General features: G+C 62.5%; 40 protein-coding genes, 2 rRNA genes and 4 pseudogenes (2 of these 46 only partly in view). 30 read left to right on the top strand and 16 right to left on the bottom strand.

Annotated features, from left to right (window positions below):
- The 6 genes from ACZ5KU_RS24600 to ACZ5KU_RS24575 form a co-directional block, all read left to right on the top strand.
- Positions 1 to 2,454: ribosomal RNA gene (locus tag ACZ5KU_RS24600) — 23S ribosomal RNA — on the top strand (it extends 437 nt beyond the left edge of the window).
- 149 nt (positions 2,455 to 2,603) lie between these two features.
- Positions 2,604 to 2,719: ribosomal RNA gene (gene rrf, locus ACZ5KU_RS24595) — 5S ribosomal RNA — on the top strand.
- 484 nt (positions 2,720 to 3,203) lie between these two features.
- Positions 3,204 to 4,808: a tetratricopeptide repeat-containing response regulator gene (locus ACZ5KU_RS24590; RefSeq protein WP_054057110.1), complete on the top strand. Its 1,605-nt coding sequence runs from the start codon at positions 3,204 to 3,206 to the stop codon at positions 4,806 to 4,808.
- Entirely contained in the window at positions 4,805 to 5,497 is a 693-nt protein-coding gene (locus tag ACZ5KU_RS24585; RefSeq protein ID WP_054057111.1) for a sensor histidine kinase, read from the top strand. Before ACZ5KU_RS24590 ends, ACZ5KU_RS24585 begins: the two co-directional genes overlap by 4 nt.
- Positions 5,498 to 5,698: 201 nt before the next feature.
- Positions 5,699 to 6,940, top strand: a complete 1,242-nt coding sequence (locus ACZ5KU_RS24580) for a glutamine synthetase family protein (protein ID WP_464737433.1) — start codon at positions 5,699 to 5,701, stop codon at positions 6,938 to 6,940.
- Positions 6,941 to 7,010: 70 nt separating this feature from the next.
- Positions 7,011 to 8,378, top strand: coding sequence for an MFS transporter (locus ACZ5KU_RS24575; RefSeq protein ID WP_054063113.1), 1,368 nt, complete (start codon positions 7,011 to 7,013; stop codon positions 8,376 to 8,378).
- Positions 8,379 to 8,448: 70 nt separating this feature from the next.
- Here ACZ5KU_RS24575 and ACZ5KU_RS24570 read toward each other — a convergent pair whose 3' ends face one another.
- The 4 genes from ACZ5KU_RS24570 to flgA all read right to left on the bottom strand — a co-directional run bounded on the left by ACZ5KU_RS24570 (position 8,449) and on the right by flgA (position 11,055).
- Complete coding sequence (locus ACZ5KU_RS24570; RefSeq protein WP_054057114.1) at positions 8,449 to 9,192, bottom strand: flagellar brake protein; 744 nt, start codon at positions 9,190 to 9,192, stop codon at positions 8,449 to 8,451.
- Positions 9,193 to 9,288: 96 nt separating this feature from the next.
- A complete protein-coding gene (locus ACZ5KU_RS24565; protein ID WP_054057115.1) occupies positions 9,289 to 9,756 on the bottom strand; it encodes a flagella synthesis protein FlgN in 468 nt (155 codons plus the stop codon).
- A 48-nt stretch (positions 9,757 to 9,804) separates the two neighbouring features.
- Positions 9,805 to 10,125 (bottom strand): flagellar biosynthesis anti-sigma factor FlgM, encoded by a 321-nt coding sequence (gene flgM / locus ACZ5KU_RS24560; RefSeq protein ID WP_054057116.1) that lies wholly within the window; start codon positions 10,123 to 10,125, stop codon positions 9,805 to 9,807.
- 168 nt (positions 10,126 to 10,293) lie between these two features.
- A complete protein-coding gene (flgA, locus tag ACZ5KU_RS24555) occupies positions 10,294 to 11,055 on the bottom strand; it encodes a flagellar basal body P-ring formation chaperone FlgA (protein WP_054057117.1) in 762 nt (253 codons plus the stop codon).
- An 80-nt stretch (positions 11,056 to 11,135) separates the two neighbouring features.
- Here flgA and ACZ5KU_RS24550 point away from each other — a divergent pair, with 80 nt between their 5' ends.
- The 10 genes and pseudogenes from ACZ5KU_RS24550 to ACZ5KU_RS24505 all read left to right on the top strand — a co-directional run bounded on the left by ACZ5KU_RS24550 (position 11,136) and on the right by ACZ5KU_RS24505 (position 24,334).
- Positions 11,136 to 12,062, top strand: a complete 927-nt coding sequence (locus ACZ5KU_RS24550; protein WP_054057118.1) for a chemotaxis protein CheV — start codon at positions 11,136 to 11,138, stop codon at positions 12,060 to 12,062.
- Positions 12,063 to 12,114: 52 nt separating this feature from the next.
- Positions 12,115 to 12,942: a protein-glutamate O-methyltransferase CheR gene (gene cheR / locus ACZ5KU_RS24545; RefSeq protein WP_054057119.1), complete on the top strand. Its 828-nt coding sequence runs from the start codon at positions 12,115 to 12,117 to the stop codon at positions 12,940 to 12,942.
- 240 nt (positions 12,943 to 13,182) lie between these two features.
- On the top strand, positions 13,183 to 13,590 hold the full coding sequence (flgB, locus tag ACZ5KU_RS24540; RefSeq protein ID WP_054057120.1) for a flagellar basal body rod protein FlgB: 408 nt from the start codon (positions 13,183 to 13,185) through the stop codon (positions 13,588 to 13,590).
- Positions 13,591 to 13,593: 3 nt separating this feature from the next.
- A complete protein-coding gene (flgC, locus tag ACZ5KU_RS24535; RefSeq protein ID WP_054057121.1) occupies positions 13,594 to 14,037 on the top strand; it encodes a flagellar basal body rod protein FlgC in 444 nt (147 codons plus the stop codon).
- 15 nt (positions 14,038 to 14,052) lie between these two features.
- Positions 14,053 to 14,792 (top strand): annotated as a pseudogene (locus ACZ5KU_RS24530) (flagellar hook assembly protein FlgD).
- 32 nt (positions 14,793 to 14,824) lie between these two features.
- Positions 14,825 to 16,153, top strand: a complete 1,329-nt coding sequence (flgE, locus tag ACZ5KU_RS24525) for a flagellar hook protein FlgE (RefSeq protein WP_416770228.1) — start codon at positions 14,825 to 14,827, stop codon at positions 16,151 to 16,153.
- A gap of 242 nt (positions 16,154 to 16,395) precedes the next feature.
- Entirely contained in the window at positions 16,396 to 18,135 is a 1,740-nt protein-coding gene (locus tag ACZ5KU_RS24520; protein ID WP_054057124.1) for a type I secretion system permease/ATPase, read from the top strand.
- A complete protein-coding gene (locus ACZ5KU_RS24515) occupies positions 18,132 to 18,386 on the top strand; it encodes a hypothetical protein (protein ID WP_464736400.1) in 255 nt (84 codons plus the stop codon). Before ACZ5KU_RS24520 ends, ACZ5KU_RS24515 begins: the two co-directional genes overlap by 4 nt.
- Entirely contained in the window at positions 18,380 to 19,444 is a 1,065-nt protein-coding gene (locus tag ACZ5KU_RS24510; protein WP_464736399.1) for an HlyD family type I secretion periplasmic adaptor subunit, read from the top strand. Before ACZ5KU_RS24515 ends, ACZ5KU_RS24510 begins: the two co-directional genes overlap by 7 nt.
- Positions 19,445 to 19,499: 55 nt before the next feature.
- Positions 19,500 to 24,334: pseudogene (locus tag ACZ5KU_RS24505) on the top strand (beta strand repeat-containing protein).
- A gap of 188 nt (positions 24,335 to 24,522) precedes the next feature.
- Here ACZ5KU_RS24505 and ACZ5KU_RS24500 read toward each other — a convergent pair.
- On the bottom strand, positions 24,523 to 27,432 hold the full coding sequence (locus ACZ5KU_RS24500; protein ID WP_464736398.1) for a ribonucleoside-diphosphate reductase subunit alpha: 2,910 nt from the start codon (positions 27,430 to 27,432) through the stop codon (positions 24,523 to 24,525).
- Between the two features lie 736 nt (positions 27,433 to 28,168).
- Here ACZ5KU_RS24500 and ACZ5KU_RS24495 point away from each other — a divergent pair.
- Together ACZ5KU_RS24495 and ACZ5KU_RS24490 are read left to right on the top strand one after the other, a co-directional pair.
- Positions 28,169 to 28,891 (top strand): response regulator, encoded by a 723-nt coding sequence (locus tag ACZ5KU_RS24495; RefSeq protein ID WP_054057127.1) that lies wholly within the window; start codon positions 28,169 to 28,171, stop codon positions 28,889 to 28,891.
- Positions 28,888 to 30,498: an ATP-binding protein gene (locus tag ACZ5KU_RS24490; protein ID WP_464736397.1), complete on the top strand. Its 1,611-nt coding sequence runs from the start codon at positions 28,888 to 28,890 to the stop codon at positions 30,496 to 30,498. Before ACZ5KU_RS24495 ends, ACZ5KU_RS24490 begins: the two co-directional genes overlap by 4 nt.
- Before the next feature lie 15 nt (positions 30,499 to 30,513).
- On the opposite strand, the gene ACZ5KU_RS24485 is transcribed toward ACZ5KU_RS24490, so the two are convergent.
- Positions 30,514 to 31,239 carry a 4'-phosphopantetheinyl transferase family protein gene (locus ACZ5KU_RS24485; protein ID WP_464736396.1) on the bottom strand — a complete coding sequence of 242 codons (726 nt, stop codon included), beginning with the start codon at positions 31,237 to 31,239 and terminating at the stop codon, positions 30,514 to 30,516.
- Between the two features lie 212 nt (positions 31,240 to 31,451).
- Between ACZ5KU_RS24485 and ACZ5KU_RS24480 the strand changes: the two genes are divergently transcribed.
- The gene (locus ACZ5KU_RS24480) at positions 31,452 to 32,129 is read left to right on the top strand and encodes a response regulator (RefSeq protein WP_054057130.1); all 678 of its coding nucleotides are present in this window, start codon (positions 31,452 to 31,454) and stop codon (positions 32,127 to 32,129) included.
- A pseudogene (locus ACZ5KU_RS24475) lies at positions 32,126 to 33,474 on the top strand (ATP-binding protein). Before ACZ5KU_RS24480 ends, ACZ5KU_RS24475 begins: the two are co-directional and overlap by 4 nt.
- 4 nt (positions 33,475 to 33,478) lie before the next feature.
- On the opposite strand, the gene ACZ5KU_RS24470 reads toward ACZ5KU_RS24475, so the two are convergent.
- Positions 33,479 to 34,477 carry an AraC family transcriptional regulator gene (locus tag ACZ5KU_RS24470; RefSeq protein WP_054057132.1) on the bottom strand — a complete coding sequence of 333 codons (999 nt, stop codon included), beginning with the start codon at positions 34,475 to 34,477 and terminating at the stop codon, positions 33,479 to 33,481.
- 333 nt (positions 34,478 to 34,810) lie between these two features.
- Between ACZ5KU_RS24470 and ACZ5KU_RS24465 the strand changes: the two genes are divergently transcribed.
- On the top strand, positions 34,811 to 36,142 hold the full coding sequence (locus tag ACZ5KU_RS24465; protein ID WP_054057133.1) for a dicarboxylate/amino acid:cation symporter: 1,332 nt from the start codon (positions 34,811 to 34,813) through the stop codon (positions 36,140 to 36,142).
- Between the two features lie 153 nt (positions 36,143 to 36,295).
- Positions 36,296 to 37,512, top strand: a pseudogene (locus ACZ5KU_RS24460) (CaiB/BaiF CoA transferase family protein).
- Between the two features lie 73 nt (positions 37,513 to 37,585).
- Here the strand turns inward: ACZ5KU_RS24460 and ACZ5KU_RS24455 are convergent.
- Both ACZ5KU_RS24455 and ACZ5KU_RS24450 read right to left on the bottom strand, forming a co-directional pair.
- Complete coding sequence (locus tag ACZ5KU_RS24455) at positions 37,586 to 38,080, bottom strand: SprT family zinc-dependent metalloprotease (RefSeq protein ID WP_054057148.1); 495 nt, start codon at positions 38,078 to 38,080, stop codon at positions 37,586 to 37,588.
- 131 nt (positions 38,081 to 38,211) lie between these two features.
- Complete coding sequence (locus tag ACZ5KU_RS24450) at positions 38,212 to 38,814, bottom strand: Yip1 family protein (RefSeq protein ID WP_054057135.1); 603 nt, start codon at positions 38,812 to 38,814, stop codon at positions 38,212 to 38,214.
- A gap of 400 nt (positions 38,815 to 39,214) precedes the next feature.
- Between ACZ5KU_RS24450 and ttcA the strand changes: the two genes are divergently transcribed.
- Complete coding sequence (gene ttcA / locus ACZ5KU_RS24445) at positions 39,215 to 40,039, top strand: tRNA 2-thiocytidine(32) synthetase TtcA (RefSeq protein ID WP_017902139.1); 825 nt, start codon at positions 39,215 to 39,217, stop codon at positions 40,037 to 40,039.
- Positions 40,040 to 40,049: 10 nt separating this feature from the next.
- The gene (locus ACZ5KU_RS24440) at positions 40,050 to 40,721 is read left to right on the top strand and encodes a DNA-3-methyladenine glycosylase I (protein WP_054057136.1); all 672 of its coding nucleotides are present in this window, start codon (positions 40,050 to 40,052) and stop codon (positions 40,719 to 40,721) included.
- Between the two features lie 21 nt (positions 40,722 to 40,742).
- On the opposite strand, the gene ACZ5KU_RS24435 is transcribed toward ACZ5KU_RS24440, so the two are convergent.
- Genes ACZ5KU_RS24435 through arsC form a run of 3 tightly spaced genes read right to left on the bottom strand, consistent with a single transcriptional unit; the run spans position 40,743 to position 42,116 of the window.
- Positions 40,743 to 41,168 carry a DUF2069 domain-containing protein gene (locus tag ACZ5KU_RS24435; RefSeq protein ID WP_054057137.1) on the bottom strand — a complete coding sequence of 142 codons (426 nt, stop codon included), beginning with the start codon at positions 41,166 to 41,168 and terminating at the stop codon, positions 40,743 to 40,745.
- Positions 41,161 to 41,766: an NAD(P)H:quinone oxidoreductase gene (gene wrbA, locus ACZ5KU_RS24430; RefSeq protein WP_054057138.1), complete on the bottom strand. Its 606-nt coding sequence runs from the start codon at positions 41,764 to 41,766 to the stop codon at positions 41,161 to 41,163. The genes ACZ5KU_RS24435 and wrbA overlap by 8 nt, the downstream gene beginning before the upstream one ends.
- A complete protein-coding gene (arsC, locus tag ACZ5KU_RS24425; protein WP_054057139.1) occupies positions 41,763 to 42,116 on the bottom strand; it encodes an arsenate reductase (glutaredoxin) in 354 nt (117 codons plus the stop codon). Before arsC ends, wrbA begins: the two co-directional genes overlap by 4 nt.
- 115 nt (positions 42,117 to 42,231) lie before the next feature.
- Between arsC and ACZ5KU_RS24420 the strand changes: the two genes are divergently transcribed.
- On the top strand, positions 42,232 to 42,693 hold the full coding sequence (locus ACZ5KU_RS24420; RefSeq protein ID WP_054057140.1) for a TlpA disulfide reductase family protein: 462 nt from the start codon (positions 42,232 to 42,234) through the stop codon (positions 42,691 to 42,693).
- 60 nt (positions 42,694 to 42,753) lie between these two features.
- On the opposite strand, the gene ACZ5KU_RS24415 is transcribed toward ACZ5KU_RS24420, so the two are convergent.
- The 4 genes from ACZ5KU_RS24415 to ACZ5KU_RS24400 form a co-directional block, all read right to left on the bottom strand.
- The gene (locus tag ACZ5KU_RS24415; RefSeq protein ID WP_464737432.1) at positions 42,754 to 43,158 is read right to left on the bottom strand and encodes an META domain-containing protein; all 405 of its coding nucleotides are present in this window, start codon (positions 43,156 to 43,158) and stop codon (positions 42,754 to 42,756) included.
- Entirely contained in the window at positions 43,158 to 43,592 is a 435-nt protein-coding gene (locus tag ACZ5KU_RS24410; protein ID WP_273825934.1) for a hypothetical protein, read from the bottom strand. The genes ACZ5KU_RS24415 and ACZ5KU_RS24410 overlap by 1 nt, the downstream gene beginning before the upstream one ends.
- 97 nt (positions 43,593 to 43,689) lie before the next feature.
- Positions 43,690 to 44,679, bottom strand: coding sequence for a 2-hydroxyacid dehydrogenase (locus tag ACZ5KU_RS24405; RefSeq protein WP_054063108.1), 990 nt, complete (start codon positions 44,677 to 44,679; stop codon positions 43,690 to 43,692).
- Positions 44,680 to 44,745: 66 nt separating this feature from the next.
- Positions 44,746 to 47,499, bottom strand: a complete 2,754-nt coding sequence (locus ACZ5KU_RS24400; RefSeq protein WP_273825935.1) for a response regulator — start codon at positions 47,497 to 47,499, stop codon at positions 44,746 to 44,748.
- A gap of 240 nt (positions 47,500 to 47,739) precedes the next feature.
- Here ACZ5KU_RS24400 and ACZ5KU_RS24395 point away from each other — a divergent pair, with 240 nt between their 5' ends.
- The 5 genes from ACZ5KU_RS24395 to relA form a co-directional block, all read left to right on the top strand.
- Complete coding sequence (locus ACZ5KU_RS24395) at positions 47,740 to 48,468, top strand: response regulator transcription factor (protein WP_054057145.1); 729 nt, start codon at positions 47,740 to 47,742, stop codon at positions 48,466 to 48,468.
- On the top strand, positions 48,458 to 49,870 hold the full coding sequence (locus ACZ5KU_RS24390) for a sensor histidine kinase (protein ID WP_054057146.1): 1,413 nt from the start codon (positions 48,458 to 48,460) through the stop codon (positions 49,868 to 49,870). Before ACZ5KU_RS24395 ends, ACZ5KU_RS24390 begins: the two co-directional genes overlap by 11 nt.
- An 81-nt stretch (positions 49,871 to 49,951) precedes the next feature.
- Entirely contained in the window at positions 49,952 to 50,854 is a 903-nt protein-coding gene (cysM, locus tag ACZ5KU_RS24385) for a cysteine synthase CysM (protein ID WP_054057147.1), read from the top strand.
- On the top strand, positions 50,854 to 52,224 hold the full coding sequence (gene rlmD / locus ACZ5KU_RS24380) for a 23S rRNA (uracil(1939)-C(5))-methyltransferase RlmD (RefSeq protein WP_464736395.1): 1,371 nt from the start codon (positions 50,854 to 50,856) through the stop codon (positions 52,222 to 52,224). Before cysM ends, rlmD begins: the two co-directional genes overlap by 1 nt.
- A 103-nt stretch (positions 52,225 to 52,327) precedes the next feature.
- On the top strand, positions 52,328 to 54,174 hold the 5' portion of the coding sequence (relA, locus tag ACZ5KU_RS24375; protein WP_054059802.1) for a GTP diphosphokinase. The gene runs 394 nt beyond the window's last position; 1,847 of the gene's 2,241 nt are visible here — the first part of the coding sequence; the start codon lies at positions 52,328 to 52,330; its stop codon lies off the right edge, out of view.

Below are 54,174 nucleotides of genomic sequence, written 5' to 3'. Positions count from 1 at the left end.
ATAGTGAACTAGTACCGTGAGGGAAAGGCGAAAAGAACCCCGGAGAGGGGAGTGAAATAGATCCTGAAACCGTATGCGTACAAGCAGTGGGAGCAGACTTTGTTCTGTGACTGCGTACCTTTTGTATAATGGGTCAGCGACTTATATTCAGTGGCGAGCTTAACCGAATAGGGGAGGCGTAGCGAAAGCGAGTCTTAATAGGGCGTTTAGTCGCTGGGTATAGACCCGAAACCGGGCGATCTATCCATGGGCAGGTTGAAGGTTAGGTAACACTGACTGGAGGACCGAACCGACTACCGTTGAAAAGTTAGCGGATGACCTGTGGATCGGAGTGAAAGGCTAATCAAGCTCGGAGATAGCTGGTTCTCCTCGAAAGCTATTTAGGTAGCGCCTCACGTATCACTCCAGGGGGTAGAGCACTGTTTCGGCTAGGGGGTCATCCCGACTTACCAAACCGATGCAAACTCCGAATACCTGGAAGTGCCGAGCGTGGGAGACACACGGCGGGTGCTAACGTCCGTCGTGAAAAGGGAAACAACCCAGACCGTCAGCTAAGGTCCCAAAGTCATGGTTAAGTGGGAAACGATGTGGGAAGGCTTAGACAGCTAGGAGGTTGGCTTAGAAGCAGCCATCCTTTAAAGAAAGCGTAATAGCTCACTAGTCGAGTCGGCCTGCGCGGAAGATGTAACGGGGCTCAAACCATGCACCGAAGCTACGGGTGTCACGCAAGTGACGCGGTAGAGGAGCGTTCTGTAAGCCTGTGAAGGTGAGTTGAGAAGCTTGCTGGAGGTATCAGAAGTGCGAATGCTGACATGAGTAACGACAATGGGTGTGAAAAACACCCACGCCGAAAGACCAAGGTTTCCTGCGCAACGTTAATCGACGCAGGGTTAGTCGGTCCCTAAGGCGAGGCTGAAAAGCGTAGTCGATGGAAAACAGGTTAATATTCCTGTACTTCTGGTTATTGCGATGGAGGGACGGAGAAGGCTAGGCCAGCTTGGCGTTGGTTGTCCAAGTTTAAGGTGGTAGGCTGAGATCTTAGGTAAATCCGGGATCTTAAGGCCGAGAGCTGATGACGAGTGTCCTTTAGGACGCGAAGTGGTTGATGCCATGCTTCCAAGAAAAGCTTCTAAGCTTCAGATAACCAGGAACCGTACCCCAAACCGACACAGGTGGTTAGGTAGAGAATACCAAGGCGCTTGAGAGAACTCGGGTGAAGGAACTAGGCAAAATGGCACCGTAACTTCGGGAGAAGGTGCGCCGGTGAGGGTGAAGGACTTGCTCCGTAAGCCCATGCCGGTCGAAGATACCAGGCCGCTGCGACTGTTTATTAAAAACACAGCACTCTGCAAACACGAAAGTGGACGTATAGGGTGTGACGCCTGCCCGGTGCCGGAAGGTTAATTGATGGGGTTAGCGAAAGCGAAGCTCTTGATCGAAGCCCCGGTAAACGGCGGCCGTAACTATAACGGTCCTAAGGTAGCGAAATTCCTTGTCGGGTAAGTTCCGACCTGCACGAATGGCGTAACGATGGCGGCGCTGTCTCCACCCGAGACTCAGTGAAATTGAAATCGCTGTGAAGATGCAGTGTATCCGCGGCTAGACGGAAAGACCCCGTGAACCTTTACTATAGCTTTGCACTGGACTTTGAATTTGCTTGTGTAGGATAGGTGGGAGGCTTTGAAGCGTGAACGCCAGTTTGCGTGGAGCCATTCTTGAAATACCACCCTGGCAACTTTGAGGTTCTAACTCAGGTCCGTTATCCGGATCGAGGACAGTGTATGGTGGGTAGTTTGACTGGGGCGGTCTCCTCCTAAAGAGTAACGGAGGAGTACGAAGGTGCGCTCAGACCGGTCGGAAATCGGTCGCAGAGTATAAAGGCAAAAGCGCGCTTGACTGCGAGACAGACACGTCGAGCAGGTACGAAAGTAGGTCTTAGTGATCCGGTGGTTCTGTATGGAAGGGCCATCGCTCAACGGATAAAAGGTACTCCGGGGATAACAGGCTGATACCGCCCAAGAGTTCATATCGACGGCGGTGTTTGGCACCTCGATGTCGGCTCATCACATCCTGGGGCTGAAGCCGGTCCCAAGGGTATGGCTGTTCGCCATTTAAAGTGGTACGCGAGCTGGGTTTAGAACGTCGTGAGACAGTTCGGTCCCTATCTGCCGTGGACGTTTGAGATTTGAGAGGGGCTGCTCCTAGTACGAGAGGACCGGAGTGGACGAACCTCTGGTGTTCCGGTTGTCACGCCAGTGGCATTGCCGGGTAGCTATGTTCGGAAAAGATAACCGCTGAAAGCATCTAAGCGGGAAACTTGCCTCAAGATGAGATCTCACTGGAACCTTGAGTTCCCTGAAGGGCCGTCGAAGACTACGACGTTGATAGGTGGGGTGTGTAAGCGCTGTGAGGCGTTGAGCTAACCCATACTAATTGCCCGTGAGGCTTGACCATATAACACCCAAGCAATTTGCGTCGAATGAGCAGATTGCGGTGTATGAAGACGAAGTGAACCGAAAGTTTGCCACGCACAAAACACCAAAGACTGTCACGTACCCGATTCGCTGGAGCGTTGCCCAGGCAACGAGCTGGCTACCGAATTTCTTGACGACCATAGAGCATTGGAACCACCTGATCCCATCCCGAACTCAGAAGTGAAACGATGCATCGCCGATGGTAGTGTGGGGTTTCCCCATGTGAGAGTAGGTCATCGTCAAGATTAAATTCCAAAACCCCTATCTGCGCAGGCAGGTAGGGGTTTTGTCTTTTCAGCGGTTGAGAATCTCCCAAGGCTGCCAGCCAGCCCTGCGTTTGCTCTGGCCACCAGTCGGCATCGGGTCCGCCGCCGCCTGAGAGAGCCGTGTGTCGGATGAAGCTCAGCAGCCCTGCATGCTTTTTTTTCCTTCGATACCGGGCAACCCTCAGGTTTGGCCAACTGCGGGCGATATCCTGACTAGCGATGGCTATGAGTTGCGCAAAGGGCCTTGTGTCTTGCGTCACTTGATGGAAAGCACCACCTGTACATCGGCTACCCTTGGATTGAATATCAGGCCGGGGCCACTCAATGCGATGACAGGTTGGTGTAAAATCGATTAGTGGCAGTTTGCCTTTAGTTATTATCTGCTCGCGAAAGCGACAGTGAAGTGGGTCCGTGCTTGCAATAGCCTTCGGGCCCTCTTCTATTTCCCATGACAGGAATCTCGATGCTGGCGTATCACCAAAAAAGCTTTCTGATCGTCGACGATTTCTCCGATTTTCGCAGTTCAGTCAGGTCCATGCTGCGGGAGTTGGGCGTCAAGGAAGTGGACACCGCCGACACCGGAGAACAGGCGTTGCGCATGTGCGCGCAGAAGCGCTACGACTTCATCCTGCACGATTACCACCTTGGCGATGGCCGCAAGAATGGTCAGCAGGTTCTCGAAGACCTGATGGTCGACAAGCTGATCAGCCATGAAAGCATCTTTGTCATGGTCACCGCCGAAAGCAGCCAGGCCATGGTCCTCAGTGCCCTGGAGCACGAGCCTGACGCCTATCTGACCAAACCGTTCAACCGCGCCAGCCTGGCCCAGCGCCTGGAAAAGCTGGTCCAGCGCAAGAACCTGCTCAAGCCGATCATGCAGGCGCTCGACCGTGACAAACCGGCCGAAGTGTTGGCCGCCTGTACCCGGCTCACCCAGCAGGACACCCGTTTCGCCCCGCTGTGTCTGCGTTATCGTGCCGATGCAATGCGTGCCCTCGGCCAGAATGAGCCGCTGGAACGCTTCCTCAATGGCATCCTCAATGATCGCCCGCTGCCATGGGCTTATGCCATGCTGGGGCAACTGCTCTACAAGCGTGGTCAGATGACTCAGGCCAAGGAATTGTACGAAACCGCACTCAAGGCATTCCCGATGATGCCAGCCCTCTACGACGGGCTCGCCGATGTGCTGGTCCAGCAGGGGGAAACCCGACGTGCCCAGAGCGTGCTGGAAGAGGCCGTGCGCCTGTCTCCATTGGCCGTACGTCGGCAGTCATTGCTGGGCAAGCTGGCCTTGGCCAACGAGGATTTCGAGGGGGCTTCCCGGGCCTATCGCCAGGCTGTCGCCCAGGGCGAGCAATCGCGTTACAAGGATCCGGAAAGCAATCTGGGCCTGGCTCACGCGTTGATCAGCAAGGGCAGCGAGCGTGGGCTGGACACACGTACGCGGCTGGAGATCAACCAGACACTCAGCACAGTCGCCAAGGAAAACGCCAACGATCCAGGGTTGCAGGTGCGTGCCCGGCTGATGAAGGCCACCAGCCTGCTGCTCAACGATGCCGAAACCGCCGACAAGCTCACCGAGCAGGCGATGGCACGCCTGGAGGGTATGGAGAACTTTCTGAGTGCCGACGCCGCCTTGCTGGTGGCCAAGCAACTGCAGCAACTGGGGCAGGCCGAGGCCGGTGCCTCGATGCTCAAGAACTGCGTGGAGATCTATGGTGACGACCCGGCGGTGATGAAAGGCATCGCCAAGCTGACCGATGACCCGGAGATTCTCGGCAGCGGCAAGGCCGCCATCGACCTCAACGTCCAGGGCGTGCGCAGCTACAAGAGCGGCAACCTGGAGGAAGCGCAGGCACTGTTCCGCAAGGCGCTGGCCCTGCAGCCGAAAAATATCAGTATCGCCCTCAATGCCGCGCAGGCCCTGCTGGTGACCGCCCAGAAGACTTCCGATGCGGCAATCCTCGAAGAGTGCCGGGCCTGCCTGAAAATGGTCGGCAAGATGCCGGACAGCGATCCACGTTATGAGAGGTATCAGAAATTGCGCAGCCGGGCGTTTGGCGAATGAGCGACAAGGACCAGGGGCTGGATTTCTCCACGGTGATCGCCTCGACCGTGCATGACATGAAAAACTCGCTGGCGATGCTGATCCAGGCCCATGGCCAGTGGCAGAGCCACCTGCCCGCGGCGCAGCGGGAGAACCCCGAGCGTGCGGTGATCGAGTATGAGTTCGCGCACCTCAACAGCATGCTGGTGCAGTTGCTGGGGTTGTACAAGCTGGGCGTCAACCAGTTGCCGTTGCGGCCCGATTATCACGACATGGATGACTTCATCGGCGCGCAACTGGCGTGCCGTCAGGAGGTCCTGAACAGTCGTGGCATCGTTGCCAGTTATGAAGTCGACGACTTCAGCCCGCTGGGCTTTTTCGATCGCGAGCTGATCGGTTCGGTGGTGGGCAATATCGTCACCAATGCCATTCGTTTCGCTTGCCATGCCTTGCTGATCAATGTCCGCGAGGAAAACGAGCAACTGGTGCTGAGCATCAATGACGATGGTCCCGGCTTCCCGGCGCAGATGCTTGAACGCCAGATGGATTATGTACAGGGCATCAATCCGACCACGGGCAGTACCGGCCTGGGCCTGTATTTCGCCGCAAGGATCGCTGCGTTGCACGAGCGCAACGGCGTACGCGGGCGTATCGAACTCAGCAACGGCGGTACCCTGGGTGGTGCGCTGTTCAGTCTCTATCTTCCCTGAGTCAGGCTTTTTCCTCGTCCCTGCTTGAAATCCCGAACAGCTGGTGCGTATTTTGTACGGGGCGCCGTTCGCGGCTTCTATAAAAACAAGGATTGAGTCATGACTAGCGAAGGCCAGAACTCGCTCGCGCAGCGATTGACCGGCATTGATGAGATTGAATGTGTCACGCCTGACCTCAATGGCGTGCCGCGGGGCAAGGTGATGACCGCCGAGGGTTTCCTGGAGGGGCGACGTTTGCAACTGGCGCGCGGGGTGCTGCTGCAGTGCATCATGGGCGGCTATCCACCGGCGCGTTTCTACGGCAGCGATGATGGCGACCTGGCCCTGACGGCCGACCCGCGGCAGATCCACCGCCTGCCGTGGAGTCAGCAACCCCGTGCATTGGCGATCTGTGACGCGGACGAATTGACCGGGGAAAGCTCCTGCCTGTCGACCCGTGGCCAGCTCAAGGCGATCATCGCTCGCTATGCGGCACGTGGCCTGGCGCCAGTGGTGGCGACCGAACTGGAGTTCTTCGTCTTCGCGCCCAATACCGATCCGACTCAGCCGTTCCAGCCGCCTGTCGGCCTCGACGGGCGGCGCGAGGAGGGGCATTCGGCCTTCAGCGTCAGTTCCAACAATGGTTTGCGGCCGTTCTTCAGCGAGGTCTATGCAAGCATGGCGGCGCTGGGCCTGCCGCGCGATACCTTCATGCACGAGATGGGCGTCAGCCAGTTCGAGATCAACCTGTTGCACGGTGATCCGCTGTTGTTGGCCGACCAGACCTTCCTGTTCAAGCATCTGCTCAAGGAAGTGGCGCTCAAGCATGGCTTGAGCGTGGTATGCATGGCCAAGCCGTTGGCGAAGACCCCGGGCAGTTCGATGCATATCCACCAGAGCCTGGTGGACATCGGCAGCGGGAAAAATGTCTTCAGTGATGCCGCCGGCGAGCCTACCGCGATGTTTCATCATTTCATCGGCGGGCAGCAGGCGTGCATGGCGGATTTCACTGCGCTGTTCGCGCCGAACGTCAACTCCTACCAGCGCCTGTGCCATCCGTATGCGTCGCCCAACAACGCCTGCTGGTCCCATGACAACCGCGCGGCCGGCCTGCGGATTCCGGCCAGTTCGCCCGTGGCACGGCGTGTGGAAAACCGCCTGCCGGGAGCGGATGCCAACCCGTACCTGGCGATTGCGGCCAGCCTGGCCGCGGGCCTTTACGGTATCGAGCATGAGCTGGAGCCGACGCCGGCCATTCAGGGCGAGTTCGAGGTGCCGGACGCCCTGTCGCTGCCATGCACCCTGCACGCGGCACTGGAGCGCCTCAAGTGCAGCCAGCTGGCCAGGGAGCTGTTCGGCAGCGAGTTCATCGAAGGCTATATCGCGTCGAAAACCATGGAGCTGACCAGCTTCCTCGATGAAATCAGCCCCTGGGAACGCCGTGTTCTGGCGGCCCAGGCTTAGACGTAACTCCCGCTTCGGGCTATCTTCCGGGTAGCCCGAAACCTCATTCAAAGAGCCGCCAGGAACGTCAATGCGCCAAATCTGGAAATCCTTTAGAGCGCTTTATTTTGCCTCGCTGATGATGCTGATCGGTTCGGGCCTTCTGAGTACCTACCTTGCCCTGCGTCTGGCGGCCGACCATGTCGACGGCCTGTGGGTGGGCGCCCTGATGGCGGCCAACTACTTCGGCCTGGTGCTGGGCGGCAAGATCGGCCACCGGCTGATCGCCCGTGTCGGGCACATCCGCGCCTATGCCACATGTGCCGGGATCGTCGGTGCGGCGGTGCTGGGCCATGGACTGGTCAACTGGTTGCCGGCCTGGCTGTTGCTGCGGATGATCGTCGGCCTCGGAATGATGTGCCAGTACATGGTCATCGAGAGTTGGCTCAACGAACAGGCCGAGGCCAGGCAGCGTGGCGTGGTCTTCAGTGGCTACATGATCGCGTCCTATCTCGGACTGGTGCTTGGGCAACTGATCCTGGTCATGCATCCTGCCCTCGGTCCCGAGTTGCTGATGCTGGTCGCACTGTGCTTCGCATTGTGCCTGGTGCCGGTGGCCATGACCCGGCGGATTCACCCGGCCCCCTTGCATCCGGCGCCGCTGGAGCCGCGTTTCTTCATGAAGCGTGTGCCGCAGTCGCTGACCACGGTGCTGGGCGCGGGGATCATCGTCGGCTCGTTCTACGGTCTGGCGCCGCTCTACGCTTCCCAGCAGGGGCTTTCCACCGAGCAGGTCGGTCTGTTCATGGGGAGTTGCATCTTTGCCGGCTTTCTCGTGCAGTGGCCCCTGGGCTGGCTTTCCGACCGCTATGACCGGGCGGTGCTGATCCGCAGTGTCGCCATGCTGTTGATGCTGACGTCCCTGCCGCTGGCGATATTCTCCACGGCTCCATTGGAGGTGCTGTTCGTCGTCGGGTTCATGGTGTCGTTGCTGCAGTTCTGTCTGTATCCGTTGGCGGTGGCGTTCTCCAACGACCATATCGAGGGGGATCGGCGGGTCTCGCTGACCGCCATGCTGCTGGTGACCTATGGCGTCGGCGCGAGCATCGGGCCGCTGGCGGCGGGCGTGCTGATGAAGCTGTTCGGCAGCCAGATGCTCTATGCGTTCTTCAGCTTCTTCGCGCTCATCCTGGTGCTGCGCATCCGACCCAAGGCGGTGACCAATCTGCATCAGGTCGAGGATGCGCCGTTGCAGCACGTGGTCATGCCGGAGGCCATGTCGCCCCTCGGCGCGGCGCTCGACCCGCGGGTCGACGAACAGGTGGTGCTGGACCAGATGTGCGACAACCCGGCGGCAGCGCCATCGGTCGCGGATGTCGCGTCCACCGAGCCGGCGGCAGAGGCTGTTGCCGAAGTGGACGAGTCCGACCCTGAGCCGGCGCATAAGTCGAGCAACTGACAGTGTCGATAAAAAAACGGGCCGCCCTTATCAGGTGGCCCGTTTTTTGTGGGTGAAGGCAGCGTCAGACTCAGTAGTCGTCGTCCTTGTCGAAACGCCGTGCTTCACGTTGCAGTTGGTAGACGAAGCGCTCGACCTGGCGTTGTACCAGGCCGCTCATGTTGTGGAAGCGTACGCCGGCGAAGGTGGTGTTGATCCTTTCCTCGAAGTGCAGATGGCGCAGTTCCACCGGAGCGGTCATGGGGCCGAAGGGCAGGGCGGCGATAAAACGCTCGTAGACCTGGCCCAGTTGCAGGCGATCGGAAATATCGCCGTCGAAGCGCAGCTTGCAGCCGCTGGCGGAGATATCCAGCAGTTTGCCGTTGATCGGTGCCTTGAGCTTGTCGCCACCCAGTTCGATGTTGACCAGTGCGGTGAGTTTCAGGGCGGCGCGGAAGGCGTTGCGACGCTGATGGTAGACCACCTCGGCCGGCATCGAGCCACGGTAGCAACCGTTGGTCTCGTCGACGGTCATTGGCTGGGGTTGTTCCCAGGTGATGCGTACACCGTCGTGGAAGCCTTCGACGCGGAACGGTTCACCCGCTGCCAGGAAGCGTTCACCGTCGCGTGGCATCATTTCGTCCAGGGCCAGGGTGCCCGCATCCCGGTCGACATCGATCACGAAACTCTGGAAACGCTGGCTGCGTTCATGGAACGTGATGATCAACGGGTCATGGCTATCCTGCAGCATCCGCAGGTTGGCGGAAATTTCCAGAGGCGTGGTTAGCACCTTCGGTGGCTGCGGAGCATCATCCGCGCTTGGGGCATTGGACACGGTTCATCAATCTCCAGACAAAATACGACTACACGCAAAAGCCAGCATTTTGCCAGCATGTTACGCGCCTTGAACAGAGCGCGCAGCAGTTTGGGTTCAAGCCTGACTCAGCGGGCGTTGCTTCGCAAGCCTCGCCGTCGAGCCGCGGGCATCATAAAGTGCGGGAGGCTCGCCGCCGGTCAGGATCTTCAACTGGTTTGCGGTCGTCGCTTGCTGAACCTGGATGTTGCGCCCATTGAGTTCATTGGCGGCCTGGCAATCGGCCAGGATGCGGGTGAGTTCTTCGCTCTGGCTCAGCAGTTCGCCGCCCACGCTCGACTGTGCCGCCAGTTGTTCCAGGCCGGAGCGGTTGGCGGGCAGGTTGAGACTGGCGAGAATCTGGCTGCGCTTGCGGCCATGCTGTTCCAGCAGAATGATCAGCGCCTGCTTGCGCGCCAGAATATCTTCCAGCTCGACCATGTTGCGACCATGGAGCGCCAGGGACTCGGCGCGCAACAGCTCGAGCAGATCTTGAGCTGGAGCAAAATCTTCGGTGATCAGTTGCAGTAGAGTGGTGTCTTGCATGGCTGGCCTTGGGTTTTAAGCGTCCAAAAGCCTCGCGCCGGCAGGTGCCTAGCGCTGGGCTTCGAAGTTGAGCAGTTTGCTGGCGACGCGGTTGCTGTCGACCTTGTAGCTGCCATCCGCGATCGCCTGTTTCAACTCGGCCACACGGGCGCTGTTGACTACGGGCTGCTGCTGCAGCTTGTCAGTGATCTTTTGCAACTGCTGAGCCTCATTGCTGAGGTGTACCGATTCCCCGCTCTGGCCGACCGCTTCGGTCTGGCTGTTCACCGCCGAGGATTTGCCGCTGCTGTCGGCTTCCTTGTTGGCGCTGGTGCGCGTGCTGCCTGTCAATGACGGGGCGTTATTCAAACGACTGAAATCGATGACCATGATAAAAAACCTCTGGGTATTTGGACGCTTGCCTTGTTTTCGGCCATACCCGGAAAAACTTTAGCCTCATCTGAAAATGAGTCTGCATCTAGGCTGTAGCCCTGTCTGGGCCACAGTTTAGGAAAAGTGGCGGCCTGGCGCCAGTGAATGCGAGGTGGCCTTATCGATCTATAAAGCCACCTCTACCTGGCCGGGGGCGGTGACGCGAGCCTTGATGACCCGCTGCGAATTGAGGTTCTTGATCCGGATCTGCTCGTTCAGGCCGCCGTTGGAGAGGGCTTCGCCCGGCATCTTGACCACCAGGCCGCCGCTCGTTGCGCTGATGACCACCTGATCGCCCTTGCGCACCACTTCCGCCTGTTCCAGGTGGACCAGGGTGACGACCTGGTCCATGACCATTGGTCGGACAAGTTTCTGCCCGATGGCCTGGTCCGGTGACGTCAGGAAGCCCTGGTTGATCAGGCTGATATCCCGCTCGCGCAACGCCACGTCGCCTGGCTCGATGATCCCGGCGCGCTTGAGCGGGCGGGTGGTCACCACCACATCGCGATACAACTTGACCTGGGCCGGGACGAACACGGTCCATGGCGAGCTGCCTTCGCAGCGGATTTTCACCGTGACCCGGCCGATCGGTGTCGCCGGGCTTTCCAGGCTGGCTGTCAATTCCTTGTCGCAGGCGGCCATGCGCAGGCGCGGGTCCAACTGGTTGACCTGGATCTCGTAGCGCCCTTCGGTTTGACTGGTGGCCAGATAGTCTTCTACCGTGAACTCAAGAAAGCCTTGGGTCACGCCGATAAGCTGATCAGGCAGGGTCGCCGATTCCGCAAGAGCAGGGTTGCTCGGGTTCAGGCAGCATAAAACGGACACCACCGCGAGCAATCTGCGGTACTGTGATGTCAGGCGTCGAAAAAATGTCGTTTGTGCTTTCATAACGGTATAAAAAGCAAGGCTCGTGCCGTTTGTTCCTGAGTGGGCGTCGGATGATGAGGCTTTGATCAGAGAGGGCAGTCATGGCTGGTGTGATGGATTCGGTGAACCAGCGTACGCAACTGGTGGGGCAGAATCGCCTTGAGCTGCTGTTGTTCCGTCTCGACGGCCAGCAGCTCTACGGGATCAACGTGTTCAAGGTGCGCGAGGTGCTGCAATGCCCCAAGCTGACCTTGATGCCCAAGTCCAATCCGGTGGTGTGCGGTGTGGCGAACATTCGTGGGGCTACCATCCCGATCCTCGATCTGGCGATGGCCACGGGGGCCGGTGCACTCAAGGATCAGAGTAATCCGTTCGTGATCATTACGGAGTACAACACCAAGACCCAGGGGTTTTTGGTGAAGTCGGTGGAGCGCATCGTCAACATGAACTGGGAAGAGATCCATCCGCCACCCAAGGGGACCGGGCGCGATCACTACCTGACGGCGGTGACGCGCATCGACAACCAGTTGGTGGAAATCATCGATGTGGAGAAGATCCTCGCCGAGGTTTCGCCCATGTCCGAATCGGTTTCCCTGGGCGTGGTGGATGTCGAGACGCAGACCAAGGCGGTGTCCTTGCGGGTGCTCACGGTCGACGATTCGTCGGTGGCGCGCAAGCAGGTCACGCGTTGCCTGCAGACGGTCGGCGTCGAGGTGGTGGCGCTGAACGACGGCCGGCAGGCGCTGGACTATCTGCGCAAGCTGGTCGAGGAGGGCAAGAAGCCGGAGGAGGAATTCCTGATGATGATCTCCGACATTGAAATGCCGGAAATGGACGGCTATACCCTCACTGCTGAGATTCGCAGCGATCCGCGGATGCAAAAGCTGCACATCACTCTGCATACTTCCCTGTCAGGGGTATTCAACCAGGCGATGGTGAAGAAGGTCGGTGCCGATGACTTCCTTGCCAAGTTCCGACCTGATGACCTGGCGGCCCGGGTGGTTGACCGGATCAAGGCTGCAGGATAACAGCCGGGGACCCGTGTCCCCGGCGGTACAGACGATTTAAGAGGCGGCATCATTGTCTACGGGTAATTTGGATTTCGAACAGTTCCGGGTCTTCCTGGAAAAGGCCTGTGGCATTCTGCTCGGTGAAAACAAGCAATATCTGGTTTCCAGCCGTCTCAACAAGCTGATGGAGCAGAATGGCATCAAATCTCTGGGCGAACTGGTCCAGAGGATCCAGAGCCAGCCACGCAGCGGCTTGCGTGAACAGGTGGTGGATGCCATGACGACCAACGAAACCCTGTGGTTTCGTGACACCTATCCGTTTGAGGTGCTCAAGAACAAGGTCTTGCCGGAAGCGATCAAGGCCAGCCCTGGCCAGCGCCTGCGGATCTGGTCGGCTGCTTGTTCATCGGGGCAGGAGCCCTACTCGATCTCGATGTCGATCGACGAGTTCGAACGGACCAACATGGGCCAGTTGAAGGCCGGGGCGCAGATTGTCGCCACCGACCTGTCGAGCCTGATGCTGACCAACTGCAAGACCGGCGAGTACGACAGCCTGGCGATTGGCCGCGGCCTGTCGCCCGAGCGCCTGCAGCGCTACTTCGATGCCAAGGGGCCGGGTCGCTGGGCGGTCAAGGCGCCGATCCGCAACCGGGTCGAGTTCCGCTCGTTCAACCTGCTGGACAGCTATGCCAGCCTGGGCAAGTTCGACATCGTGTTTTGCCGCAACGTGCTGATCTACTTCTCCGCCGAGGTGAAGAAGGACATCCTGATGCGCATCCACGGCAGCCTCAAGCCGGGCGGTTACTTGTTCCTGGGGGCGTCCGAGGCCCTCAACGGCCTGCCGGACCACTACCAGATGGTGCAATGCAGTCCGGGCATCATCTACAAGGCCAAGTAGCCAATCGTTCAATACCCCCGGCGGGAGCTCAAAAGGCTCCCGCTTTTTTTTTGCCGCCAGTCTTGCCGCTTTGCTGGCGCTCGGCGGAAATGCCTTGCCGCTTTTCTGGCATTGCCGGCGGCAGTTATCCGGCAAGGCCTTGATTTACGGGGCTTGAGGAAACTGGCATGAGGCTTGCTATAGCTCTGTCAACGAAAAACCTGTTCCGACGATCAGGTCAACACTCGAAGGTTTCCCGACATGAGCATCAGTTTCGACAAAGCGCTCGGCATCCACGAACAGGCCCTGAGCTTCCGTGCCCAGCGTGCCGAAGTCCTGGCCAACAACATCGCCAACGCCGATACCCCGAACTACAAGGCCCGGGACATGGACTTTTCCTCCGTGCTCGCCGAGCAGAGCGAAAAGGCCAGGAATGGCACCTTCGCGCTCAACACCACCAACAGCCGCCATATCGAAGCCCAGGGGCTGAGCAATGGCGACGCGGCATTGCAGTACCGCACCCCGATGCAGCCGTCGATCGACCAGAACACCGTGGATGCGCAGATCGAGCAATCGAACTACGCCCAGAACGCAGTCGACTTCCAGGCCAGCTTCACCCTGCTCAACAGTAAATTCAAAGGGCTGGTATCGGCCCTGCGTGGAGAGTAAGCCATGTCCCTTGCCAGCGTTTTCAATATTGCCGGTAGCGGCATGAGTGCCCAGACCACTCGGCTGAACACCGTCGCCAGTAACATCGCCAACGCCGAGACCGTCTCGTCGAGCATCGACAAGACCTACCGGGCGCGCCACCCGGTGTTCGCCACCATGTTCCAGAACAGCCAGGCCGGCGGCAGCAATTCGCTGTTCGAGGACCAGAACGCCGCGGGCCAGGGCGTGCAGGTGCTGGGTGTGGTCGAGGACCAGAGCAACCTGGAAGCGCGCTACGAGCCGAACCATCCGGCGGCCGACGCCAAGGGGTATGTCTACTACCCGAACGTCAACGTCGTCGAGGAAATGGCCGACATGATCTCCGCCAGCCGTTCGTTCCAGACCAACGCGGAAATGATGAACACCGCCAAGACCATGATGCAGAAGGTCCTGACCCTCGGTCAGTGATAAGGGGCGACAGACATGAGCGTTACCGACTCCACCAGCACCTCTTCGACTCTGAACGACATTCTTGCGGCGTCCAACGCCAAACTGACGAACAAGACCAGTACCGACTCGCTGGGCAATGCCATCAGCAGCGCATCCGGGGCCAGACCCTGGGCAAGGACGCGTTCCTGAAGCTGCTGGTGACCCAGCTGAAGAACCAGAACCCGCTGGACCCGCAGGACAACAGCGCCTTCGTTGCGCAGTTGGCCCAGTTCAGCAGCCTGGAAGGCATCACCACGCTCAACAGCAGCGTCAACAACATCGCCAGCGCGTTCCAGTCGTCCCAGGCGCTGCAGGCGTCGTCGCTGGTCGGTCGTTCGGTCATCGTGCCGACCGGCAAGGCGGTGGTCGATACCAGCAAGAGCTTTACCGGCACCGCGGTCGTTACCGGTGCCACCGACAAAACCACGCTCAAGATCAGCGACTCCACCGGGAAAGTGGTCCGTACCATCGACCTGGGGGCCCAGACCGCGGCCGGTAACGTGCCCTTCGTCTGGGATGGCAAGGATGACTCCGGGACTCTGTTGTCCAGTGGCACCTACAGCTTCAGTGCGACCGCCAACCTCAAGGGCTCTGCGGACTCGACGGCGCTGGTCACCAACCTGCCGGCCACTGTCAGCAGCGTGAGCCTGTCGCAGAACGGCGGTGAAATGATGCTCAACCTGGCGGGCGTGGGCAGTATCGCTCTGTCCAAAGTCCAGACCATTGGCCTGTAAGAGCCGACCAACGCGAAACAAAGGAGAGAAGCATGTCTTTTAATATCGGTTTGAGCGGTCTCAACGCGGCCCAGAAACAGCTCGACGTCACCGGCAACAACATCGCCAACGTCAACACCACCGGCTTCAAGTCGTCCCGTGCGGAATTCGAAGACGTCTATTCGGCGACCAAGCTCGGTGTATCGTCCAAGACCATCGGCAACGGTGTGCGCCTGGCCAACGTTTCGCAGAACTTCGGCAACGGTGGCATGAACGTCACTGGCAACGCGTTGGACCTCGGTATCCAGGGCAACGGCTTTTTCACCCTGAGCGACAACGGCTCGCTGATGTACACCCGCGCCGGTACCTTCAAGACCGACAAGGACGGCTACGTCACCAACTCCGATGGTACTGCGCGCCTGCAGGGCTTCGCTGCCGACTCCAATGGCAACATCATTCCGGGCGTGCTGACCGACCTGCGTATCGACGTGTCGAACCTGCCGCCACAGACCACCACCAAGATTGGTGCAACGATCAACCTGGACTCCAAGTCGGCGGTGATCGATCAGTCCGTCACGCCGTTCGATCCATCGAATACGGCCAGCTATACCAAGCCGTTCAGCTCCGACATCTACGACTCCCAAGGCAACAAGCACTCGCTGGACCAGTATGTGGTCAAGACTGGTGCCAACACCTGGAACGTCTATACGCTGATTGACGGTCGCAATCCGAACGGTACGCTGCCCACTGTGGGGACCGTACCTCCGACCGTTCCGCCTGCGGCAACCGACCCTGTTCCCGTGGCAATGGTCTTTGACTCCTCCGGCAAGCTGACTTCCATCGGTGGCACCGCCGGCAAGACCAATATCACCATTACCGGTTGGGTTCCAGGTACGGTGACCAATGGTGTGTGGGCGGCCAACGGCGCAGGTGCCAACCCTACCGGTATCCTTACCGACTGGACAAAAACCACCCAGTTCAACGCCGACACCTCCCGTGCAGCCATCATTGGTGACGGTTATGCCACTGGCCAGATCACCGACATCAGCATTGATGGTACCGGCATCATTTTCGCCAACTTCAGCAACAACCAGCACAAGGCCATCGGCCAGGTGGCGATCGCCAGCTTCACCAACGAGCAGGGCCTGCAGCCTTCGGGCGGGACCAACTGGAAGCAGACCTTCGCTTCCGGCCAGCCAGCCTATGACGGCGGTGAAGTCGGCACCAACGGCTCGATCGTTTCCGGCTCCCTGGAGGGTTCCAACGTCGAACTGACCAATGAACTGGTGGACCTGATCAAGGGCCAGAGCTACTACCAGGCCAACGCCAAGACCATCTCCACCCAGAGCACCATCATGCAGACCATCATCCAGATGACCTGATGGCTTTTTCGGTGTCTCGCCAATCCGGCGCCCTTGGGCGCCGGATTTTTTTTGCCTGATTGTTGCGTTGACTCAGTTTGCAACTCTTTTCCTGCGCGCACCCCGACAAGCTGGTGCAGAACTTGCTCGCACTGCCTGCGCTAACGAACGACGTCAAGTTTTCGTTATATCAGCATCATCAGGGCAGAGCTTTCGTTCTGACTGCATGGACGCTATGCAAGCTCACAGGGACGGAAGAAGAATTGAAGAGAAGTCACGCCCTCAATACGCCTGTCGTTTCGGCGTCGTTGAAAACCCTCCTGCGTAAAAGCCTGATCGGCGCTGCGCTGTTTTCCGGTGTCATCAATATCCTGGCCTTGGCCGGCCCGTTGTTCATGTTGGAAGTGTACGACCGGGTCATTCCCAGCCGGAGCATTCCGACGTTGGTGGCGCTGGCGTTGTTGGTGTTGGGGGTGTACGGATTTTCAGGCCTGCTGGATATTGTCCGCTCCCGCCTGATGGTGCGGATTGCCTCCGCCTTCGATCTGGCCCTGTCTCCCCGGGTGTTCAAGGTGATTGCGGGGGTATCGCTGAAAACGGCGATTACCGGCGACGCCCTCAAGCCCGCTCAGGAAATGGATCAGATTCGCGGGTTCATTGGCGGCCCGGGACTGGTGACATTTTTTGATTTGCCCTGGATGCCGGTGTACTTGGCCGTCTGCTTCTACATTCACCCACTGTTCGGCCTGCTGACCAGTGGGCTGGTCATCGTGCTGGTGGCGCTGACCTTCATCACCGATCGGCAGTCCCGACAATTGGCGCAAGCCTGCGCCGAGGCGCAGAACAAACGCAATTACCTGGGGCAGCAGGCGCACCAGAATGCCGAGGCGCTGGCGGCCATGGGCATGGCGCAACGTACCTCGGCGCTCTGGCAGGCACATCACTCGACCTACAGCACGCTGCAACGCCAGACTGTCGACATCGGCTCTTTTTTCGGTGGAATCTCCAAGTCCCTGCGTCATCTGGTCCAGTCCGGCTCCCTGGCGCTGGGCGCCTACCTGGTGATCCAGGGCGACCTGAGCGGCGGCACCATCGTGGCGGCCTCGATCATCGTGTCGCGAACCCTGGCACCGGCCGAGCAGGTGATTGCCACCTGGCGCAGCCTGCTGGCCGCCCATCTGGCCTGGAAGCGGCTGCTCGAAGTGTTTGCCCTGTTTCCCGAGGAGCCGAGCAAGACCGAATTGCCGGCGGCACATCGCACACTTCAGGTCGACAGCCTCTTTACCGCACCACCGGGCAGCCAGCGCCTGACCTTGCAGAACGTCAGTTTCGCGATCGCGGCGGGGAGCGCGATGGGGGTCGTGGGGCCGAGTGCTTCCGGTAAGTCGTCACTGGCCCGCGCCCTGGTTGGCGCCTGGCCCGCGGCTCGTGGCCAGGTCAAGTTGGACGGTGCACCCCTGGAGCTGCTGAGCGAGCAGTCCAGGGGCAAGCTCATCGGCTACCTGCCGCAAAGCGTCGGGCTGTTCAGCGGCACCGTCGCCGAGAACATCGCGCGGCTGGATCCGCAGGCCGATGACCGGTCCATTGTCTCGGCAGCGCAACTGGCGGGCGTGCATGAGCTGATCCTGCAATTACCCGAAGGCTATCAAACCCAGGTCGGCGAGGGCGGGCTCAACCTGTCGGCGGGGCAGCGCCAGCGGATCGCGCTGGCCCGGGCGTTGTTCGGCGATCCGTTTCTGGTGGTGCTCGACGAGCCTAACTCCAATCTCGATGCCGAGGGGGAGCAGGCCCTGTCGCGGGCCATCCTGTCGATCAAGGCACGCGGCGGTATTGTCGTGGTGATTGCCCATCGCACCAGCATTCTGTCGGTCATCGACCAGGTCCTGATTCTGGAGCATGGCGTTCAGGCGGCATTTGGCGCCAGGGACGCGGTTCTCAGAAAACCGTCGGCACCGGTACCTCGGCCGACGGCCAGCGTCGTGGAAATGGGAGTTGCCCAATGACCGTTCATGATCAGGAAAACAGCCTGGCCGGTTCGTTGAACCGACATCTTCGTCTCGGCGCTGTCAGCCTGCTGGTCCTCCTGGGCGGCGGGTTGGGGTGGGCAATCAGTACCGACCTGTCCGGTGCGGTGATCGCTGCCGGCAGCGTGGCGGTGGAAAGCAACGTCAAGAAAATCCAGCACCCCACGGGCGGTATCGTCGCTGAACTGCTGGTCAGCGAAGGCCAGCAGGTCCGCGCGGGGACGTGCTGATCCGGCTCGATGCGACGCTGCCGAAAGTTGGCGAGGCCATCGTCTCCAAGTCGCTGAGCCAGGCCCTGGCGCGCCAGGCGCGCCTGGAGGCCGAGCGTGATGGCGCGGCTGATCTGGTGACGCCGGCGTCGCTGATCAACCGTCTGGGGGCCGACGCCGCGCAGGCATTGATGAGCAGTGAGCAGCGGCTGTTCGAGGACCGGCGTTCGTCCCGCGAAGGGCAGAAAAAGCAGTTGCGTGAGCGAATCCGGCAACTCAACGAGACGATTGCCGGCCATGACCTCCAGCAGAAAACCAAGACCGAAGAAATCGAGTTGATCGACAAGGAGTACCAGGCTGTCCGCAAACTCTTCGAGAAAGGGATGATGACCATCGACCGCGTCAACGCCCTGGCCCGTGGCATCGCCCGTTTGCGCGGAGAGCGTGGGCAACTGATTGCGTCCATTGCCGAAGCCCGCGGCAAGATTGCCGAGACCGAGCTGCAGCGCCTGCAGATCGACCAGAGTTTCCGTAGCGAGGTGTCCCTGGAACTGCGCGAGCTCGAAGCCCGACAGGGTGAATTGGTCGAGCGCGATATCGCCACCAATGACCAGCTCAAGCGCATCGATATCACCGCCCCGGTTTCCGGGCGGGTCCAGCAATTGGCCGTGCATACCCTGGGTGGGGTGATTTCGCCGGCGGAAAACCTGATGCAGATCGTGCCGGCCGACGATGAGCTGCTGGTCGAGGCGCGCATCAGTGCCCAAGACATCGACCAGGTATCGCTGGGGCAGGATGCGGTGCTGCGGCTCAGCGCCTTCAATCGCAGCACGACGCCGGAGTTGAAGGGGCAGGTGGTCCGGCTATCGGCGGATCTGGTCCAGGACGAACGCACTGGCATGGGCTTCTATCGAGCCGGGATCAAAATACCGCACAGCGAACTGACGCAACTGCAAGGGCTGACCCTCGTACCCGGAATGCCGGTGGAATCGATGATCCAGACCGGCACACGCAGCGTTATTTCCTATCTGCTCAAACCTATCAGTGATCATGCCCAGCGCGCCTTCCGCGAAGGATGAAGAACAAACGAGTTCACCGTGGTACCCATGACTCAACAAGGAGCAAGGAAGAAAAATGGCAGTGATCAACGGAACATCAGGAGCGGATACGCTGGTAGGAACGACAGGAGCCGATGAGCTGTATGGCTTCGCCGGGAACGACTCGCTGGATGGCGGGGCGGGCAATGATCTGCTTGATGGAGGGGCTGGGGCGGATGTTCTGAATGGTGGGGCGGGAACCGATACTGCTTCGTATGCCAATTCGACTGCTGGGGTGACGGTCAACCTGGTTACAGGGACGGGGGTTGGTGGTGATGCGCAGGGCGATACCTTGATGGGTATCGAGAGTGTTGTCGGATCCGCGTTCAATGACACACTGACTGCACAAACCTCCGGGCACAGCCTGGTGGGGGCAAGGGGAACGACACCTACTTCGTCAACGGCACGGGCGTGTCGGTGGTCGAAGCGGCCGGCGAAGGTGACGATGAAATCAGAACCACAGTCAACAGCCTGAGCCTGGCAGCCAACGTCGAGCGCCTGACCTACGTTGGCAGCGGCAGCTTCACCGGGTACGGCAATGGCTTGGACAACATCATTACCGGCGGTGCGGGCAACGACCTGCTGTACGGTGGCGCCGGCGCCGACCAGTTCATTGGTGGTGCGGGCACGGATACCGCCAGCTACGGCGACAGCAACACTGCCGTGGTGATCAACACCAAGACCGGGATCAACACCGGTATCGCCGAAGGCGATACTTATGTGGGGATCGAGACGATCCAGGGTTCCAGCTACAACGATACCTTTATCAGTGGTTCGGCGGCGGACCAGTTCGATGGGGCTGGCGGTACCGATACCATTGATTACTCGGGTTCTTCGGCAGCGGTGAGTGTCAGCCTGGTCAACGGCTCGGTCGGTGCGGGCGGTGACGCGCAGGGCGACCGCCTGAGCAACTTCGAACGGGTGATCGGTTCGGCGTTTGACGATGCGCTGACCGCGCAGACTTCCGGGCACAGCCTGGTGGGTGGCGTGGGGAACGACACCTACTTCGTCAACGGCACGGGCGTGTCGGTGGTCGAAGCGGCTGGCGAAGGTGACGATGAAATCAGAACCACAGTCAACAGCCTGAGCCTGGCGGCCAACGTCGAGCGCCTGACCTATGTCGGCAGCGGCAGCTTCACCGGGTACGGCAATGGCTTGGACAACATCATTACCGGCGGTGCGGGCAACGACCTGCTGTACGGCGGTGCCGGCGCCGACCAGTTCATCGGTGGTGCGGGCGCGGATACCGCCAGTTACGGTGACAGCAACACTGCCGTGGTGATCAACACCAAGACCGGGATCAACACGGGTATCGCCGAAGGCGATACCTATGTGGAGATCGAGACGATCCAGGGTTCCAGCTATGGCGACACCTTCATCAGTGGCGCAGCGGCGGATCAGTTCGACGGTGCCGGTGGCGTCGATATCATCGACTACTCGGGCTCCTCGGCCGCGGTGACGGTCAGCCTGGTCAACGGTTCGGTCGGTGCGGGCGGTGATGCCCAGGGCGATCGTTTGAACAACTTCGAACGGGTGATCGGCTCGGCCTTCGATGACTCCCTCACGGCCCAGACCTCCGGGCACAGCCTGGTAGGCGGTCAGGGCAACGACACCTACTTCGTCAACGGCACGGGCGTGTCGGTGGTCGAAGCGGCTGGCGAAGGTGACGATGAAGTCAAGACTACCCTGAGCAGCCTGAGCCTGGCGGCCAACGTCGAGCGCCTGACCTATGTGGGCGGCGGTAGCTTCACCGGTTATGGTAACGCCTCGGACAACATCATCACCGGTGGCACCGGCAACGACCTGCTGTACGGCGGTGCCGGCGCCGACCAGTTCATCGGTGGTGCGGGCGCGGATACCGCCAGTTACGGCGACAGCAACACTGCCGTGGTGATCAACACCAAGACCGGGATCAACACGGGTATCGCCGAAGGCGATACCTATGTGGGGATCGAGACGATCCAGGGCTCCAGCTATGGCGACACCTTCATCAGTGGCGCAGCGGCGGATCAGTTCGACGGTGCCGGTGGCGTCGATATCATCGACTACTCGGGCTCCTCGGCCGCGGTGACGGTCAGCCTGGTCAACGGTTCGGTCGGTGCGGGCGGTGATGCCCAGGGCGACCGCCTGAGCAACTTCGAGCGGGTGATCGGCTCGGCCTTCGATGACTCCCTCACGGCCCAGACCTCCGGGCACAGCCTGGTGGGCGGGCAGGGCAACGACACCTACTTCGTCAACGGCACGGGTGTGTCGGTGGTCGAAGCGGCTGGCGAAGGTGACGATGAAGTCAAGACTACCCTGAGCAGCCTGAGCCTGGCGGCCAACGTTGAACGGCTGACCTATGTGGGCGGCGGTAGCTTCACCGGTTATGGTAACGCGTCGGACAACATCATCACCGGTGGCACCGGCAACGACCTGCTGTACGGCGGTGCCGGCGCCGACCAGTTCATCGGTGGTGCGGGCGCGGATACCGCCAGTTACGGTGACAGCAACACTGCCGTGGTGATCAACACCAAGACCGGGATCAACACGGGTATCGCCGAAGGCGATACCTATGTGGAGATCGAGACGATCCAGGGTTCCAGCTATGGCGACACCTTCATCAGTGGCGCAGCGGCGGATCAGTTCGACGGTGCCGGTGGCGTCGATATCATCGACTACTCGGGCTCCTCGGCCGCGGTGACGGTCAGCCTGGTCAACGGTTCGGTCGGTGCGGGCGGTGATGCCCAGGGCGACCGCCTGAGCAACTTCGAGCGGGTGATCGGCTCGGCCTTCGATGACTCCCTCACGGCCCAGACCTCCGGGCACAGCCTGGTGGGCGGGCAGGGCAACGACACCTACTTCGTCAACGGCACGGGCGTGTCGGTGGTCGAAGCGGCTGGCGAAGGTGACGATGAAGTCAAGACTACCCTGAGCAGCCTGAGCCTGGCGGCCAACGTCGAGCGCCTGACCTATGTGGGCGGCGGTAGCTTCACCGGTTATGGTAACGCCTCGGACAACATCATCACCGGTGGCACCGGCAACGACCTGCTGTACGGCGGTGCCGGCGCCGACCAGTTCATCGGTGGTGCGGGCGCGGATACCGCCAGTTACGGCGACAGCAACACTGCCGTGGTGATCAACACCAAGACCGGGATCAACACGGGTATCGCCGAAGGCGATACCTATGTGGGGATCGAGACGATCCAGGGCTCCAGCTATGGCGACACCTTCATCAGTGGCGCAGCGGCGGACCAGTTCGACGGTGCCGGTGGCGTCGATACCATCGACTACTCAGGTTCCTCGGAGGCGGTGACGGTCAGCCTGGTCAACGGCTCGGTCAGTGCTGGCGGTGATGCCCAGGGCGACCGCCTGAGCAACTTCGAGCGGGTGATCGGCTCGGCCTTCGATGACTCCCTCACGGCCCAGACCTCCGGGCACAGCCTGGTGGGCGGGCAGGGCAACGACACCTACTTCGTCAACGGCACGGGCGTGTCGGTGGTCGAGTTGGCAGATGGTGGCGACGACGAGGTCAAGACTGCGCTGAGCAGCCTGAGCCTGGCAGCCAACGTCGAGCGCCTGACCTACATCGGTACAGGCAACTTCACTGGCCGCGGCAATGCTTCGGACAACATCATCACTGGCGGCACCGGTAACGATGTACTGTACGGCGGTGCCGGTGCCGACCATTTCATCGGTGGTATCGGTACCGACACGGTCAGCTACGGTGACAGCAGCCAGGGTGTGACGATCAATACCAAGACGGGGATCCATACCGGGATTGCGGCTGGCGACACCTATGAGAGCATCGAGGTGATCCAGGGTTCCAGTTATGGCGACGTCTTCATCGGCGGCGCTGGTGCTGATCGTTTCGATGGCGGCGCCGGCATGGACATGCTTAGCTTCGCCAGCGAGACTTCCGGCATTGTGCTCGACCTGAGCACACCCGTGCTGACTGGCATCGCCGCAGGCGACACCTACACTTCCATCGAGATTTTCCAGGGTACTGACCAGGCCGATACCTTCACAGGCAGCCTGGCCAATGCCGAAAACTTCATTGGCGGAGTGGGTGCCGATACCTTCAACGGTATGGGACGCGGGGACGGTGCCTGGTACCTGACCAGCAGCGATGCAGTCCAGATCGACCTGCAAAACGGCACCGCTTCCGGTGGCGATGCCCAGGGCGATGTGCTCAACAACATCGACAACCTGATGGGCTCGGACTTCGATGACACGCTGACTGGCAACGCCTATTCCAACAGGCTGGAGGGCGGCGCGGGTAACGACACCCTCTACGGCGGGGACGGCAACGACTTCATCTACGGTGGCACCAGTACCGATACCTCGGCTGTGAAACCGGCATCGGGCCTGAATACTGCCCAAGCCGACATGCTCTACGGCGGCAATGGCAACGACACCATGGTCAGCAGCACCAACGACACCGGAAGTATCCTGTATGGCGAGGCCGGCAGCGACAACATCACGGTGTATTCGGGTGTCGCTATCGGCGGTGATGGCAACGATACCCTGAGTGGTCTCGGTTATGGCTATGAGCTTCACGGGGGAGAAGGCTTCGACACGCTCAACCTGCACAACTCCGGAGACGCTTACGGTGGTGAAGGCGGCGATGCCTATATCGTCTACTCGAAAACCATGGTGGCCATCCTCGACACCGGTACCTCGGGTGTCGATACGGTGACACTGAAGAACATCCAGAGTGTCAGTGATGTCCAGGTCGTCAGGACGGACCTGGGGGCCTATATCTTCTCGGCGACCGACGTGAAGAATGGCAACCTGGACTCGGGGGTTTTCCTGAAGGACTGGTACAGCGGCAGTAACACGATCGAGCTGTTCTACACCAATAATGGAGAGTCGTTCACCCTTCCGGTTTGACAGGCAATAAGCGAAGTCCGCAGTCAGGGGCTTTTCTGAGGTAAAAAACGGCACTCCCGGCTTATCACCGGGGGTGCCGTTTTTCATGGCTTGTGAAAATTCCCAATGGGCAAAAGAAAACCCCCGCCAGATCCAGGACCTGGCGGGGGTTTCTCAGGCTCGCGCCGTTAGGCGCTCACCCGCTCGGCTTATTGGCAAGCTTCGCAATCCGGCTCGTCGATGGCGCAAGCCTTCGGTACTGGAGCCGGGCCGGCTGGCGCAGCCGCCGCAGCGGGAGCTGCCAGGACCGAGTCGTCGCCGTGGTTGCCGCCGCTGGAAACAGCGTTCAGCTTGCCGGTGTTGATGGTCGACTTCTCGGTGCTGGTCGCGGCCAGGGCACGGAGGTAGTAGGTGGTCTTCAGGCCACGGTACCAGGCCATGCGGTAGGTCACGTCCAGCTTCTTGCCCGAGGCGCCGGCGATGTACAGGTTCAGCGACTGAGCCTGGTCGATCCACTTCTGGCGACGGCTGGCGGCGTCGACGATCCACTTGGTTTCCACTTCGAACGCGGTCGCATAGAGCGCCTTGAGCTCCTGTGGAATACGCTCGATCTGCTGTACCGAACCGTCGTAGTACTTCAGGTCGTTGATCATCACCGAGTCCCACAGGCCGCGGGCCTTCAGGTCGCGAACCAGGTACGGGTTGATCACGGTGAATTCGCCCGACAGGTTCGATTTCACGTACAGGTTCTGGTAGGTCGGTTCGATCGACTGCGATACGCCGGTGATGTTGGCGATAGTCGCGGTCGGTGCGATGGCCATGATGTTCGAGTTGCGGATACCTTTCTGCACGCGGGCACGTACCGGCGCCCAGTCCAGGGTTTCGTTCAGGTCGACATCGATGTACTTCTGGCCACGGGCCTCGATCAGGATCTGTTGCGAATCCAGCGGCAGGATGCCCTTGGACCACAGCGAGCCCTGGAAGGTCTCGTAGGCGCCACGCTCGTCGGCCAGGTCGCAGGAAGCCTGGATCGCGTAGTAGCTGACCGCTTCCATCGACTGGTCGGCGAACTGCACGGCAGCATCGGAACCGTAAGGGATGTGCTGCAGGTACAGCGCGTCCTGGAAGCCCATGATGCCCAGGCCGACCGGACGGTGCTTGAGGTTGGAGTTCTTCGCCTGTGGCACCGAGTAGTAGTTGATGTCGATGACGTTATCGAGCATGCGTACGGCGGTGTTCACGGTGCGCTGCAGCTTGGCGGTGTCCAACTTGCCGTTGACGATATGGTTCGGCAGGTTGATCGAGCCCAGGTTGCAGACGGCGATTTCGTCCTTGTTGGTGTTCAGGGTGATCTCGGTGCACAGGTTCGAGCTGTGGACCACGCCCACGTGCTGCTGCGGGCTGCGCAGGTTGCACGGGTCCTTGAAGGTCAGCCATGGGTGGCCGGTCTCGAACAGCATCGAGAGCATCTTGCGCCACAGGTCCTTGGCCTGGACCACCTTGAACAGCTTGATCTTGTTGTACTCGGTCAGGGCTTCGTAGTACTCGTAGCGCTCTTCGAAGGCCTTGCCGGTCAGGTCGTGCAGGTCCGGCACTTCCGATGGCGAGAACAGGGTCCACTTGCCGTCGTCGAAGACACGCTTCATGAACAGGTCGGGGATCCAGTTGGCGGTGTTCATGTCGTGGGTACGACGACGATCGTCACCGGTGTTCTTGCGCAGCTCGATGAACTCTTCGATGTCCATGTGCCAGGTTTCCAGGTAGGCACAGACCGCGCCCTTGCGCTTGCCGCCCTGGTTGACCGCCACGGCGGTGTCGTTGACCACTTTCAGGAACGGCACGACGCCCTGGGACTTGCCGTTGGTGCCCTTGATGTACGAACCCAGCGCGCGGACCGGTGTCCAGTCGTTGCCCAGGCCGCCGGCGAATTTCGACAGCATGGCGTTGTCGTGGATCGCGCCGTAGATGCCCGACAGGTCGTCCGGCACGGTGGTCAGGTAGCAGCTCGACAGCTGTGGACGCAGGGTACCGGCGTTGAACAGGGTCGGGGTGGAAGCCATGTAGTCGAAGGACGACAGCAGGTTGTAGAACTCGATGGCGCGCTCTTCACGCTGCTTCTCTTCGATCGCCAGGCCCATGGCCACGCGCATGAAGAAGATCTGCGGCAGTTCGAAGCGGATACCGTCCTTGTGGATGAAGTAACGGTCGTACAGGGTCTGCAGGCCCAGGTAGGTGAACTGCTGGTCGCGCTCGTGGTTGATCGCCTTGCCCAGCTTCTCCAGGTCGAACTCGGCCAGTACCGGGTTCAGCAGTTCGAACTCGATGCCCTTGGCGACGTAGGCCGGCAGGGCCTTGGCGTACAGGTCGGCCATCTCGTGGTGGGTGGCGCTTTCGGCCACGCCGAGGAAGCCCAGGGCTTCGGCGCGCAGGGTGTCCATCAGCAGGCGGGCGGTCACGAACGAGTAGTTCGGCTCGCGCTCCACCAGGGTGCGGGCGGTCATCACCAGGGCGGTGTTGACGTCTTTGAGGGCCACGCCGTCGTAGAGGTTCTTCAGGGTTTCGCGCTGGATCAGGTCGCCGTCGACCTCTTCCAGGCTTTCGCAGGCTTCGCTGACGATGGTGCTCAGGCGGCCCATGTCCAGTGGTGCTAGGCTGCCGTCGGCGCGGGTGATGCGAATCGACGGGTGAGCGTTGACCGGCTCTTCGGCCGGCGCGCGGGTGGCGCGTTCCTTGGCACGCGAGTCACGGTAGATCACGTAGTCGCGGGCGACTTTCTGCTCGCCGGCACGCATCAGGGCCAGTTCGACCTGGTCCTGGATTTCCTCGATGTGGATGGTGCCGCCCGAAGGCATGCGGCGCTTGAAGGTGGCGGTGACCTGTTCGGTCAGGCGCGCCACGGTGTCGTGAATGCGCGACGAGGCAGCGGCGGTGCCGCCTTCAACTGCAAGGAACGCTTTGGTGATGGCGACGGTGATCTTGTCATCGGTGTAAGGAACGACAGTGCCGTTACGCTTGATCACGCGCAGTTGGCCTGGCGCGGTGGCGGACAGATCCAGAGTCGAATCGGAAGCCTGCGGCACAGTGCCCTGCGGGTTCTCGCGAGTTGTGTCGGTTTGCATGGGTGTCTCCACGTTCTTTATGTTTGTTTGGGCACCATGACGGTGCCCACCGTTCCGTCCTGAAGCACTACAACCGACGAGTGTCGTCGGGCATAACCACTTCGGGACAGTAGGAAGGGGGCTTTTGGCTCCGCTTCCTTGCCGAAGTTTCGCTGGCGGCGGGTCAGCGACCCGCTGCCGAATTCCTGGTGGTTGACAGCTTGCTACTGCAACACCCGTACCGTTTTCCCGCGCAACAGGGGGAAAAGGCTGCCATCCGCAGGCGCGGTTTGGTCTTCGAAAAATCTGTTTAGTTCAACCCCTCGGGAGCAAGAAAAAAGCTTGAGTTTTTCGTCCGAAATATGTTGGGGCTTGAGGTGGAGAAACCCTAGATGTAGGGTTTTTTTTCCACGGGGGTACAAGATAATGCGTTTTTGGGGGGATTGCAACGGACTACCTGTGGATAAGACTGTGCGTAATTTGTGTATGAAAGGCTGAAGTCGCGCGTAGGCCGCAGCAGCACTGCATCGGACCGTTTGTCACTGTTTTTTACCGCCTGCAAACGTCCGTGACGGATTTTTGCGGGCGCGAACCCTATCACAGAAAAAGCCTGTTACCGAGTGCTGATTCAAGCCTGTGTGCTATTGCCGCACCGTTGCTACAATCGGCCGGTCACATGCTTTGATCATCCGCCCGAATCATTACAAAAAGACGGGCGGAGCCTTTCCCAACCGATATGCGTACGTAGAGGTAGCCCGTGGAGCAAGAGGCCTGGCAGGTATTGATAGTCGAGGATGACGAGCGTCTGGCCGAACTGACCCGCGAGTACCTCGAGGGCAATGGCTTGCGGGTTTCCATCGAGGGCAACGGCGCCCTGGCGGTCGAGCGGATCGTGCGCGAGCAGCCGGACCTGGTGATCCTCGACCTGATGCTGCCCGGCGAGGACGGCCTGAGCATCTGCCGCAGGGTCCGTGATACGTATGACGGGGTGATCCTCATGCTCACCGCGCGTACCGACGACCTCGACCAGATCCAGGGCCTGGACCTGGGCGCCGACGACTACGTCTGCAAGCCCGTACGCCCGCGCCTGCTGCTGGCGCGGATCCAGGCGTTGCTGCGGCGCAGCGAGCCGTCCGAGAGCGCCACGCCGCCGGTCCGCCGCCTGCAGTTCGGCCCGCTGGTGATCGATGAGGCACTGCGCGAGGCCTGGTTGGACCAGGCCGGCATCGAACTGACCAGTGCCGAATTCGACCTGCTGTGGCTGCTGGTGGCCAACGCCGGGCGGATTCTGTCCCGGGAAGAGATCTTCACCGCGCTGAGGGGGATCGGCTACGACGGCCAGGACCGCTCCATCGATGTGCGCATTTCGCGCATCCGCCCGAAGATCGGTGATGACCCCGAACACCCGCGGCTGATCAAGACCATTCGCAGCAAGGGCTATCTGTTCGTGCCGGAAGCGGCGGCAGAACGGGTCCTGTGAACTCGATCTTCCTGCGCATCTATGGCGGCATGTGTGCCGCCCTGGTGCTGGTGGCGCTGCTTGGCGTGCTGGCCTTTCACCTGCTCAACGAGGTGCGTGGCGAGCAGTACCGCGAGCGGCTGGCCCACGGGACCTTTTCACTGATGGCCGACAACCTGCAGCCGATGGCCGACATTGAGCGTCGTCGGGCCCTGGTGGTGTGGGAGCGCCTGCTGGGTATCCCGCTGTCGCTGCAGTCGATCAGTGCCGCCGGCCTCGATCTCGGGCAGCGCACCCGGGTGCTGCGCGGCCAGGCCCTGGTGGTACAGAGCGGCCCGCATGCCGCGCGGGTCTACCGCCTGATCAGTGAGCAGGAGCAGTTGCTGCTGGCCGGGGACGTCCAGCAGATCAGCGAGCAACTGGCGCGGGCCACCATCTATCTGCTGGCCGATGAGCTGGTGCGCTACCCGGTCGCCGCGCAGCCGGCCCGCCTGGCCGCCTTGAAGACGGACAAGGGCTTCGGCTTCGACATGCGCCTGGTGGGGCTCGACCGGGCGGACATGGATGAGGACCAGCGCCGGCGCATCACCGAGGGTGACACGGTCATGGCCCTCGGCAAGGGCGGTGATTCGATCCGGGTATTTGCCGGGGTGGCGGGAACGCCCTGGGTCCTGGAGATCGGCCCGCTGTACCAGATGAACCCTTATCCGCCGCAGTGGCTGGTGCTGATCGCGGTGCTGGGGCTGAGCCTGATCGGCCTGATTGTCTACCTGCTGGTCCGCCAGTTGGAGCGGCGCTTGCGTGGCCTGGCCTCGGCCGCCACGCGAATCGCCCAGGGCAGCCTGGAAACCCGCGTCCCGGCCGGCGGTGCGGATTCCATCGGGCGCCTGGCCGGGGCCTTCAATGACATGGCCGAACACCTGCAACGTTCGCTGATGATCCAGCGCGAGCTGGTGCGGGCGGTCTCCCATGAGCTGCGTACGCCGGTGGCGCGCCTGCGTTTCGGCCTGGAAATGGTCGGGGACGCGGCCACCGAGCAGGCCCGCGTCAAATACCTGGAAGGGATGGACAACGATATCCAGGACCTGGATCGCCTGGTGGATGAGATGCTCACCTATGCGCGGCTGGAGCAGGGCTCGCCGGCGCTGAACTTTCAGCGTATCGATCTCGATGCCATGGTCAACCAGGTGATCGGCGAACTGGCGCCGTTGCGCGCCGAGGTCCGGGTTTCACGGGGCATCTGCCTGTCGGCGGCAGACTGTGACGACGCCTGGGTCGAGGCCGAGCCGCGCTACCTGCACCGGGCGCTGCAGAACCTGGTCACCAATGCCATGCGCCATGCGCAGTCGCAGGTCAGCATCAGTTACCAGGTGGGGCAACTGCGTTGCCGGATCGATGTCGAGGATGACGGTCCCGGCGTACCGGAGAGTGCCTGGGAACGGATCTTCACCCCGTTCATGCGCCTGGACAACAGCCGTACGCGGGCTTCGGGCGGGCATGGGCTGGGGTTGTCGATCGTCCGGCGGATCATTCACTGGCACGATGGGCGGGCGCTGATCGGCAAGAGCAAGAACCTGGGCGGGGCCTGTTTCAGCCTGAGCTGGCCGCGGCATCAGGAGAAAGTCTGAGGAGCACCGCCGGATTCAGGCCGCAATGCTGACCAGGCTCAGCAGATGTTCCCCTTGCACCACGTACTGGGCATCCAGCTCGGTACCCTGGCGCCATTCGCCGGAGAGGTCGGTCAGCAGGCGCATCCGCACCTGCCCCCGTGTGTCCCACTCCAGCACTTCGGCATGCTCGAAATAGAAACGCTGCAGTACCAGCGGGTACAGCGCCTTGAACAGGCTTTCCTTGACCGAGAAGGTCAGGGTCACCGCCAGGGAGACCCGTTCGGCGGGGCCGGCCGCCAGGCGTTGCAACTCGTCCGGCGTGAGGATTTCGCCGGCCAGGCGTTCGGCCCGTTCGTGGGGCAACAGGTTTTCCAGGTCCATCCCCAGGCCGCGCCAGTGCTGTTTGTCGGCGACGATGGCGGCGGCCCGCCCGGTGCCATGGGTGATCGAGCCACAGGTATGGCCTGGCCAGACGGGCGCGCGGTCTTCCCCGATGGCCGGTACGCAGTCGGTGCCGTCCAGCTTCAACAGCGCGGCGCGGGCGCAGATGCGACCGGCGAGGAATTCGGCCTGGCGCTTGGCAACCGAGCGCTGGATACTCGCCGGCGCCGCGATCCGGCTGCGCTGGAAGTCGTCCGGCGCCAGTCGTGTCGCGTCGAAGTGGGTGCCCAGCAGCACGCTGTGGGGCACGGCCACGGGCAGCGGCCAATGGTCGTCGAGTGGTGTGCAGCAGGCGGGGAGGATATGGGGTGGATTCATGCCGGACATTCTGCCGGCTCGGGCCGGGGCTGGATAGTGGCGAATTCGATTCGGGCTGTGTTCAGGGGGAGTTCAGGGCCACTTGGGTACCCTGTAACGGTGATGATGCGCCGGGTCTGCAAGTGCTGGTTGGCCGTATCTTTTACGAAACACTTTGGCAGAACTGAGTTACCGTTAGTGGTGATGCAATGCCCGTATCGTTGGAGAGCGTTATGAAGTTGCTGGTGGTAGAAGATGAGGCGTTGCTGCGCCATCACTTGCAGACCCGGCTGACCGACAGCGGCCATGTGGTCGAGGCGGTGGGCAATGCCGATGAGGCGCTGTACCAGACCGAACAGTTCAATCATGACCTGGCGGTGATCGATCTTGGCCTGCCCGGCATGGGCGGGCTGGACCTGATCCGCCAGTTGCGCACCCGTGGCAAGGCCTTCCCGATCCTGATCCTGACCGCTCGCGGCAATTGGCAGGACAAGGTCGAGGGGCTGGCCGCCGGGGCCGATGACTATGTGGTCAAGCCTTTCCAGTTCGAGGAGCTGGAGGCGCGGATGAACGCCTTGCTGCGGCGCTCCAGCGGCTTTACCCAGTCGACCATCACCGCCGGTCCCCTGTTGCTCGACCTCAACCGCAAGCAGGCCTCGCTCGATGAGCAGCCGCTGGCCCTGACGGCCTATGAGTACCGGATCCTCGAGTACTTGATGCGCCACCATCAGCAGGTGGTCGCCAAGGACCGTCTGATGGAACAGTTGTACCCGGATGACGACGAGCGTGATCCGAACGTGATCGAGGTGCTGGTCGGTCGCCTGCGGCGCAAGCTGGAGGGGCCGGTCGGCTTCAAGCCGATCGATACCGTGCGTGGCCTGGGCTACATGTTCAACGAGCGCTGCCGATGATTCGTTCGCTACGGGTGCGGCTGATGCTGGCCGCCACGACCCTGGCGATTCTGTTCATGCTGGCGCTGCTGCCCGCGATGCAGGGGCCTTCAGTCTGGCCTTGCAGGACGCTATCGAGCAGCGGCTGGCCTCGGATGTCACCACGCTGATTTCCGCGGCGCGGGTGGACAACAAGAAGCAACTGCAGATGCCCACCCTGCTGCCCGACGAGCAGTTCAACCTGCCGGACAGTCGCCTGCTCGGTTATATCTACGACCGCGACGGTCGCCTGGTCTGGCGCTCGCGGGCGACCCAGGAAGAGAACATCAACTACAAACCGCGTTATGACGGCCGGGGCAACGAATTCGCGAAGATCCGCGAAGACAACGGCAACGAGTTCTTCGTCTATGACGTCGAGGTCAAGCTGCTGGGCGGCAAGAGCGCGGCCTACAGCTTCGTCGCCCTGCAGCCGATGCGTGAATACAAGATGACCCTCGCCGGCCTGCGCGAGAAGCTCTACCTGGGCTTCGGCGCGGCGCTGTCGGTGCTGTTGGCGTTGCTGTGGATCGGTCTGACCTGGGGCCTGCGGGCGTTGCGGCGGCTGAGCCAGGAACTGGACGAGATCGAAAGCGGTGAACTGCAGAGCCTCAGCGAGGAGCATCCGCGCGAGCTGTTGCGCCTGACCGGCTCCCTCAACCGCCTGCTGCGTAGCGAGCGCGAGCAGCGCAGCCGCTATCGCGATTCCCTGGACGACCTGGCCCACAGCCTGAAAACGCCGCTGGCGGTGCTGCAAGGTGTCAGTGAGGGGATGGCGCAGCGTCCGCAGGACCGCGACCAGGCGTGGATCCTGCAAAGCCAGATCGAGCGCATGAACCAGCAGATCAGCTACCAGTTGCAGCGCGCCAGCCTGCGCAAGAGCGGCCTGGTGCGACATCAGGTCGAGCTGCGGCCGGTGCTCGACAGCCTCTGCAGCACCCTGGACAAGGTCTACCGTGACAAGCGGGTGCGGGTCGACATCGATGTGCCCGAGTTCAGCCATGTGCCGATCGAGCAGGGCGCCCTGCTGGAACTGCTCGGCAACCTGCTGGAAAACGCCTACCGGCTATGCCTGAGCCAGGTGCGCATCAGCCTGCGCCGTGGTTTGCAGGGGATCGAGGTGTATGTCGAGGACGATGGCCCCGGGGTGCCGCCGGACCAGCGGGCGCGGATTCTCCAGCGCGGCGAACGTCTGGATCGCCAGCATCCGGGGCAGGGGATCGGCCTGGCAGTGGTCAAGGACATCATCGAAAGCTACGACGCCGAGCTGACCCTGGGTGACTCACCCCTGGGGGGGGCATCGTTCCGCATCCACTTCCCGACGCCCTGATGGCCTACAACTCCTGGGCGCGATAGGCGCCCGGGGTCAGGCCGGTCCACTTCTTGAATGCCCGGTGAAACGCCGAGGGCTCGGAGAATCCCAGTTGCTCGGCGATCTGTTGCAACGACAGGTCGTTACGGCCCAGATGGTAGATGGCGATATCCCGCCGCAGTTGATCCTTGAGCTCCTGGAAGCGGGTGCCTTCCTCGCGCAGATGCCGTCGCAGGGTCTGGGCACTGATGTGCAGATGCTGGGCGACGGCCTCCAGGTCCGGCCAGCGGCTGGCGTCGCGGCTGAGCAGGCGGCGCAATTGACTGCTCAGGCTGTCGCCGTCATCGGGGCGGGCCAGCAGGTCGGCCGGGGCCCGCCGCAGAAACTGCTTGAGGGTCCGTTCGTCCTGCAACAACGGCATGCCCAGGTAACGGCTGCTGAAGAGCAGGCTGCTGGTGGGGGCGCAGAATTCCAGCGGGCAGGGGAACAGCAGGTCGTACTCGCTGGCATGGGCGGGACGCGGGTAGTGGAAAGTGGCCTGTTCCAGGCGGATGCGCTGGCCGACCAGCCAACTGCCGAGGCGATGCCAGATCACCAGCAGGCATTCGCAGAGGAAATGTTCCGGGTCCCAGAGATTCGAGGCATCCAGGCTCAGCCGGACCTTGTCGCCCTCGCGCGCAAGACTCAGCAGCGGCCCTTCGGGAAACAGCCGGTAGAACAGCAACCCGCGGTTGAGGGCCTTTTCCAGGTTGCTGCAATGGATCAGCGCGTGGCACATCATGGCGAAGGTGCCGCGCTGGCTGCGACTCTGGCCGAACCCCAGGTATTCGTCATCCAGTTCCAGCCACAGGCCTTGCAGCAACTGGGTGAACTGCTCCGGGGCCAGGCGTGCCTTGGGTTCGCTCAACAGCTCCGGGGCGATGCCCAGTCGTTGCAGCAAGCCCGAGTAGGCGTAGCCCCGGCGACGTGCGCCATCCAGGGCGGCATTGGCAAAGTGGCTGGCGATGCTGCGTTCACGCATGGGGCGGTCCATGTCCGTTGAATGGCGGATCTTAGTCAGGGATGTTGACGCGGAACAAGGCGGATATCCGCCAAAATCCATGGCTGCTGACAGTGGAAGGGCGGAAATCCGCCATCTATTCTGTAAGGGCTGGCTGACAGAAAACGACTGAAAGCCTGATGGCTAAAGGCTTTGACGGAATTTTCCGAAAGTGGCACGCGCTTTGCGATAGGGGAATGGTCTGCCCACGCAGTTCGACAAACAACAAATCCCTCCGGTGCAGGAGGGTTCGTGCTTCAGGTTGCGCATCTGTCAGATGGATGACAGCTGGGTGATCTCTTGAGGAACTTTGCAATGACGACTCGTCAGCCACTGTACAAATCGCTGTATTTCCAGGTCATCGTAGCGATCGCTATCGGTATCCTGCTCGGCCATTTCTACCCACAGACCGGCGTGGCCCTCAAGCCACTGGGTGACGGCTTTATCAAGCTGATCAAAATGGTCATCGCCCCCATCATCTTCTGCACCGTGGTCAGCGGTATCGCTGGCATGCAAAGCATGAAATCGGTCGGCAAGACCGGTGGTTATGCACTGCTCTACTTTGAAATCGTCTCGACCCTCGCTTTGCTGATCGGCCTGATCGTGGTCAACGTTGTCCAGCCGGGCAACGGCATGCACATCGACGTCGCCACCCTGGACGCCAAGAAAGTCGCTGCCTACGTCACTGCCGGTGCGGACCAGAGCGTGGTCGGCTTCATCCTGAACGTGATCCCGAACACCATCGTCGGTGCCTTCGCCAACGGCGACATCCTGCAGGTGCTGATGTTCTCGGTGATCTTCGGCTTCGCCCTGCATCGCCTGGGCGACTACGGCCGTCCGCTGCTGGACCTGATCGATCGCTTCGCCCACGCGATGTTCAACATCATCAACATGATCATGAAACTGGCGCCACTGGGCGCGCTGGGTGCCATGGCCTTCACCATCGGCGCCTATGGCGTGGGCTCGCTGGTGCAACTCGGCCAGCTGATGATCTGCTTCTACATCACCTGCGTGCTGTTCGTGCTGCTGGTGCTGGGCGCCATCTGCCGTGCCCACGGTTTCAGCGTGCTGAAGCTGGTTCGCTACATCCGTGAGGAACTGCTGATCGTACTGGGGACTTCCTCCTCGGAATCGGCCCTGCCACGCATGCTGGTGAAGATGGAGCGCCTGGGCGCGAAGAAATCGGTCGTGGGCCTGGTGATTCCAACCGGCTACTCGTTCAACCTCGACGGTACCTCGATCTACCTGACCATGGCGGCCGTGTTCATCGCCCAGGCGACCGACACCCACATGGATATCACTCACCAGATCACCCTGCTGCTGGTGCTGCTGCTGTCCTCCAAGGGCGCTGCTGGCGTGACCGGCAGTGGTTTCATCGTACTGGCCGCCACCCTGTCCGCCGTCGGCCACCTGCCGGTTGCCGGCCTGGCGCTGATCCTGGGTATCGACCGCTTCATGTCCGAAGCCCGTGCCCTGACCAACCTGGTGGGCAACGCGGTGGCGACCGTGGTCGTGGCCAAGTGGGTCAAGGAACTGGACGAAGACAAGCTGCACGCGGAACTGGCTTCCGGTGGTCGCGCGATCGAAGACGAGCGCACCCTGGACGACCTGGGCGTGGCCGAAGGCCAGGCGCCAAACGTCAAGTAAGCCTCTGCGCAAGTTGAAAGAACCCATCCTCGGATGGGTTTTTTCATGCCTGTCGATGAGCGTTTGCGTCAGTCTTCCCGAGCGTTGTGGTAATTGCCGTCGAGCCATCGGCTGCCTAGTCTTTGAGGCATCGCGCTGATCAGGTAGGTGGCTATGCGGGAATCCGTGCAAGAGACCGTGCAAGTGCCGGCAGCGGGCCCGCTGGCCTCGCTGAAGATTCTCGATTTCTCGACGCTGCTGCCGGGGCCGTTCGCCTCGTTGTTGCTGGCGGACATGGGCGCCGAGGTCCTGCGCATCGAATCGCCCACGCGCCAGGATCTGTTGCGGGTGCTGCCCCCTCACGACCAGGGTGTTGCCGCCAGCCATGCCTATCTCAATCGCAACAAACGCAGCCTGGCCCTGGATCTCAAGCAGGCCCAAGCGCGGGCGATCGTTCATCGACTGGTGCTCGAGTACGACATCCTGCTGGAGCAATTCCGTCCCGGTGTGATGGATCGCCTGGGCCTGGGCTATGAAGCGCTCAAGCGCCTCAATCCGCGGCTGATCTACGTGGCGATCACCGGCTACGGTCAGACCGGGCCCTATCGTGATCGCGCCGGGCATGACATCAACTACCTGGCATTGTCGGGGCTGGCCAGCTACACCGGGCGGGCGCAGGGCGGGCCCTTGCCGTTGGCAATGCAGGTGGCGGATGTGGCGGGGGCTCCCTGCACGGGGTGGTCGGCTTGCTGGCGGCGGTGATCGCCCGGCAGCAGACGGGGCAGGGGCAGTACGTCGACGTGAGCATGACCGATTGCGCGTTCAGTCTGAATGCCTTGGCTGGCGCCGGTTTTCTGGCCTGTGGCGTCGAGCCGGGACGGGAGACGCAAGTGCTCAATGGTGGCAGTTTCTATGACTATTACCGCAGTCGCGACGGGCGCTGGTTTTCTGTCGGCAGTCTGGAACCGAACTTCATGAATGCGTTCTGTGGCGTGCTGGGGCGTCCGGAACTGGCCCGCCATGGGCTGTCGCCCGACCCTGCGCGACAACAGTGGCTCAAGCAGCAGTTGCAAGAGGAGTTCGAGAAGCATGACTACCAGGCGTTGTGCGGGTTGTTTGCCGGCATCGATGCCTGCGTCGAACCGGTGCTGGATCTGGCCGAGGCGGTCGAGCACCCGCAACTGAAGGCCCGGGGCGCCGTGGTGCAGGTGCCACGTGGAGAGGGCGGCAGCCAGGCGCAGATGGCGTGTCCGCTGAAGTTTTCCCAGGGGTTGCCGCAGCCCAGGCATATCGGGGCCGGCGTGGGCGAACATGGGGATGAAGTATTGCGTGGGCTGGGCTACAGCGACGAGGGGATCGTGGCGTTGCGCAGGGCGGGTGTGCTGGGCTGAGCCAGGGGAGGGGCCGTGCCGGCTTTTTCGCGGGCAAGCCCGCTTCCACAAGGGCCGGTGTTGGTCCTGCCGATTACTCGACGCGGACCTCGCCACTGAACACCAGCGTCTGCCGGCAGCGCCGACACAGATAACGGCGCCCCTGGCCGACCAGCCGATGGCGTTGGGCCGAGAAGGGAAAATCACTGTCGGCACAGGGGCAGCGATAGATGTAGCGGGTCACGCTGCGCCGTTGCACTTCATAGGTGTGGCAGCGGTTGGGCGGCAGTTCATAGACGCCGCGCATGATCAGTTGCCATTCCTCGCCATGGGGCTGGATACGGTCGCCGAACAGTTGGTGGGCAATCAGGTGGGCGACCTCGTGGGGTACGGTCTGGCGCAGGAAGTCCTCGCTGTTCTCCCGGTACAACTGTGGGTTGAAGCGCAGCAGGTTCTCGTGCAGGTGGGCGACACCGGCTTTCTGGCCCCGCAGCTTGAGACTGATGGTGGGGCGTTTGAAGGATCGTTTGAAAAAGGATTCGGCTTGCAGGAAACAGTCTTCGACGCGGGTATTGAGTTGCTCGGGCATGCTGTACATCTCTCCAGAGACGTGGAGTATGCCGCAAACCCCGGCGATTCCGAATCCGTCAGGCGCCGAATGGTCGTGCCGACATGAAGAGGCCGCCTTGCGGCGGCCCGTGTCGGCAGTTTTCTGGTTATTCAGTTGGTATAGACCGGGCCCACTCCCAGGCCCCAGACGACCACGGTGAAGGCCATGATCGCCACCAGCACGACCAGCCCGACGGCCAGTACCGAGCTGGAGAACAGGAAACCTTCGTCCGAAGGTATGTTCATGAACGTCGGCAGGCCGACGTACAGCAGATAGACGGTGTAGCAGATCGCCGCCGTGCCGACGATCATGCCCAGCCACATGTGCGGGTAGAGCGCTGCCAGGCCGCCGATGAACAGCGGGGTGGCGGTGTAAGTGGCAAAGGCGACGCAACGCGACAGAGTGGGGTTGGCGTCGTAGGTGCGGGCCATCCAGTGGATGAACGCGCCCATCACCGCCACCCCGGCAAGCATGGCCAGGTAGGACATGATGGTCATCCAGATCGCGCTTTCCTGGGTCAGCATGACCGGCGCCCGGTTGCCGATGACCCAGCCGACCCGGGTGGTGCCGATAAAGGCGGAGACCGCAGGGATCGCGGCAAGAATCAGGGTGTGGGTGAGGTACATGTGGCCGATGCTTTCCTCGGCGTCGCCACGGATCTCCCGCCATTCCTGATCAGGATGGGTGAACAGTCCCACAACGTGATGGATCATCTCAGTCACTCCTTTCGTTATTACCATCGCCCCCCAAACGGAGCGCCGGGACAGACGGCCAGAGTAATCGGAGGTCTGGATATGTCTGCGACCTTATGTCGCAGTATAGAAAGGGCTGGGGCCAATAAAACCGGGGTTTTAGAGCAAATCGCACTGTCGGTCGTGGCTGTAATCGCGTTGTAGCATTTGGTGAAGTACCCCAGAGGGCTTCGCGGGCAAGCCCGTACCCCCAGGATCAGCGTTTCAGGGACTGCCAAGGCCTTGTGGGAGCGGGCTTGCCCGCTTGAGTGCAGCAAAAGCCCCGCCGGCAAGCCCGCGTCCGTCCGCTCCACTCCCACCCCGCTCGGTTTGTGCGTAAAATAGCCGCCTTTTTCGACACACCGCGCGGATTTCAAGGGCTATGGGCACTCTTTCGGTCAATCAGAACAAACTGCAGAAACGCCTTCGCCGGCAGGCGGGCGAGGCAGTCGCCGACTTCAACATGATCGAGGACGGTGACAAGGTGATGGTCTGCCTGTCGGGTGGCAAGGACAGCTACACCATGCTCGACGTTCTGATGCACCTGCAGAAAGTGGCGCCGATCAAGTTCGACATCGTGGCCGTGAACATGGACCAGAAGCAGCCCGGCTTCCCCGAGCACGTATTGCCCGCCTACCTGAAAGAGCTGGGTGTGGAGTATCACATCGTCGAGAAGGATACCTACTCGGTGGTCAAGGAGCTGGTACCGGAAGGCAAGACCACCTGCTCGCTGTGCTCGCGCCTGCGCCGTGGCACGCTGTATACCTTCGCCGACGAGATCGGTGCGACCAAGATGGCCCTGGGGCACCACCGCGACGATATCGTCGAGACCTTCTTCCTCAACATGTTCTACAACGGTTCGCTCAAGGCCATGCCGCCCAAGCTGCTGGCCGACGATGGCCGCAACGTGGTGATCCGGCCGCTGGCGTACTGCAGCGAGAAGGACATCCAGGCCTACTCGGACTTCAAGCAATTCCCGATCATTCCATGCAACCTCTGCGGTTCCCAGGAAAACCTGCAGCGCCAGGTGGTCAAGGAAATGCTGCAGGAGTGGGAGCGCAAGAACCCCGGCCGTACCGAGAACATCTTCCGCGGCCTGCAGAATGTCAGCCCGTCGCAACTGGCCGACCGCAACCTGTTCGATTTCGCCAGCCTGCGTATCGACGAGACCGCCGCCTCGCGTTTCGTCAATGTCGTGAACCTGTAGGGGAAGCGGCATGCGCGACTACAAGTGGCTGCACGAGTACTGCCTGAACCGTTTCGGTTCGGCAGCGGCGCTGGAGGCGCAACTGCCGGTGCCCCGGACCCCGGAGCAACTGCGTGCGCTAGGCGATGATCGCTACCTGTCGCTGATCGCCCTGCGGGTGTTCCGTGCCGGGCTCAAGCACAGCCTGGTGGACGCCAAGTGGCCGGCCTTCGAGCAGGTGTTCTTCGGCTTCGATCCGGAAAAGGTGGTGCTGATGGGCGCCGAGCACCTGGAACGGCTGATGCAGGACACGCGGATCATCCGTCACCTGGGCAAGCTCAAGAGCGTGCCGCGCAATGCGCAGATGGTGTTGGACGTGGCGAAGGAGAAGGGCAGCTTCGGCAACCTGATCGCCGACTGGCCGGTGACCGAGATCACCGGTCTGTGGAAGTACCTGGCCAGGCACGGGCATCAGCTCGGCGGCCTGTCGGCACCGCGGCTGCTGCGTATGGTCGGCAAGGACACCTTCGTGCCGAGCAATGACGTGGTGGCGGCGCTCAACGCCCAGGACATCATCGACAAGGTGCCGACCAGCCTGCGCGACCTGGCGATCGTCCAGGACGCCTTCAACCAGTGGCATGCCGAGAGTGGCCGACCGATGTGCCAGTTGTCGATGATGCTGGCGTTCACCGTCAACCACTGATCCTGCTCCCACAGCGTTTCACTAAGCCGTTTGTGGCAGGCCTTCCCCGGCCAGGCGCCGGTTCAACTGGTGGCGCCAGCGCACATACAGCATCGCGCTGCAGAACACTGCCAGGCTCGCGGCCATTTCCAGTACACCGAACACCTGCCGGTTCGGGTCGAAGGCCGCCAGCGCACCCTTGATGAAGTACAGGTTCACCACATAGCAGGTGAACGAGTGACCGCGGGCACTGCCGGTCAGCATCCCCGGTACCAGGGGCAGCAGCGGGACCAGTTCGATCAGCAGGATCACCCAGGGGCGGGCGCCGTGCAGGTCGGCGAATACCAGGTAATACAGGCACAGCAGACCGATCAAACCGAAGAAGCACGCCAGGGCCAGCCAGCGGCCGAACCTGACGCGCGGTTCCAGCCACTCCTGGCTGGGCAGTACCTTGGGCTTCCTAGCCACGACCTTTCTCCAGTTGCAACGCCGTCTTCGCCAGGCGCTGGCCGAGAGCGCGGCACAGGGCGATTTCATGTTCGTCCAGCGGGCGCTTGCCATCGCTGCCGGTGTGGTGGCTGGCACCGTAGGGCGTTCCGCCGCCACGGGTATCGAGCAGTGCCGATTCGCTGTAGGGCAGGCCGGTGATCAGCATGCCGTGGTGCAGCAAGGGCAGCAGCATCGACAGCAGGGTGCTTTCCTGGCCGCCGTGCAGGCTGGAGGTGGAGGTGAACACCGCACCCGGCTTGCCCACCAGGGCGCCGGTCAGCCACAGGTTGCTGGTGCCGTCGATGAAGTACTTCAGCGGCGCCGCCATGTTGCCAAAGCGGGTCGGGCTGCCCAGCGCCAGGGCCGAACAGTGCTTCAGGTCGTCGAGGCTGGCATACAGCGCGCCTTCCTCGGGGATGGCCGGCGCCACCGCCTCGCATTCGCTGGAGATCGCCGGAACGGTGCGCAGGCGTGCCTCCAGGCCGGCCTGCTCGACGCCACGGGCAATCTGCCGGGCCATTTCGCGGGTGGAGCCGTTGCGGCTGTAGAACAGCACCAGAACGTACGGCTCGCTCACGGCAGGATCTCCAGTACCTTCTCCGGCGGCCGGCCAATGATGGCCTTGTCGCCAGCGACCAGGATCGGCCGTTCCATCAGCTTCGGATGGGCGGCAATGGCGGCGATCAATTGCTCCTCGCCGAGCTGGCTGTCGGCCAGGTTCAGGCTCTGGTACTCGTCTTCGCCGCTGCGCAACAGTTGTCGGGCGCCGATGCCGAGCTTGCCCAGCAGGCTGCGCAACTGGGGCGCGTCGAGTGGGGTTTCCAGGTAGCGCACCACGGTCGGGGCCAGGCCACGGGCTTCGAGCAGTTCCAGCGCACCACGGGATTTCGAGCAGCGCGGGTTGTGATAGAGCGTCAGATCGGTCATGTGCGGGTCGCATCTTGCCTAAGGTGGCGGGTATTCTACCTGCCTGGCGAGCGCTCCTGAACCGTACGAGGTAAATGGTCGCAGTCGATGACTCATTTGACGGGGGATTGCACACATGGCAAGGCGATTGGCAGCCGTACTGGCGATGATGGGCGCGCTGCTGCTCAGCGGTTGCGGTAATGACTACGGGGTTGACCAGCACGGCCAGAAGGTGGCGGCCGAGCGCCTGGACAAGCACTGGAAGGTGGTCAACTACTGGGCGGAATGGTGCGGCCCGTGCCGCACCGAGATTCCCGAGCTCAACGCCCTCTCCGAACAGCTCAAGGAGCAATCGGTGGGTGTGTTCGGGGTCAACTTCGACGGTTTGCAGGGCGATGACCTGGCCAAGGCGGCCGAAGCGTTGGGGATCAGGTTCACGGTGCTGGCGCAGGACCCGGCGGATCTTTTCGAGCTGCCTCGCAGCGAGGCGTTGCCGGTGACCTACATCATCGACGACAAGGGCAAGGTGCGCGAGCAACTGATGGGCGAGCAGACCGCGGCCGGTGTGCTGGCGAAACTCAAGGCGCTCAAGGGCTGAGCGCTGACCCGGCAGACGTCACGGCGCCTTGGGTGAAGGCGCCGCGCAACGGCCGGGCCGTCAGCCTTCTTCAGACCACAGGCGCAGTGGTTGGCCCCGGGCTGGCCAGAAGCGTACCTGTTCGACGGGGGAGATGTCCCAGCGCTGAACGTTTTCCAGCGCCTGCAGGAAGCGTTTCTCCTGCTCCATCAGGGCAGGGGCGCAGAGTTTGCGGGTGCTGCCGACCTTGCCGAAGCTCAGGTTGTCGCCGTCCAGGGTGTAGGGGGCGAACCAGTGGTTGCAACCGCCGCTGCCATAGGCCCGGCCGTCATCGCCAAGGGTGACGGTCAGGTGGCTGTTGTCGATCAGTGGACGTTCCCCGATCCACTCCAGCACATAGCTGTGATCCTGTTGCAGGTGCACACGGTCGCCGGCACAGCCCAACAGGCTGGTGGCCAGCATCCCCAGAATCACCGCTTGTTTCATCATATTGCCTCCTGGCATTTCGGGCAGAGGTGCTTCTCGCCCTGGGTGGTCCAGCCCAGCTCGGCGATACGGGCCGTGGCTGCGGGTTTCTGTGCCGAGGTGCCGAGCTTGGCGTCCACGGCGAATTCGAAGTCCAGCTGTTTGGCGCAGCTGTCGCAATTGACCTGCCACTGGTGGATGGCCAACTCGCCGAACACCGGCCCACGGGCCATGGCGGTCCACTGCCCGGGCGGGTTGATCAGGTGCCTTACGGTTTCGACGGTCAGGCGCATGGACAGGTCACGGCTGCCCTTGAGGGTGACCAGCAGCACGTCGTCGATGCGGATCGAGCCACCGTTGCCGGTGACCTGGTAGCGACCCGGCACCAGGGCGCGGCATTCGGTCAGGGTGTGTTGCGGGTTCATCAGGCTGTAGCGGAAATCGTGTTCGACCATGGGTCCTCCAAATATGGCCGATATGCTAGCACGCAGAGGCCCGACCGATGGCAGCCGCTTGCGACCTTCGATCCGGTTGGCCGGGCTTTCCCGCCGATCAGCCCTCCACCAGGTTCTGCGGCCGGCCGGCTTGCCAGGCGGCGATGTTGTCCAGGGTGGTGGCGGCGATCGCCGCCAGGGCTTCCTGGGTCAGGAAGGCCTGGTGCGCGGTGACGATCACATTGGGAAAGGTCAGCAGCCGCGCCAGCACGTCGTCCTGCAGCGGCAGGTCGGAGCGGTCCTCGAAGAACAGTTGGGCCTCCTCCTCGTAGACGTCCAGCCCGAGGTAGCCGAGCTGGCCATCCTTGAGCGCGTCGATCAGGGCCGGCGTGTCCACCAGGCCGCCGCGCCCGGTATTGATCAGCATGGCCCCGGGCTGCAGGTGGGCGAGGCTGTCGCGGTTGATCAGGTAGCGGGTGTCGGCGGTCAGCGGGCAATGCAGGCTGATGATCCGCGACTGGGCGAGCAGTTCCGGCAGTTCCAGGTAGCGGGCGCCGAGGGCCAGGACCTCCGGGTTCGGGTAGGGGTCGTAGGCCAGCAACTGGCAGCCGAAGCCGGCCATGATCCGTGCGAAGGTCGCGCCGATCTGGCCGGTACCGACGATGCCGACGGTCTTGCCGGCGAGGTCGAAGCCGGTCAGTCCGTGCAGGCTGAAGTCGCCCTCGCGGGTACGGTTGTAGGCCCGGTGCAGGCGACGGTTGAGCGCGAGGATCAGCGCCACCGCATGTTCGGCCACGGCGTGGGGCGAGTAGGCGGGTACGCGGACCACGCTCAGGCCCAGGCGCCGGGCGGCGGTCAGGTCGACGTGGTTGTAGCCGGCCGAACGCAGCGCGATCAGGCGGGTGCCGCCGGCGGCCAGTTGTTCCAGTACCGGGGCGCTCAGGTCATCGTTGATGAAGGCGCAGACCACCTCGTGCCGCTCGGCCAGAGGCGCGGTATCCACGCTCAGGCGCGCGGCCTGGAAGTGCAGTTCGAGGCCGGCGGGCGGGGCGCTGGCCTGGAAACTGTCGCGGTCGTAGGTCTGGCTGCTGAAGAGTATTCCACGCATGACGATTTTCCTTTCGAAAGTGACCGGCAGCCTAGCGCCGCTCACCTGGGCGTGTATTGCCGTGGATCAGGCGCTGACCCGGGCCTCGATGGCCAGGCGGGCGATCGCCATGTCCAGCTCGTCCAGGGCCTGGTGGGCGTTGGCATCGTCCTGCTTGAGCAGGGTCTCGCTGCGCTGGCAGGCCGCGCGCAACTGCGGTACGCCGCAGTAGCGGGTGGCGCCATGCAGGCGATGGACGCGCTCGATCAGGCCATTGTTGTCCTGGGCCTCGCGGGCTGAACGGATCGCCTCGCGGTCGGCATCCAGCGAGGCCAGCAGCATCGCCAGCATGTCGGCGGCCAGGTCGGCCTTGCCGGCAGCCAGGCGCAGGCCTTCTTCCGGGTCGAGCACCAGCAGCTCGGCAGCGTTGCTGCCGGCGTCGCCGCCACGTTCCTGGCTCTGGTTGCGCAGGGCCAGGCCGGTCCATTTCAGCACCACCTGGGCCAGTTGGCGTTCGCTGATGGGCTTGGTCAGGTAGTCGTCCATGCCGCTTTGCAACAACGCCCGCTTTTCGTTGGCCATGGCGTGGGCGGTCAGGGCGACGATGGGCAGCGCGGCGCTTTGCCGTTCGTTTTCCCACTGGCGAATCGCCTCGGTCGCTTGCCGACCGTCCATGCCGGGCATCTGCACGTCCATCAGGATCAGGTCGAAACTGGCCTGCTGTACCGCATCGATCGCCGCGTAGCCGCTATCGACCGCCAGCACCTCGGCGCCCATGTCTTCGAGCAGGGTCTGCACCAGCAGCAGGTTGGCCGGGTTGTCGTCCACGCACAGCACCCGTGGCGCCCGGCTGCCAAGCGGTTCGCTGGGCTCCAGGCGTGCCGGGCGCGGGGCGATCAGGTCCGACAGAGCCCGACGCAGCTTGCGGGTGCAGGCCGGTTTGGCCTGGAGCTGGTTGTGCGGGTTGGGCACCGAGAGATGGAACAGGGTCTGTTCGGTGGTCGGGCACAACACCAGCACCCGGCAGCCGAGGTGTTCCAGGTCCCAGATGTGCTGGTTCAGCCGCTCTGGCGGCATGTCCTGGGCCGTGACGCCGAGGACTGCGAGGTCGATGGCCTGTTCGGTCTGGTGGGTGCCGGTGACGCCGTTGGCCAGGCCCGGCAGGCTGTTGAACGGAATCACCTCCAGGCCGCAGTCCTCCAGTTGGTGCTGCAAGGCCTGGCGCGCCAGTTCGTGGTGTTCCAGCACGGCGACGCGTCGACCGAGCAGCGGCGCGGCGGGCAGGTCCTCGATATCGTCGCGGGTCTTGGGCAGGCTCAGGCTGATCCAGAACTCGGAGCCTTCGCCCGGCGTGCTGTCGACGCCGATCTCGCCGCCCATCTGCTCGATCAGGCGCTTGGAGATCACCAGGCCAAGGCCGGTACCGCCGGGTTGCCGGGACAGCGAGTTGTCGGCCTGGCTGAAGGCCTGGAACAGCGCCCGCACATCCTGGCTCGACAGGCCGATGCCGGTGTCCTGCACGCTGATGCGCAGTTGCACGCTGTCCTCGTGTTCCTCTTCGAGCATGGCCCGGGCGACGATGGTGCCTTCGCGGGTGAACTTGATGGCGTTGCTCACCAGGTTGGTGAGGATCTGCTTGAGTCGCAGCGGGTCGCCGATCAATGACAACGGGGTGTCGCGATAGACCAGGCTGACCAGTTCCAGCTGTTTGGCATGGGCCGCCGGGGCGAGGATGGTCAGGGTATCCTGCAGCAGGTCGCGCAGGTTGAACGGAATGCTGTCGAGCACCAGCTTGCCGGCTTCGATCTTCGAGAAGTCGAGGATCTCGTTGATGATGCCCAGCAGGCTGTCGGCGGACTTTTCGATGGTGCTCAGGTAATCCAGCTGGCGCGGCGTCAGCTCGCTTTTCTGCAGCAGGTGGGTGAAGCCGAGGATGCCGTTGAGCGGGGTGCGGATCTCGTGGCTCATGTTGGCGAGGAATTCGGACTTTATCCGGCTGGCTTCCAGGGCTTCCTTGCGTGCCAGGTCGAGTTCGATGTTCTGGATCTCGATGGTTTCCAGGTTCTGGCGCACGTCCTCGGTGGCCTGGTCGATGCTGTGCTGCAACTCTTCCTGGGCGTTCTGCAGGGTCTCGGCCATGCGGTTGATACCCGAGGCCAATTGGTCCAGTTCCTGGCTGCCGAGCGCCGGCAGGCGGGTTTCCAGGTTGCCATCCTTGAGTTGCGCGACGGCCTGCCGGATCTTGCTGATCGGGGCATTGATGGTGCGGCTCATGCGCAGGGCCAGCAGCGCGGTACCGAGCAGGCCGGTGGCGATCAGCAGCAGGCTGGCGAACAGGCTGCGGTAGCCGCGCAGCAGCATGCCGTTGTGCGACAGCTCCAGCTCGACCCAGCCCAGCAGCCGGTCGGCCTCGTCGGGGACCGGTTCGCCGGCCATGCTGCGATGCCGTCCGAACACCGGCAGCAGGTAGCGGGTGGCGTCGTTGCCGCTGCGTTGCAGCATGTGGCTGCTGTTGCCGGTGGGCGGCTGGTTGAGCATGCTCGGGCCGGCATGGGCCAGTTGCTCGCGATTGGCGCCGAGGAATGACACCGCGCGTACATCGGTCTGCTCCAGGGCCTGGGCGGCGACCCGCTCCAACTGTTCGCTGTCGTTGCGGCTCAGAGCCGGGGCCACCAGCGGGGCCAGCTGTTCGGCGATCATTTCGCCACGCTGCAGCAGCTGGCTTTGCAGTTCCGATTGCTGCAACCAGGTGAAATACCCGCCCAGCACCAGCGCCATCAGCGTGGTCGGCAGCAGGGTGAGCAGGAGGACTCGGCCTTTGATGCCCAGGTTCTTAAGCACGCAATACTCTCCATCAGATACGGCGTTTGGCAGACACGGCGATCTTCTATTTCCTGCGAGCGCTTCCTGCGCCCGCTCCACCTGCGCAGTGTAGCCATATGAGGTGGCGGAAATCTCGCAAAGTTCGCCGGGCCGTCCATGCCTGCGGGAGCGGCATCTGACGGCCGGGCGCCGTCGCCGGCTTGTCGCGGCGGCGGCAATCTTGAATAATTGGTTATTGAGAATTGTTTGCAGAAACTAATGAATCCCGTACCTGCTGGCCACCCGAGTATTCTGGCGATCGAAGATGACACCGTGCTGGGGGCCTACGTGCATGAGCAACTGGGCCGCTGCGGCTTCGAGGTGACCTGGTGCCGCAACGGCCAGGACGGCCTGGAGCTGGCGCGCAATCAGGTCTTCGACGTCGTGTTGATGGACATCCTGCTGCCAGGCATGGATGGCCTCGAAGTACTGACGCATCTGCGTCGCAGTCATTCGCTGCCGGTGATCCTGATGTCCGCCCTCGGTGCCGAGGCGGACCGCATCAGCGGTTTTCGCCTGGGCGCCGACGACTACCTGCCCAAGCCGTTCAGCATGGCGGAGTTGCGGGTGCGGATCGAGGCCATCCTGCGCCGGGTCGCCCTGGAGCGGCGCCCCATGCCCCTGCCGGTGGCGCTACCGCGTGAGGCCGGGCATGCCCTGCGTTTCGACGATGAACTCTGCGATGTGCACTTCGGCGCGCAATGGGCGGGCCTCACCCGCAGCGAGTACCGTCTGCTGGAGACCCTGCACCGTCATGGCGACGAGGTACTGAGCAAGGCCTTCCTTTATCAACATGTCCTGCAGCGTGGCTATGCGACCCACGACCGCAGCCTGGACATGCATGTCAGCCAGATTCGCCGCAAGCTCAAGGCGGTCGGCTACACCGAACGCGAGCTGCGCACGGTCTGGGGCAAGGGCTACGTGTTGAGCGCCGGCGATGAGGTGTAGGCTGCCCGGGCGGCATTCGCTGTTCTGGAAGCTGGCCCTGCTGCTGGTCGCGTTCTGTCTGCTGATGATCTGGCTGAGCTGGTACTGGGGCCGCTACATGGAGCAGCAGAACGCCTACCTGTCCGAGGAGGCACGCACCACGCTCAAGGGTTATGCCTTCGCCGCCGGGCAGGCCTGGGAGGCCGACGGGCAGGCGGGGGTCGACCGCTGGCTGCAGGAACTGCGCGAGCATGAGTCGACCTGGAGCGGGGTCATCGGCGGCGACCTGCAGTCGTTGTCCTCGCAGCCCCTGCTCTGGAGCGAAAGCCAGCGCCTGACCTTCCTGCGTGGGCTGGACTGGCCGGTGAGCCGTCATGTGGTCGGGTTGCCCTGGCTGAAGGTTCCCTTCCCGCAGAATCCGGAGGCCGGCAGCCTGGTGATGGAGTTGCCACAGCGCTTCATGCCCGGGCGCTACCAGTGGTTCTGGCGCCTGGTCACCAATGGGCTGATTCCGGGGCTGTTCACGCTGTTGTTGTGTGTCGGCCTGTACCGCCTGCTGATCCAGCCGTTGAACCACCTGCGGGCCCAGGCCAATGCCTGGCGTGCCGATCAGTTGGGCACCCGCTTGTCGTCGCGCACCACCAGCCGCCAGGACGAGCTGGGCGAACTGGGGCGGGCATTCGACCAGATGTCCGAGCGCCTGCAAACCACCGTGGGCCTGCAGCAGCAACTGTTGCGCGACCTCTCCCATGAAATGCGCACCCCCCTCAGTCGCCTGCGTGTCTGCTGTGATGGCGAGGAGAGCCTGGATGAGCTGCGCAGGCGCCTGGCCCGTGAAGTCGACGGCATGCAGCGGCTGGTGGAGGACACCCTGCAACTGGCCTGGCTCGATACCGAGCGGGCGCCCCTGCACAAGGAGGACATCCAGCTCCAGGCCCTCTGGGAAATGCTCGTGGAGGATGCCTGTTATGAAAGCGGCTGGCCCTCGACGCGTCTGCACTGCGCGCTGGATGCCTCGTGCTGGGTGCGTGGCCACCTCAACAGCCTGGCCCAGGCCCTGGAGAACATTCTGCGCAATGCGATCCGCCATTCGCCGCCGGGCGGTATCATCCGTCTCGACGGGCGCCGCGAAGGTCCGTACTGGGTCGTGTGGCTGGAGGACCAGGGCGGTGGCGTGGCCGAGCAGGACCTGGAGCGGATCTTCGCACCGTTCACCCGCCTTGACGGTTCGCGCCCCGGAGACGGCGGCTTCGGCCTCGGCCTGAGTATCGCGCGCAATGCCGTGCAGCGTCAGGGCGGCTCGGTCTGGGCACAGAACACTGCGCAGGGGCTGCGCCTGAATGTACGGCTGCTGGCCTGCATGCCTGCGGATGCGGGCAGCGCCCTCGGCATTCTCGAAGCGGCTTATAGCCAGAAGCCATAAGCATCGCACTTTGCGTGATATGGGCCGCAGGCGTTTGCCGGTATGATAGGCGCCCCCCGCAGTCTGGATTGCGAATACGCCATGACCTTGCAGTATCCAACTATCGCCGATTGCATCGGCAACACGCCCCTGGTTCGTCTGCAACGCCTGCCTGGAAATACCAGCAATACCCTCCTGCTCAAGCTTGAAGGGAACAATCCAGCAGGCTCCGTGAAGGACCGTCCGGCCCTGTCGATGATCACCCGCGCCGAATTGCGTGGGCAGATCCAGCCCGGCGACACACTGATCGAGGCGACCTCGGGCAACACCGGGATCGCCCTGGCCATGGCCGCGGCGATCAAGGGCTACAGGATGATCCTGATCATGCCCGACAACTCCACCGCCGAGCGCAAGGCGGCGATGACCGCCTATGGCGCCGAGCTGATCCTGGTCAGCCGAGAGGAGGGCATGGAAGGTGCCCGCGACCTCGCCGAGCGGATGCAGGCCGAAGGCCGCGGCAAGGTGCTCGACCAGTTCGCCAACGGCGACAACCCCGAGGCTCACTACACCGGCACCGGTCCGGAAATCTGGCGGCAGACCCAGGGCACCATCACCCACTTCGTCAGTTCCATGGGCACCACCGGCACCATCATGGGCGTATCGCGCTACCTGAAGGAGCAGAATCCCGGCGTGCAGATCGTCGGCCTGCAGCCGATGGAAGGTGCCACGATCCCGGGCATCCGTCGTTGGCCCCATGAGTACCTGCCCCGGATTTTCCAATCCGAGCGGGTCGACCGCATCGTCGACATGGGCCAGGAGGAAGCGGAAGACGTCATGCGTCGTCTGGCCCGTGAGGAAGGCGTATTCTGTGGCGTGTCCTCGGGCGGTGCGGTGGCGGCCATGCTGCGCCTGTCGCGCGAGGTCGAGAACGCGGTGATGGTCGCGATCATCTGTGACCGCGGCGACCGCTACCTGTCGACCGGCATCTACGATTCTCCCAACTGATGGCCAGACAGCACAAAGGCCTGCGCTTCCAGCCGACTGGCGGCAGCCGGGCCCCGCAAGTGCCCGTGGGCAAGAAACAGCGGCTGACGATCGAGCGGCTGGCCAATGACGGCCGCGGCATCGCCTTTATCGAGGGGCGTACCTGGTTCGTCGCCGGCGCCCTGGCCGGCGAGGAAGTCGAGGCGCGGGTATTGGGCGCCCATGGCAGGGTCGTCGAGGCGCGCAGCGAGCGCCTGCTGCTCGCCAGCGACCAGCGCCGTGCGGCGCCCTGCGCCCATGCCGGGCGCTGCGGTGGTTGCAGTATTCAGCACATGCCCCATGCAGACCAGTTGGCGCTCAAGCAGCGCCTGCTCGCCGAGCAGCTGTCGCGGGTGGCCGGTGTCGAGCCGGAGGAATGGGCGGCGCCGCTGAGCGGTCCCGAGTTCGGCTATCGTCGGCGGGCCCGGGTGGCGGTGCGCTGGGATGCCCGGGCCAGGCGACTGGAGGTCGGCTTTCGTGCGGCGTCCAGCCAGGACATCGTCGCCATCGACGACTGCCCGGTGCTGGTCGCGGCCCTGCAGCCGCTCATGAACGGTCTGCCGGCGATGCTCCGGCGCCTGGGCAAACCCCAGTCGCTGGGGCATGTCGAACTGTTCAGCGGTTCGGCGGTGGCGCTGTTGCTGCGGCACATGTCGCCGCTGTCGGCCGATGACCTGCAGATCCTGCGCGACTTCTGCGAACGGCATGGTGCACAGCTCTGGCTGCAGGGCGAAGACGCTCCGCAGCCGGTGGACGCCTCGCTGCCGCTGGGCTATCGCCTGGAACGGTGGAACCTGGAACTGGCCTATCGGCCGGGGGATTTCGTCCAGGTCAACGCCGGGGTCAACGAGGCGATGGTGGCCCAGGCGCTCGACTGGCTGCAGCCGGCGCCCGATGAGCGGGTGCTGGACCTGTTTTGCGGCCTGGGCAACTTCGCCCTGCCACTGGCCCGCCAGGTGCGCGAGGTGGTGGCGGTGGAGGGCGTGCAGACCATGGTCGAGCGGGCTGCCGCCAATGCCGCTGCGAACAATCTGCATAACGCGAGCTTTTTTCAGGCCGATTTATCCCAGCCTCTGAATGATGCCGGTTGGGCCAAAGCAGGCTTTTCTGCGGTACTCTTGGACCCACCACGCGACGGTGCCTTCGAGATGGTCGGCAAGCTTGCCGGATTGGGTGCCAGGCGTCTGGTGTATGTGTCGTGCAACCCCGCGACTCTGGCGCGCGACACGGTCGAATTGATCAAGCAGGGCTACCGGTTAAAACGTGCCGGGATCCTCGATATGTTTCCGCAGACAGCGCATGTCGAGGCCATGGCGTTATTTGAAACGAGCCAGGATGCTCGTCTAGTCTGACTGGCCGTCCCCGCACTCCGACCAGCCCTGCCGGAGTGCAGGGGACAATGTACGGCCAGCGATTCTGACGCATTGAATCTGCGTCGTAGGGAAGGTAAGCAAGATGGTACAGGTGAGAGCACACCAGCCGATCAACACCGACGGCAGTATCAATCTCGAGGCATGGCTCGACCATACGGTGAGCGTCGATCCGGCGCTGGACCGCGAAGCATTGAAGGAGGCCTGCGAGTACGCACGGCTTGCCGAACAGCAGACCCTGCCGACCCAGGATGCATGGGCCGAAGGGGGCAGTTTCAGTACCGGGCTCGAGATCGCCGATATCCTCGCCGACCTCAAGCTCGACCAGGATTCGCTGGTCGCCGCCGTTCTGTACCGTGGCGTGCGCCAGGGGCAGATCCTGTTGCCGGCGGTCAGCCAGAAATTCGGCCCGGTGGTGGCCAAGCTGATCGATGGCGTGCTGCGCATGGCGGCCATCAGTGCCAGCCTCAGCCCGCGCCAGTCCCAGGTCATGGGTACCCAGGTGCAGGTGGAGAACCTGCGCAAGATGCTCGTGGCGATGGTCGACGACGTGCGTGTCGCGCTGATCAAGCTGGCCGAGCGGACCTGCGCCATCCGGGCGGTGAAGACCGCCGACGAGGAGAAGCGCAACCGCGTGGCCCGCGAGGTGTTCGACATCTACGCGCCGCTGGCCCATCGCCTGGGTATCGGGCATATCAAGTGGGAGCTGGAGGACCTGTCCTTCCGTTACCTGGAGCCCGACCAGTACAAGCAGATCGCCAAGCTGCTGCACGAGCGGCGGCTCGATCGCGAGCGTTTCATCAGCGAGGTGATGTGCCAGCTGGAAAACGAACTGCTGGCGACCGGCGTCAAGGCTGACATCAGCGGCCGGGCCAAGCACATCTATTCGATCTGGCGCAAAATGCAGCGCAAGGGTCTGGAGTTCAGCCAGATCTACGACGTGCGCGCGGTTCGTGTGCTGGTGCCGGAAATGCGCGACTGCTACACCGCGCTGGGGATCGTCCACACCCTGTGGCGGCATATCCCCAAGGAATTCGACGACTACATTGCCAACCCCAAGGAAAACGGCTATCGCTCGCTGCACACCGCGGTGATCGGGCCGGAAGGCAAGGTGCTGGAAGTGCAGATCCGCACCCACGCCATGCACGAGGAGGCGGAACTCGGCGTCTGCGCCCACTGGAAATACAAGGGCACCGACGTCAAGTCCGGCTCCAACCACTATGAAGAGAAGATCTCCTGGTTGCGTCAGGTGCTGGAATGGCACGAGGAACTGGGGGACATCGGTGGCCTGGCGGACCAGTTGCGGGTCGATATCGAGCCGGACCGGGTCTATGTCTTCACCCCGGACGGGCATGCGATCGACCTGCCCAAGGGCGCCACGCCGCTGGACTTCGCCTACCGCGTGCACACCGAGATCGGCCACAACTGCCGGGGCGCGAAGATCAACGGGCGCATCGTGCCGCTCAACTACAGCCTGCAGACCGGCGAGCAGGTGGAGATCATCACCAGCAAGCACGGCACGCCGAGCCGCGACTGGCTGAACTCGAACCTGGGCTACGTGACCACCTCGCGGGCGCGGGCGAAGATCGTCCACTGGTTCAAGCTGCAGGCGCGTGACCAGAACGTCGCGGCCGGCAAGACCTTGCTCGAACGCGAGTTGACGCGCCTGGACCTGCCCCAGGTGGACTTCGACAAGCTGGCCGACAAGGCCAACATGAAGACCGCCGAGGACATGTTCGCCGCCCTCGGCGCCGGCGACCTGCGCCTGGCGCAACTGGTCAACACCGCGCAGCAACTGGTTGAGCCCGAGCGTGGCAACGAGCAGTTGGAACTGATCCCGCGCAAGTCCGCCGGGTACAAGCCGGGCAAGCGCGGCGACATCCAGATCCAGGGCGTCGGCAACCTGATGACCCAGATGGCCGGCTGCTGCCA

Source organism: Pseudomonas sp. Tof1, assembly GCF_055390395.1.
Note: the sequence above shows the minus strand (reverse complement) of the source record. Positions and strands in the feature narration are given on the sequence as shown.

Coding starts and splice junctions, on each gene's coding strand:
- ACZ5KU_RS24405 (WP_054063108.1), bottom strand. CDS start 44,679: ATGCGTGGAATACTCTTCAGCAGCCAGACCTACGACCGCGACAGTTTC.
- ACZ5KU_RS24580 (WP_464737433.1), top strand. CDS start 5,699: ATGACCGCCGAGGGTTTCCTGGAGGGGCGACGTTTGCAACTGGCGCGC.
- arsC (WP_054057139.1), bottom strand. CDS start 42,116: ATGACCGATCTGACGCTCTATCACAACCCGCGCTGCTCGAAATCCCGT.
- rlmD (WP_464736395.1), top strand. CDS start 50,854: ATGGCCAGACAGCACAAAGGCCTGCGCTTCCAGCCGACTGGCGGCAGC.
- ACZ5KU_RS24465 (WP_054057133.1), top strand. CDS start 34,811: ATGACGACTCGTCAGCCACTGTACAAATCGCTGTATTTCCAGGTCATC.
- flgE (WP_416770228.1), top strand. CDS start 14,825: ATGTCTTTTAATATCGGTTTGAGCGGTCTCAACGCGGCCCAGAAACAG.
- ttcA (WP_017902139.1), top strand. CDS start 39,215: ATGGGCACTCTTTCGGTCAATCAGAACAAACTGCAGAAACGCCTTCGC.
- flgA (WP_054057117.1), bottom strand. CDS start 11,055: ATGAAAGCACAAACGACATTTTTTCGACGCCTGACATCACAGTACCGC.
- ACZ5KU_RS24485 (WP_464736396.1), bottom strand. CDS start 31,239: ATGAATCCACCCCATATCCTCCCCGCCTGCTGCACACCACTCGACGAC.
- ACZ5KU_RS24415 (WP_464737432.1), bottom strand. CDS start 43,158: ATGAAACAAGCGGTGATTCTGGGGATGCTGGCCACCAGCCTGTTGGGC.
- ACZ5KU_RS24470 (WP_054057132.1), bottom strand. CDS start 34,477: ATGCGTGAACGCAGCATCGCCAGCCACTTTGCCAATGCCGCCCTGGAT.
- ACZ5KU_RS24455 (WP_054057148.1), bottom strand. CDS start 38,080: ATGCCCGAGCAACTCAATACCCGCGTCGAAGACTGTTTCCTGCAAGCC.
- ACZ5KU_RS24450 (WP_054057135.1), bottom strand. CDS start 38,814: ATGATCCATCACGTTGTGGGACTGTTCACCCATCCTGATCAGGAATGG.
- ACZ5KU_RS24420 (WP_054057140.1), top strand. CDS start 42,232: ATGGCAAGGCGATTGGCAGCCGTACTGGCGATGATGGGCGCGCTGCTG.
- ACZ5KU_RS24410 (WP_273825934.1), bottom strand. CDS start 43,592: ATGGTCGAACACGATTTCCGCTACAGCCTGATGAACCCGCAACACACC.
- flgM (WP_054057116.1), bottom strand. CDS start 10,125: ATGGTCATCGATTTCAGTCGTTTGAATAACGCCCCGTCATTGACAGGC.
- ACZ5KU_RS24500 (WP_464736398.1), bottom strand. CDS start 27,432: ATGCAAACCGACACAACTCGCGAGAACCCGCAGGGCACTGTGCCGCAG.
- ACZ5KU_RS24440 (WP_054057136.1), top strand. CDS start 40,050: ATGCGCGACTACAAGTGGCTGCACGAGTACTGCCTGAACCGTTTCGGT.
- ACZ5KU_RS24550 (WP_054057118.1), top strand. CDS start 11,136: ATGGCTGGTGTGATGGATTCGGTGAACCAGCGTACGCAACTGGTGGGG.
- ACZ5KU_RS24575 (WP_054063113.1), top strand. CDS start 7,011: ATGCGCCAAATCTGGAAATCCTTTAGAGCGCTTTATTTTGCCTCGCTG.
- flgC (WP_054057121.1), top strand. CDS start 13,594: ATGTCCCTTGCCAGCGTTTTCAATATTGCCGGTAGCGGCATGAGTGCC.
- ACZ5KU_RS24590 (WP_054057110.1), top strand. CDS start 3,204: ATGCTGGCGTATCACCAAAAAAGCTTTCTGATCGTCGACGATTTCTCC.
- ACZ5KU_RS24390 (WP_054057146.1), top strand. CDS start 48,458: ATGAGGTGTAGGCTGCCCGGGCGGCATTCGCTGTTCTGGAAGCTGGCC.
- ACZ5KU_RS24515 (WP_464736400.1), top strand. CDS start 18,132: ATGACCGTTCATGATCAGGAAAACAGCCTGGCCGGTTCGTTGAACCGA.
- ACZ5KU_RS24565 (WP_054057115.1), bottom strand. CDS start 9,756: ATGCAAGACACCACTCTACTGCAACTGATCACCGAAGATTTTGCTCCA.
- ACZ5KU_RS24395 (WP_054057145.1), top strand. CDS start 47,740: ATGAATCCCGTACCTGCTGGCCACCCGAGTATTCTGGCGATCGAAGAT.
- ACZ5KU_RS24480 (WP_054057130.1), top strand. CDS start 31,452: ATGAAGTTGCTGGTGGTAGAAGATGAGGCGTTGCTGCGCCATCACTTG.
- ACZ5KU_RS24585 (WP_054057111.1), top strand. CDS start 4,805: ATGAGCGACAAGGACCAGGGGCTGGATTTCTCCACGGTGATCGCCTCG.
- flgB (WP_054057120.1), top strand. CDS start 13,183: ATGAGCATCAGTTTCGACAAAGCGCTCGGCATCCACGAACAGGCCCTG.
- cysM (WP_054057147.1), top strand. CDS start 49,952: ATGACCTTGCAGTATCCAACTATCGCCGATTGCATCGGCAACACGCCC.